Here is a 56,920-nt window from a genome sequence, read left to right on the forward strand (position 1 = left end):
TGCAGTTCTGAGCGGTTTGACGCTGCTGCTGTTTGTAACGGCCGTCGTATCGCTCGGGATCGGCGCCTATTCGATTTCACCGGGGCAAGTACTCGCCATTCTGAGCGAGGTTTTCGGTCTGCAACTGCCCTGGTCGTTCGATGACGGCCATCGCGCCGTATTGGAATCGATACGCGGTCCGCGTATCGCACTCGGCGTGTTGATTGGCGCGACGCTGGCCGTCTCGGGAGCGGCAATGCAGGGCTTGTTCCGTAACCCGCTTGCCGACCCGGCATTGATCGGCGTATCGAGCGGCGCGGCATTGGCAGCGGTCGCTGCGATCGTGCTCGAAACCAGCCTGCTGCGGAACGTGGCGCAAATACTCGGTTATTATTATCTGCCTGCAGCGGCTTTTTCAGGCGGATTCGCGGTGACTTGGTTGGTCTACCGTTTCGCCGGTTCCGGCGGCCGTCTCGATATCGCTTCGCTGCTGCTGGCCGGAATCGCCGTCAACGCATTGGCAGGTTCCTTAACGGGGTTGTTGACTTCGATCGCAGACGATCAGCAATTGCGTACCTTAACATTTTGGAGCATGGGCAGTCTCGGCGGCGCTAACTGGAGTCAAGTCGCCGCCGGCTTGCCGTTTTTTTTGCTGAACTTGTTGCTGCTCCCGTATTTTTCAAGCGCTTTGAATGCGCTATTACTCGGCGAGGCGGAAGCCGGCCATCTCGGATTTTCGGTCGAAACCGTCAAAACCGCAGTGATCGTTTTGGTTGCACTCGGTGTGGGCTGTTGCGTCGCATTGGGCGGCATCATCGGTTTCATAGGGCTGGTCGTACCGCATTTGCTGCGGCTCAGGCTCGGTCCGGACCATCGCATTATACTGCCGGGTTCGGCTTTGCTCGGCGCCAGTCTATTGTTGGCATCGGACGGTCTGGCACGTAGCTTGGCCGTACCTGCCGAAATACCGATCGGGATCGTCACCGGCGTTTTGGGCAGTCCGTTCTTTTTGTGGTTACTGTATCGGCAACGGATGCTAGGAGGCTGAATGCTGGAGGCGCGTAAGATAGTTGTCGGCATCGGCGGCAAGCGTTTGTTGAACGATATCACGCTGTGCGTTAAGCCCGGCGAAGTACTCGCGGTCGTTGGGCCGAACGGCGCAGGCAAGTCGACATTGCTGAAAACAATGTGCGGCGATTTGAAACCGCGGCACGGTTTTATTACCATGAACGGCACCGAGCTCGACGATTGGCCGATAGCCGAACTGGCCCGTGTGCGCGGCGTGCTGCCGCAAAACTCGACGCTATCGTTTCCGTTCACGGTACTCGAGGTCGTAGCGATGGGGCGCTGCCCGCATCGGCGTAACGGCGATCCGGCGCACGACAATGCTATCATTCGGCAAGCAATGGCATTGACCGATACCGAAATGTTCGTCGATAGAATTTATACTACGCTATCGGGCGGCGAGCGTCAGCGCGTACAATTGGCGAGAGTTTTGACGCAGATATGGGAACCGGTCGGTGATCTGCCTCGCTATTTATTGCTCGACGAGCCGACATCGGCGCTCGATCTTGCGCATCAGCATAGCGTGTTGGCGATCGCCAGACGATTCGCCGACCGTTTTCAGGCCGGCGTTCTGGCGATTCTGCACGATTTGAATTTGGCTGCACTCTATGCCGACCGTATTGCGGTTCTGCATTCGGGTCGCTTGATGGCATTCGACAGTCCGGACCGGGTTTTAGATGCCGATTTGATCATGGAAATTTTCGGCTATCCGGTAACGATAGCCGTTCACCCTACTAAAACGAATTGTCCGCTGGTGATTCCGCATTTGTTGCAAAATGCCGAATGAATACAGACACCTGCCTAACAGTCGAATTGCGAATACAGAACGACAAATTACAAGCGAGTCATCTTATCCCGATTCCTTTTCCGGTAAATAAAAATCCCTGTGACTACAATGCCAGCGGTTAAAATCAGCATCAAAATGGGATGTTGATAAAACAAATCAAAAAAAGCGCCTACGCCTTGCGATGAGCCGCGATAGTAAGGTCCCATAAGTTCCTCCTCGGTTGAATATGAATTTTAAGAGCATACCTTCAGAATGTGCTTTGTCTATTCCTTTTATACCGCACATTACCGAACCCGAAGACAGGTCCCCACCACCCAGGTGCGCGATGCTCACCCTGCACCTGGCGTTTTCTAGCCTATGGTCACCAACAGTTTCTAGAATATTTTGAGATTAAAAAGTGTGAACACAAAAACTATCCCCTTTGCTAGTCAAATTTCGGCGTCGGGGTGCCCGTCAAAGGACGCCGTGAATACGTCCATGTAGGCTCTATGCCAGCATCCATGCTGGCAAAGCCTTTGCCGAGCACCCCGGCGCCTCCATACGCTAATGCCGAAATTTGAAGTGCGAAAGGTATACATAAGTCAAAAATTACCCTTTTGCAATCTTAACCAATGAGACCTCGATACCCTTTATTGTCACTTAAAACCCTCGGATATCCCGCACTTAACGCTCACTGCCATTAAGTTAAGCCATCACAGAATTAAGTAATGCTTGTATCCAGGATCTACTTTGCCTCAAAAGCTTGCCATCCATGGCACTGGATTCCGCCAGTCCATGGCGGAATGACGGGCTTCCCTTAACTTAATGGCAGTGACACCTAACGCTAGGTGATCCTACAATTTATGTATAACGATGAGAGATGGAGCTTGGGTAACAGCATATTTTAGTTTTTGCGACTACGATTGCCCCCTGCTCGGACACTTGGCTTCGGCAAGCTGAAGCATCTTGCTAATCAGGACAACCCATGCTTTAGCCGAATGACCAACGCAGCTAGGCTTTCGGTAATGTCACGCCGGTTTGGCCTTGATATTTACCGCCTCGGTCCGCGTAAGACGTTTCACAGACCTCGTCGCCGCCTAAAAATAGCATTTGCGCGACACCTTCATTCGCGTAGATTTTGGCCGGCAACGGTGTGGTATTTGAAAACTCCAAGGTTACATGGCCTTCCCATTCGGGCTCGAGCGGCGTGACGTTGACGATAATGCCGCAGCGCGCATAAGTCGATTTGCCAAGACAGATCGTCAGTACATCTCGCGGAATGCGGAAGAATTCGACAGTGCGTGCCAATGCGAACGAATTCGGTGGAATAATACAGACATCGGATTTAACGTCGACGAAACTCGCTTCGCTAAAATCCTTCGGATCGACGATTGCCGAATTAATGTTCGTGAAAATTTTAAATTCGTCCGAGCAGCGAACGTCGTATCCGTAACTCGAGGTGCCGTACGAAATCACTCGGCCTTTTTCCGTCTCCCTAACCTGCGTTGCGGCGAACGGCTCGATCATGCCGTGTTGTTCCGCCATCCGGCGTATCCACTTATCCGATTTGATGCTCATTGAATTCTTGTCCTAATTAATTGAAATCCGGTTTTTTTTACCATAGAAGCAAGCCATTATAAAACAATAAGGATTTCCTGTTTCAACAGCAATTCCCAGTTTGAGGAGTTTCGCCGATTTTAGGGTCTGGGGTGTGCCTGTCGAGGAACGCCGTAAACCCATCCATGGGGGCTTGGCGGCAGCTCGAACGCCAAGGATGGCCTGTAGTAGGGCAATGCAGGGCAGAAAAATGCTCCTGCATTTTCTGCATTCATTACATCCATGTAACTCAGCAATTGCCGAGGAGCAAAAATCTGGCCTGCTGCCGACATCCTCGCCAAGCATACCCCACACCCTTTTTGATCTCCAAATTGGGAATTGCTGCTGTTTCAATATCTCGTTTGCAAAGTCCGTCCGCGCGAATTTAGGTATTCTGAATCACGATATTCGGAAATTTAGTGCTGAAATCTTTGGCTTTCAAGGCCAGTTTTGCGGCCATTTTTCGCGCAATTTCACGGTAAATTTCAGCCGAGCGACCGTCGGGATCGGAGACGACCGTCGGACGGCCCGAATCGGCATTTAGCCTGATGTCTTTATCTAACGGTAACGCACCCAATAGCGGTACCTGGTTTTTTTCAGCCATCGCCGCGCCGCCGCCGCTACCGAAAATCGCTTCTTCATGACCGCACTGGCTACAAATATGCACGCTCATATTTTCGACGATGCCCAACACCGGTACGTTGACCTTTTCGAACATCGCTAAACCGCGTTGCGCATCGAGAAGCGCGATATCTTGCGGCGTCGTGACGATAACCGCACCGCTAACCGGTATTTGTTGCGACAGCGTTAATTGAATGTCCCCTGTGCCGGGCGGTAGATCCACTATCAAATAATCGAGATCGGTCCAACGCGTTTCCTTGAGCAATTGCTGTAACGCGCCGGTTACCATAGGGCCGCGCCAAATCATCGGCTGACTAGTGTCGACCAAATAGCCGATCGAATTGGTTTGTAAACCGAACGACATCTTCGGCAGCATGGTTTTGCCGTCTTCGCTTTCCGGAAAACCGGATTGTCCGAGCATCGTCGGAATGCTCGGCCCATAGATGTCGGCATCCAGAATACCGACCTTAGCGCCTTCCGCCGCCAAGGCCAGGGCTAAATTAACCGCCGTTGTCGATTTGCCGACGCCCCCTTTGCCGGATGCGACTGCGATGATGTTTTTGATGCCCGGCAGCGGATTCAAGCCTTGCTGTACCGCATGCGACAAAATATTGATAGTAATATCGATCGTCACGGTACCGATGCCATCCAGCGTCTTTAAATGCTCCAATACAGCTAACTTATACTCATCGAGATGTTTTTTGGCTGGATAGCCTAATTCCAGTTTTATCGAGACATCTGCACCGTCAACGTTGATCGATTTAATCGATTTAGCCGAAACCAAATCGGTTTCAACATTGGGGTCGATAAACGTCTTCAATCGATTTTGGATGTCTGCTTGGGTAATTTGTGCCATGAGTGCTCCGGGGTAAGGAAGTGTTGAATTAATAACCAACTAAAATACTAAGGATTGGTATTGTACAATCTGAAACCATTATTGACCACTGAACACGCTATTTCAAAACTTAGCGGTCGTTATCCCACGCTTGCGAAAATTGCTTTAGCGAACTATTTTTTTAATATCTTGATGTCATATCGCTCATTTTCCAGGTTGTTGAAATGGTCAAACGAATTTTTATTGTTGTCTTAGCGGTGTTGACGATGACGGCTTATTCTAACGAGAATTTGAAACAAAAGGCTCATACTGCTTTAAGTGACTTTTTTCAATTAAACGGGAAGTCGCTAAGTTTTGATGGGACTTATGTCGATACGCCGGCCGAATTTGGTCGAACATGTCGCATAAGCATTGATTTTACAATTCCGGGCCGGGAATATTTAACGATTAGCGGAGAATATACCGCAGTCGGCACATTGGGGGACGGCATTTATTTCGATGCCGCACCCGAAACTTTTACCCGAGTCGAGTTGCTTAACGGCAAGCTGATCGTGGAACAAAAATTTAGCGATAGTTTCGTCACCGGTTCCGAATACCTGTTGCAGGCAACTCAGCATTTCGGTCAACTTGAAATCAAATTAAAGCAAATGAATCGGTTTTTATTTTTTACCGATACCGTGGAAAAACGCTGTATTGCAAAACTTTAAAGGAGAGCTTCCATGGCTGTAGACCCGAAAAAACCGCGTACCGTTTTGATCATTCATGGCGTTCAGACCGGCGACGATAGCGATTTGAATCAAGATCGACTCATCGAACAGTTACTAAAAAGTCGTCTGGGCAATATGCCGCTTCAATTCAAGACCGATCTTTATCGTTATGAAAATTTAAACAATCAAGCGCAAAGCAAATATGGGAAATTAATCAAACTCATTGCCGCCAATCCGATAGGCGAAGTTTTGGCCGGCAATGCCCTCGATCTCATCGGCGATGTCGTCACCGCGCGCCTCGACACCAGCACCGCAGCACAAATTAGGCAAGGCTTCAAGAATAAGATTCTCGAGATTTTTACCGGAGGCAGTCCTTGCTATGTTGTCGCTCACAGTTTAGGTTCGATCTATGCCTTTGATGTGATCAACGAGTTGATCAAGGATAACCATTACTTCGACAGAAATTCGCGCCGAACCTGGCCGGTACAGGGATTAATCACGCTCGGTTCGCCGATAGGGTTGTCGATGTTCAAGAAAAGGCGTCAGAAAGTCCAATCTCTTGGCGAGGGAACCAAGATGTTCCGCTGGCTCAATTATTGGGACCGGACCGATCCGGTCGTATCCGGAAAACTGTTCGGCCAAACGCTAAACGGCTTCGAGATCGCCGAAAAATACCGCACCGAATCGCCGGACTTAGGTTGGGTCATCCGCGACCGGCCGGTCGATACCGGAAAAGCCTGGCTCATGGCACATGTGGCATATTGGGAAAACCCGATGGTCGGCGATGGCTTGTTCGATTTAGTCACTAACTAAGGATTTCGTGATAAATAACGTCCTGGAACTATACGCTTTGTTGAGGGTACGGTAACTCGCTTGGCAGGACGCCGTGAATACGTCCTTGTAGGCTTGACGGCGGCGACTAATTGCCATGGATGGCATGAATGCAGATTTTGTATTACGCCATGGATGGCGTGTATTAGAGCAATGCAGGGCAGAAAAATGCTCCTGCATTTTCTGCATTCATTACATCCATGTAACTCAGCAATTGCCGAGGAGCAAAAATCTGCAAACGCCATGGATGGCGTGAATGCAGATTTTGCAGGAGCAAAAATCTGCCCTGCCGCCGACACCTGCCAATCGAGCAACCGAACCCTCCGTAAAATAAGGAAGTTATTTGCGACCAAACCCTAAGCGGAACAGAAAACATGAAAAAACTTTTTACTTCGATTTATTTATTAGTCCTGCTCAACGGTTGTACGCTTTCGATGTATACAGCTGAACTGGATGCGTTGAATTCCGACGGCGAGCCGCGAAAAGCCCTGCTGTATTGGTCGAAAACCGACCGGTTGATCGGCACCTCGAAAGCCGGTCCGGTCATCTTGATGACCGAATGCAGCACACGCAGGTTGAGCTTCGATGAAACCGAGGCGCGAATTATTTACCGAGGCGAGCCGGGACGAGACCGGATTGCCGGACAAAACGAAACAATCGAGGACGGGACGGTTTGCGCGAAAATAGAAACGCAGTTGAAACTCACCGAATTGCAAGCCGGCGAGTTAATGCTGACAATGCTTTGCGAAGCCGTGTATGACGAATTCAGTATACAAGAGGGGTTATATACGCCCGCTTATCTTAAGGCCCGCGAAGCGCCGTACCTTTTCGACGTTCAAGAAAATACGAGTTGGAGCTTGTTCGGGGAAACCCCGAAAGCACCGGAGCCGCCGGAGTGCAAGTGAGCAATACGTTCGGGGCGAGTTGTATAAACCAGTCCCATGAGTTAAAGACTGTGAAGTATTCAATCTTACGAAATATACCCATCGCACTTCAAATTTCGGCATTGATGCGTGGAGGTGCCGGGGTGTTCGGCAAAGGCTTTGACAGCTGGGATGCTGTCACAGAGCCTACATGGACGTATTCACGGCGTCCTTTGACGGATACTCCGGCGCCGAAATTTGACCAGCAAAGGGTATAACCATGAAACGCATGAAGTGACATGAACAATTAGTTTATTGCAGTTATAGTCTTTTTCTTCATGTCCTTCATGGTGAATAAATTTTTTAATGATGTATTTGCCAGCACTTTTAAATCCTCGTTAGCTAGTCAATTGGTCGGCCATTGCGGCAATGTCGTCAAGCGAAGCACTGAGTTCGGCGAGTTTTTGATGAACCGCATCCGAATTCAAATTCAATACTGCGAATTCCTCTTCGCTGTAAATTTGATTTTGCCCGTCGCCGATACCTAAGGTTCCCAATAAGCAATCGCTTAAATACACCAATAAATTAAGAGGGTAATTGTCGCCGCGGTAATGAGGGTTATGGTGATGATAAACGACATCGACAATCGGTTTCGGCATCGACCAGCTGCGCATGAGCCAAGCGCCTAGCAAAGTATGGTCGACGCCGAAGGCAAACCGCTCGATGTTGTAAACGCTTAGTGTGGCATTGGCATCGATGATTCTCGATAAATAAGCAAACTCTTCCGGAAACTCGTGCCCGAGCAATGGAAAGCCGATGTTGTGCAGCAACGAGGCTAAAAACAACGTTTGACGGTCCGGTCTTTCTTCGGCCGGCATCATTTCGCCGAGTGTCAATGTCAGGCGGGAACCGGCAATGGCTTGAATCCATAACATTCGAGTGCCGACCTTCCCGATTTTCGGCGCTTTAAGCGGCGATAACGCGCTAAGGCCCAGAGCCAAATTCATCACAAAATCATAGCCTAATACACGGGCTATCGACTCTTGTATCGATACGAGCTTGCCCCGGTAGCCGTAAAGGGCCGAACCGGCCCAGCGAATCACTTGCGAGCTCAGAATGGGATCCATTTCGATGATTGCCGCCAATTTTTTAACATCCGCTAACGGATCCGACGCCAATTCAATAATTTGCCGAGCGATACCCGGCAAGGGTGGTAGCGCCTTGATGCGATTGATTTCTTCACGCAAGTCTACCGGATGCGAAAAATTATCCAAGCCTGGATCGATAGTGTTGATAGTCCAACTACTCAGTGATGATTCCATTGTCAACTCTATTAATTGATATTGAGGCGATTTAATTTGCGGTATAAAGTTCTTTCGCTGATATTCATTTCAGAAGCAATCAGCTTACGGTTGCCTTGATATTTTTTGATCAAGGACCGAATGAACTCGGCTTCGATAGTATCCAAAGGGTTTATGTTTGATGCCCCAGTGTCCTCAATTACCGCTCCTTGTCCGCGTCTTTCTATCATACCGGGTTTTAATGTAGCGCCTTGACGCCGCATGATGGAAATATCCAGTTCATCGATAGTGTGGTTTTTGCAAAGGCATGTTGCCAGCTGCAGGCAATTTTTCAGTTCGCGTATATTGCCGGGCCATTTGTGCTGCATTAATTTTTGCATGGCGGCTTTGGTCGTACTATATACACAGCAGTCGCGTTGCCCGAAAGACTTAAGAAAATGTCCTACCAGTGCCGGCATATCCTCTATCCGGTCTCTCAAAGCCGGTATTTCCAACGGAAAAACCGACAATCGGTAAAACAAATCTTCCCGGAACAGTCCGTTTCTCACCATTTCTCCAAGGTTTCTGTGTGTGGCCGTCACGACTCGAACCGTCGATGTCAACGATGTGGTACCGCCTACCCGCCTAAATTGGCCGCTTTCTAATGCTCTTAATAACTTAGGTTGTAAAGAGACCGGCAATTCGCCGACCTCATCAAGAAACAAAGTGCCTCCGTCCGCTAGTTCGAACAATCCTTTTTTGGCGGATGCTGCCCCGGTAAAGGAGCCCTTTTCATGGCCGAACAGTTCGCTTTCGAACAAGTCTTCTCCGAGTACCGTGCAATCGACGATGACAAATTCTCCATAGGCATTTTGCGATTGCCGATGAATAAATTCGGCGGCGAGCTCTTTGCCGGTTCCGGTTTCGCCGTTTAACATGACCGGTACATTCGATTGAGCGGCCTTTTGCAAGTTAGATTTCAGATTTATGAAAGCAGAAGACGTGCCAACCATCTTCGGGCTTTTATCCTGAGGTTCCGACGCACCGGCGGTAAGTACCGACTCCCCCAGATAAAGCGTGCCGTCGGTATCGAGTAAAGGATAGCCCCGAACTTTCAATAAATACTCGCGCTCGTCCAAGGTATCGCTGAATAAACCCGCATAAGGCTCAAGCGTTTGAAAAAAACGTCGATGCCGGCAATCGCCCGGATTATTGCAGCACGCATTACCCAAAATACTTTCTCTGGTCTGCCCGAAATGATTTTCCCAAGCGCGATTAACGCCGACGATTTGTTGAGCTGCATTGACAATAATAAAAGGCAGGTCGTGGGTTTCGAGCAGCGAATTCAGCGTGAACGAGTTTATTTGCATAGTTCCAATCAGCAAGTTATATCCGAAAACCAAATTTCAGGTAAGTATTCAGTCCCCCTCTTTGAAAAAGAGGGGTTAGGGGAGATTTTTTAAATAAATCCCCCTCAATCCCCCTTTTTCAAAGGGGGAGGCCAACAATTACGCCTGAATTGCGGTAATTTGCCAACGGGGTCTGAATACTTACAAGTTCAGCGCCACTTGTCAGTATTTCGATTTAGTGACGTGTCAGCCCTGACAGTCAACATGACATTGTTGTCAGGCCCGGAAAGCATTCTAACTGATTAATTCATTATTAATAGAATTTCGGTTTTAATCAAAAAAAGAACCGTTGCTTGCCGTATGAGGCGGTTCGGTTCTTAGAAGGCATTGGCTTGGTTATGTTCATTGATGCAGTAAGCAGGAATAGGGACTTAAGAGAGTTGGCTTGAAAAATGCTGTTGATTAAATAGCAGTTACTTTTTTGAAACTTAATTGAATTATAGGATCAACAATGAACGCAAAATCAATATTGCTATATTCCATCTTGGCCCTCCTGTTTAAAGCGTTGACGTCAACGGCTCCCGGACCTTCTTTATTTATTCTGTTGAGTTTTGCATTGATTACATTCGGCTTCATGAGAAAAAGCCGGTCATAGCGAAGACTAGAAGCGCAACGGCACTGAATGATTAATTGCACTTTTGATCAGGCATAAACGTTCAGCCTAAATTCGGCAGTTTAATCATGAAGCTCATGAAGTTAATGAAGTATTTCAAAAGATTACCTAAGCATTGCAGCTAACCTTTCGGGCGAGCGAAAGTTGCACACAAACAAATGACAAGGTAATTAACTTCTTATTCTTCATGATCTTCATGGTGAAATTCTTTTTCTAGATTCAGACCAGCATTATCAAATTTTGTTGTTCATTATTGCCCTCTTTTTTAATTTCTTTAGGAATGCAACATGAGACTTTGTGAGCCTGTTTTACTGTGGATATGTATATTTTTACTGGGGGTGCCGTTAAATTCGACGGCAGCGATAATTGCTTGCAATGCGAATGACGCAATGGCTAACGGCTTCTATGCCAATGCTTGTGTCGGCGATGACAATATTAAACCCAAAGATGAACAAGCTTTTGTAATCGATAACTTTCAAGATGACGGAGATGCATTTTCCTTTATCGGTAAATTCAATGATGGCGAGGGTTTTGAGTCAAGCGACTCTGATATTGGCGGCTTCACATTAAGCGTATCGAAATTATCAGATCCCAATACAGGAGATTACTTTTTTTCTTATGCGCTGCTTGCACCGGAAGATTGGCTGGGAAAATTTGTCGATTGGACTTTGCTTGTTAAGCAGGCAAACAATAGTGTCATTGCTTATTTGTTCAGCGGTATCACACTTGGTATTGATGGTGGATTCAATAGCCGCTGGACAAACCCTCGCGAAAAGATCGTCAATGATTACTCTCATGTATCCGGCTTTATCCGGCTTGCCGAAGACCGCGGCATCAGTACACTAGCATCGACGGTGCCGGAGCCTAGTTTAACGCTGCTTTTCAGTATCGGATTGTTGGGTTTAGGAGCTAGATCGCAGATAAAACGGAAACACCTATTCGGCATGTGATACGCGAGAGTCGCCGGGGATATTCAGCGATAGAATGTCGGCAGTGCCATAGATTTTGTAGGGCCAAAAGCCTGCACTGCCGAAGGCGCAATTCAATTGAGCAACCGAATTTTGATATACGATGAGTATAACCAAATCCTTAGCTTTATTCCGGCCCCTCTTCTTTATCTTCCTCATGCGCCATATCGGAGATTTCCTTAAGTCTCGAAATGGCCTTGAAGTTAATACTATTTTCCGGATAGTTGCCTTCCGAATCCATGGAGCCGGCTTCTTGGCCGGTTAATAATTCTAGTGCTTCATCGACGGTCGAGACCGCATAGACGGCAAATTGTCCCGCTTCAACCGCATCGATAACATCCTTCATCAGCATGAGATTACGTTTATTCGCCGCAGGAATGATCACGCCTTGTTGACCGGTTAAGCCACGCGCTTTGCATAGTCTAAAAAAGCCTTCGATTTTTTCATTGACGCCGCCGATGGCTTGCACTTCGCCGTATTGATTGATCGATCCGGTCACGGCAAAACCTTGCTTGATCGGCGTTCGTGTCAGCGCCGATATCAAACAACATAATTCGGCCAAGGATGCGCTGTCGCCGTCGATATAACCGTAGGATTGTTCGACTGCGATGCTGGCAGAAATGGCAAACGGAAATTGTTGTGCGTAACAATGCCCGAGATAGCCGGTCAATATCATCACGCCTTTCGAATGAAGGGCTTGACCGAGTTCGGCTTCGCGTTCGATATCGACGATGCCACGGGAACCGGGGTAAACCGTCGCGGTGATACGCGCCGGCGCGCCAAAACTGCTGCCGCCGATTTCCAGAACAGTCAAGCCGTTTGCCTTACCGATTGCGGTGCCGTCGGTATCGATCAAAATCGTACCGTCGAGCATTTCGTCGAGAATTTCCTCGGATAGCCTACCGTTTCGTTGTTCGCGCGCGGAAAGGGCCTGCTCGATATGGGCTTGGTCGATGAATTCTGCGGCGTTACGCGCGCACAAGAGGTTTGCTTCGCCGATGATTTCGAGGGAATCGTTAATATGCGCCGATAAACGGTGCTGGTTTTCGGAAAGCCTGCAGCTATGCTCGATGAGGCGGGCAATAGCGGCCGAAGTCAATGTTTTGGAGCCGGTGTCGCGCGCATGTCTTATCATCAGTTGCGCAAAATTTTGCATCGAATCCGGATTCAGCAAAATGCGGTGATCGAAATCGGCCAGCACTCTGAACATTTCGTTAAATTCGTCGTCCAGTTCATGCAATAGGTAATAAATATCCCGCGAGCCGACTAAAACTACTTTGATGTTGAGTGGGATAACTTCCGGCTTTAACGTCATTGTATTGATGCCGAGCTCCGAATAAGGCGACTCGATTTCGATACGACCGGACTTCAGCGCGCGCTTTAAACCTTCCCAGACGAAAGGATAAGTGAGCAGTTTTTCGGCGTCGAGTATCAAATAACCGCCATTTGCGTGATGTAGCGAGCCCGGGCAGATTCGTCGGTAGTTGGTGACCAGGGTGCCTTGATCGCTGATATATTCGATGCGCCCGAATAAATTCGGATAAATCGGATGCGGGTCGTAAACGACCGGCGCACCGCATTCGGTTTTATAATCGACCAAGACGTTAGGAGCGTACTGCTCTTTCAGCAAAAGGCGCTTACTGATCTGATCGCGGCTATCGAGTCCAGGATTCGCAGCCAATACGTCGACGATGGTTTGACTCAGGTTTTTTTTGATTTCGTCTAAATAGGTGATGGCATCGTCGATGTTTTGATAGTCTTCGATCAACGCCTCGAAAAGCGGTTCGATGGCTTGATTAATCGTCGCATCGTCCAATTGCTTAAGTTGTTCGACAAGCGAACGCCGCCATTGCGGCAGTTCCAGCAAGACATCGCCTAGATAGTTTTCGAGCTCCTCGGTATGACGGTGAAACGCTTCGCGCTCGACTTGCGGTAATTGTATGAATTGCTCGTCTTCCAATAACTTGTCGTCCTTAACGGGCACGAAAGTGATCGTTTCACTCTCGCGATAGAGCGCGACATTCAAGGATTCCGCTTTTTCCTCGACTTGATGAATCGCCATGTTGTAGCGTTGATTAAAGCCGCGTTCGATCGCGGCTTTTTTTTGCTGATAGGTCGGACTTTCAAAAACGGCCGGAAAAGTAGCCAGCAAATTGTCGATCAATTCATCGATATCGGCGCAGAACTTCTGCCCGTATCCTGCCGGCAATTCGATCGAGACCGGTTCGCGCGGATTATCGAAATTATCGACATAAGCATAACTTGGCGGCGTCGGTTGATTTGGAGCCGATTGTTCAAGCTGTTGGGTAATCATTGACAGGCGCCCTGTGCCCGGTTCGCCCATGACATAAATGTTGTAGCCGGGATTTTGCATCGCGACGCCGAATTCCAATGCCGATCGGGCACGGGCTTGACCTAATATGGACGTTTGTTCGATGGCTGTTGCCAGGAGGATATCAAGGTTTTTCGGATTGACGGTTAATTTCAAGGCTTCCGGCGGAAGCGGCTGGTAGTCAGGCATGATAAATAATAGATGACGCTAATGTAATGGTGAGTAGCTAATCGTTCGAAAGCAGGGGGCGCTATTATACCCGTAGATCAAAATTCGGCAGTCCCTACACAGTTGCGCGCGCGCCATTTAACTTTGATTGTCATCGAACTGCTCGACCATTAGATCGAGATCTTTACTGAGTTTCGAAAGATTATGGCCGGCTTGACTGGCTATGGTTGCGTGTCCGGAAGTTTCTTTCGACAAGCGATCGATGGCTTCGATGTTTCGAGCGATTTCTTCTGAAACGATGTGTTGCTCCTCGGCGGCACTGGCGATTTGTAAAATCATATCGCTAATCGTGCTGACCGATTGCGTGGTTTCGGTCAATAATCTGGCCGAATTTTCTCCGTGTTTGACGCCATCGGCTGCTTTGATTCGTACCTTGCTCATTTCATCGACGGCATTTTTGGCGCCTAGTTGCAAGACCTCGATCATTTTATTGATTTCTTCAGTCGATTTTTGCGTGCGTCCGGCTAGGGTTCTAACTTCATCGGCAACGACTGCGAAACCGCGGCCTTGCTCGCCGGCTCGGGCTGCTTCGATTGCGGCATTCAGCGCCAACAAATTAGTTTGTTCGGCAATGCTTTGAATGACCTCCAAAACGCCGCCGATATCCTTGCTGTATTGAGCAAGATTTAAGATCGCCGATTCGGCGCTGTCGACCTCGGAAGACAAAGCGCCGATTAAAGTTACTGTATCGCCGACCCGCTGCATCGTTTGTTGAGAGATTTTATCGGCGTCTGCTGCAGCCTTTGCGGCATTACTGGCGCTTTGTGCAACTTCATTGATCGTCGCGGTCATTTGATGCATTGCCGTGGCGACTTGTTCGGTTTCCAGCAATTGCCGCGCCATGGCATGGCTGACTTGTTTGATTTCCCGCTCAGTGGCCTCGGCTTGTTGTGTAAGCGTCTCGGTCGCTTGTATTAAACGGCGTACGATTGTCCTGGATTTTGCTTTAAGAAGTTTGACGGCGAGTAACAGCTGTCCGGGTTCGGCCCCATCGTTAGTGTAAATTTGTTGCATGACCGGATTGTCGATAACCGAGCGCGCTTCGGACGCGGCATCGTTTAGCGGACGTACCAGCGCCGATATCAGGCCGAACGAAAATATCAGCGATATCGTCCAGGAAATCGCGGCAGGGGTCAGTTCGATATTTCCGAGAATATAGAGTCCTGCAAAAATTAGCGTTTGTAGCAACGAGAGCCCGATCAATAATTTGGGTCCCAGTTTCATACGGTCAAGCAAGGTGTTGATACTTTTTTCCGACGCTAGTTTCGGGTAGATTTTCTTTGCCTGCTCGATCGTTTCCGGCTCGGGCTTTACCCGAACCGATTCGAAACCGATGACTTTCCCCTTGTCGAAGCGTGGCGTTACAAAGGCGTCGACCCAGTAATAATCGCCATTTTTACAGCGATTCTTGACGATGCCCATCCACGGCTTGCCTTTCTGAATACTATTCCATAAGTCGGCAAACGCTGCTTCCGGCATTTCCGGATGGCGAACGATGTTATGAGGTTGCCCAAGCAGCTCTTGCTCATTGAAACCGCTTATTTTTAAGAAGTCCTGATTGATATATGTGATCTTTCCTTTAGGATCGGTTGCCGAAGTGATTGTGGCGGTACTGGGATAGTTGACTTCGTTTTGGGTAATGGGAAAGTTTTTTCTCATGGTTTGACCTAATTGGGGGAGCACAAGATTCGCTGAGGACAAGCGAATTTAATCGGTTTATTTGCCATGTTCAGTCATAACGAGACCGTTGAACCTAAAAAGAGCAGTTGACATGTGTTGTAGACCGTTCGTGCTGAGCCGAGTCGAAGCATGAAGGGTCTACAACACTTTCACCGGCTTGGTGTGAAGCCTCAAACTACCGTTCGCCCTTCGATAGGACTCTCCTGAGCGTAGCCGAAGGGCTTAGGACGAATGGTATTACTGCTCTTTTTAGGTTGAAAGACTTCATGCGCTTCATGGATAAACTGCCGAATTTAGGATGATTCGAATAAACTTGGCGCCCTGTCCGTCTTGATAACAAAAATCCCAGTATTATTTCATAAATACATCAAAACCCGATTATTTGTTTCAGCGTTGTCACATAAATGTAAAATTCCGCGCTTATCATGCAAGCTGAATTGAGATGAGAGCAAAAAGCATGATATTTAACGAATTGGACGAAGTCTGCATCAGTTTTTATCCGGGTTTGAGTTCGGATTATTTAAGTACCTTGGGCGATGAGAAAAACGGTTCCGAGGCGGATAAGAGCGAAAAGGCATATTGGTCATACCGCTCGGAACTGGACGAGCATGAAATCGCTTTAGTCGACTGAAGTCAAGGCCGGATAATCGGTATAACCTTTTTCATCGCCGCCGTAAAAGGTATCGGGGTCGGGCTTGTTGAGAGACGCATTTAGGCGAAAGCGTTCGGTCAAGTCAGGATTGGCGATGTAAAGCTTGCCGAAAGCAACCGTGTCGCATAAATTTCGGGCAATACTGTTTCGTGAACTATCCGCGTCATAGCCGCCGTTGGCGATATAAGGCCCGTTGAAATGCCGCCGCAACGCGGCAAAATCGAATTCGGCGGTATCTTCCTCGATCGGAACCATGCGTTCGACAATATGCAAATAGGCCAAATCGAAACGGTTCAATTGTTCGGCCGCATAATTAAAGTGACATTGCGGATCGCTGTCGCTCATGCTGTTGAAGGCATTGGTCGGGGACAAACGCAAACCGGTACGGTCGGCGCCGACCGTACCTACGACTGCTTCGGTGACTTCAAGCAATAGGCGCATTCTGTTATCGATGTTGCCGCCGTAAGCATCGGTTCGATGATTGGAACCGTCCCTCAGAAATTGATCCAGCAAATAACCGTTCGCGGCATGGATCTCAACGCCGTCGAACCCGGCAGTCAACGCATTTTCGGCTGCGATGCGGTATTGGTCGATAATGCTCGGTATTTCCAACAACTCCAACGCTCTAGGCGTAACAAAGGGTTTCAAACCTGCCTCGGTAAATGCCATGCCTTCGATACCGATAGCCGAAGGCGCGACCGGCAAAGCATGGCCCGGTTGCAGGTCGGGATGCGAAACGCGACCGACATGCCAGAGTTGCAAAAAAATTAATCCTCCCTCTTCATGTACCGCATCGGTTATTTTGCGCCAGCCGTCAATTTGCGCGGCGCTATAAATACCCGGAGTGAAGGCATAGCCCTTACCTTGCGGCGAAATATGCGTGGCTTCCGAGATAATCAATCCGGCACCGGCTCGCTGCCGGTAATAGTCGGCATTCAACTCCCAGGGAATATCTCCGGGTTGCTGCGCGCGGCTTCGGGTCAGTGGCGCCATAATGATGCGGTTTTTCAGTGTATATCTGCCTATTTTTACGGGGGTAAATAAAATATCTTCGGAAGTCATTTTTTCTGCTCTTGAGGTGTTACGGGAAATTGGGGTGAACTCAACTTTCCAGTGATCCCATTGAATCGGAAAATTGGGTTTTGCAAAAAGAATCGCTACGGCTATGATTGTACCGGACATCACATTGTTTTCGTAAAAGGATAAGACTTTGCACATACACATACTGGGCATCTGCGGAACGTTCATGGGCGGCCTGGCGCTTATCGCGCGCGAAATGGGTTATAGAGTCACCGGCTCCGATCAGAATGTCTATCCGCCGATGAGCACTCAGCTCGAACAGCAAGGTATCGAATTGATGAGCGGTTACCGGCCCGAAAATCTCGATTGCAAGCCCGATTTGGTGGTGATCGGCAATGCGCTGTCTCGCGGTAATCCGGAAGTCGAAGCAGTCTTGAATCGCGGCTTGAAATACGTTTCCGGCCCGCAATGGCTCGCCGAACATGTGCTCGCCGAGCGCTGGGTGCTCGGTGTCGCAGGCACGCACGGCAAAACCACGACGACCAGCATGCTGAGCTGGATATTGGAATATCAAGGCTTCAAACCAGGCTTTCTGATCGGCGGCATTCCGCTCAACTTCGGCATATCGGCCCGGCTAGGCGAATCGTCGTTCTTCGTGATCGAAGCCGACGAATACGACTGCGCATTTTTCGACAAGCGCTCGAAATTCGTGCATTATCGGCCGAGAACCGCGATCCTGAACAATCTCGAATACGATCATGCCGACATCTTTCCAGACCTCGATGCGATCAAAAAACAATTTCACCATTTGCTCAGAACCGTGCCTGGCGAAGGTCTCGTGATCGCACCCGAAGCCGACGAGAATATAAGCGATGTGTTAGACATGGGCTGTTGGACGCCGGTCGAAAAGACTTCGATCGAAGGCCGGTCGGCCTGGAATGCCGAATTGCTCAATTCGGACGGCACTCGATTCAAGATTAATTATCATGGAGCGGAGCAGGGCGAGGTGCTTTGGAATTTGACCGGCAATCACAATGTCGGCAATGCGCTGTCCGCGATTGCAGCGGCACGCCATATCGGCATTACGCCTAAGGATGCGATTGCGGCATTAGGCGAGTTCAAGAATGTCAAACGGCGCATGGAAGTCTTGGCCAAAATCGACGGTATAACGATTTACGATGACTTTGCGCATCATCCGACCGCGATCAAAACAACCTTAGAAGGTTTACGCAAGCAAGTCGGTTCCGAACGCATCATCGCGATCGTCGAGCCTCGCTCGAATACGATGCGCATGGGCATTCATACCAAATCGCTGGCTAAATCGCTGGTTGAAGCCGATCAAGCCATTCTATTCCAACCGGAAAACCTGGGCTGGGACTTAAGCGGTCTAAAAAATTACGCCGGCAATATCGAAATCTGTAAAACTCTCGACGACATCATCGCCAAGCTCAAATTGGAAGCCCGTTACGGCGGTCACTTCGTATTGATGAGCAACGGCAGTTTCGGCGGCATTTATACGCGCTTACAGCAAGAGTTGAGATAGGAAGCGCAACGCGCGTACCTTAAGAGACAAAACGCATGCTTTAGCAATTGTTTTCCTCGCCCTTTATCGACAGGAGTTCAGATTATGCTCAGAGTTCGGTGTTTACTATTGCCCTTATTATGGCTTGCCTTTCCCTGTTGGGCCGAGCCGCTCAAACCGGAAAATGTTCCCGAACCGCTCAAGCCCTGGATCGATTGGGTCCTGCACGACGATACGGAGCGAGGTTGTCCGTTTCTCTATAACAGTTTCGAACAGAAGCGCTGCGCCTGGCCGTCGCGATTGGACTTAGTGCTTAGCGGCACCGAAGGCCGCTTTACGATCGATTGGAATGCGTACCGGGAAAGCTGGGTCAATTTGCCCGGCCATGACAAACAATGGCCGCTCAATGTAACGGCTAACGGTAAGCCGCTATTGGTTACGGAAAAAAAGGGACGTCCAAGCGTTTTTCTCGAACCCGGCACTTACACGATTGAGGGTGCTTTTGCTTGGGATAAATTGCCCGAAAACTTAACGATCCCGCAGGACACAGGCCTCATCACTCTCCGCATAAACGGCCGAATCATCGACCGACCCAACCTGAAACAAGGCCAATTGTGGCTTACCGGAACCGACGACCGCCCCGTAAAACCCGATGAACGCAATAGCTTGGAACTTCAGGTATTCCGGCAACTGATCGACGAGATACCGATGCAAGTCCTCACGCGATTGGATTTGAATGTGTCGGGCGAACAGCGCGAAGTCAAGTTAGCTTATCCGATGCTGGAAGGCTTTCTGCCGCTACGCATCGATAGTCCTCTGCCTGCCCGATTGGAACCGGACGGTCAGTTATTGGTACAAGTCCGACCCGGACGTTGGCAGCTTGACATCCTGGCGCGTAGTACCGAGGCGCTCAACTCAATTCCTATATCCGAACCTTTATCCGATCAGCCGGACGATTGGCCGAAATCCGAAATTTGGGTTTTCGATGCCCGACCGTCTTTGCGTGTCGTCGAAATCGAGCGTCCGGCTGCAATCGATCCGAGCCAAACCAATTTGCCCGAACATTGGAAGCGCTTCCCAGCATACGCGATTAAACAAGGCGAGAGCTTAGTCCTGAAAACGATTCGTCGTGGCGACCCGGACGGAGAACCTAACAACCTGAATTTGACCCGAATTCTATGGCTCGATTTCAACGGTAAAGGATATACCGTCAACGACAAAATCACCGGGACCTTATCGCAAGGATGGCGACTCGATGCATTGCCTGGCGTCGAGCTCGGGCGCGTTAGCCTGGATGGTACAAACCAATTGATTACGCGCGCGCCTGACGGGCAAAGCCGAGGCGTCGAGATCAGAAAGGGCGTCATTCGGCTGGATGCCGATAGCCGAATCGATGGATCGCCCGGAGCATTGAACGCAGTCGGCTGGGCGCAATCTTTTCATCAAGTTCACGCCGAACTGAACCTGCCGCCCGGCTGGCGCTTACTTGCCGCCGGCGGTGTCGATAATGTGCCGGATTCCTGGTTGTCGCGTTGGACCTTGCTCGATTTGTTTTTAGTACTGGTAGCGGCACTCGCGGCGTTGCGGCTATGGGATGTTTATCGCGGCGCATTGACTTTACTGACCTTGGTATTGATCTGGCATGAACCGGGGGCGCCTCAATGGGTTTGGCTCAATATACTGGCGGCGGTGGCTTTATTGAAAGTGTTACCGGAAGGGCGGTTCCGCAACGTGGCCGGCGCTTTCCGTAATGTCGCCTTAGCTGTATTGGTGTTGATTGCGATACCGTTTATGGTCGATCAGGTGCGCATCGGACTCTATCCGCAATTGGAAAAACCGTGGCAACAGATTCAAGGCCCTCGTTACGAGCGTCCCGTTGCCGGCGCGATGCCTGAAGCGGCGGATGAATTGATGATGATGGAAGCGCCGTCGCTGGATACGGTTCGTAAAAAGGCGCGAAGCGCCGCCGGCATCGTCGCGAAAGCCGTGCCTTCTGCCGTACCGCAAAAACGGCTTTCCGAACGTACCGATCCGAATGCAAAAATCCAAACCGGCCCCGGTTTGCCGCAATGGCAATGGCAAACAATCAATTTGAGCTGGAACGGATCGGTAGCTCCCGACCAGCAAATCAGCTTATGGTATCTGTCGCCGTTCGTGACAATGCTCCTGAATTTTCTGAGAGTCGGCTTGATTGCGTTTTTGGCGATCGCGATGATCGAACGCTTGCCGAAACACTTCAAATTCAATCGTTCGGCAGCAAGTCTATTGGTCATACTGGGTCTGCCGCTATTGATGATGACGCCAAGTACACCGGTACAAGCAGCGTTTCCCGACCCTGTATTGCTCGACGAATTGAAAAACCGGCTGCAGAAAGCACCTGATTGCGTGCCGAATTGTGCCGGCATTTCGCTGATGAGATTTACGATTTCCGGCAAGGAATTGACGATCGATTTGGAAGTACACGCACGGGACAAAGTCGCGGTGCCGTTGCCGGGACACTACGAGCAATGGTTTCCGAATACGGTCAGCATAGACGGCGAACCGGCAAAAGCGCTGTACAGCTTCAATAACGGCTTATGGCTTGCTCTCGACGCAGGTTTGCATCGGGTCGTGATGAAAGGCACAGCGCCGGCAATGGCAAAATTTACCGTGCCGTTGCCATTGAAACCGAAGCGCGCCGAATTGGCAGTCAGCGATTGGCAGGTTTTCGGCGTTCATGAAAACGGCTTGACCGACGATCAACTCCAGTTTTCCCGAATAGCACAAACCGAAGCAGTAACGGAAAAAGCCGCATTCGATCCGGGCATCTTGCCGTCGTTCGTTAGAATTGAACGGACTTTACAATTAGGCTTGGATTGGCGCGTCGAGACCCGCGTCGTCAGAGTCTCGCCATCCGGTTCTTCAATCGTCTTGGCCGTACCGCTGCTTGACGGGGAATCGGTGATTACCGGCGGCGTACGTGTCGAAAAGGGCAAGGCTTTGGTCAATATGACCGCTACGCAAAGCGTCATGCACTGGGAATCGGTGCTGAAAAAAACGGAACACATTGAATTGAGTGCCGAACAAACCGACCAATGGATCGAAGTCTGGCGTGCCGATGTGAGTCCGGTTTGGCATATCGAAACGGCAGGCATCGCAATGATGCATCAAGATAAACGCGGTTATTGGCTGCCCGAATGGCGGCCTTGGCCCGGTGAGCAAATCGTGTTGACGGTAAGCCGACCCGAACCTGCACCAGGCCAAACGCTGACGATTGAGAGCAGTCGCTTGAATTTGACTCCGGGAAGCCGCAGCCGTAATGCGCAATTGGAGCTTGCTGTGGATAGCTCGCTCGCCGTGCAACATACGATTCAAATCCCCGAGCAGGCCGTATTGGAGGCGGTCACGATCAACGGCCAATCCCGCCCGATCCGGCAAAAAGACCGTGAAGTGGTATTGCCGATCGATCCGGGCAAACAGCAAGTCGTCTTGAACTGGCAGGAGTCGGTACCGATGTCGAGCCTGCTAGAGTCGTCCCGAGTCGACTTGGCCTTGCCGAGCGTCAACAGCAACATACACGTCACGTTGGGCGAGGATCGCTGGGTTCTGATGACGATGGGGCCGCGTTTCGGACCGGCGGTGTTAATCTGGGGCGTGCTGGTGGTGATCGTGATCGTCTCGTTCGGCCTGGGCAAAGTCACATTGACGCCACTGAAAACCCGGCACTGGCTGTTGCTGTTGATCGGCTTGAGTCAAATACCGGTGTTGTCGGCACTGATCGTTGTGCTCTGGCTGATCGCATTGGGGCTTCGCAAAGAACGGCCGGCGCAATCGACCAAGACCTTCAATGCCGCGCAAGTCGGTCTCGGGCTTTTGACGTTGTTGTCGTTGATGTTGCTATTCTGGGCCGTCGAACAAGGGCTCCTAGGCACGCCGGACATGCAGATTACCGGTAACCAATCGAGCGCCTACCGTCTGAATTGGTACCAGGACAGAAGCGCCGAGTTACTGCCGACCGCAACCGTCGTATCGGTTCCGCTGATGGTCTACCGCCTGCTGATGTTGGCCTGGTCGCTCTGGCTTGCAGTTGCATTATTAAACTGGCTGAAATGGGGCTGGACTTGTTTCTCGTCGAATGGGCTGTGGAAAAAGGACATCGTTAAGCTGGAATCGCCGTTGGATTTAGGACATCGGGAGGAGAACGGTAAGCAGTAAGTAGTGAGTGGGACGGCGCTTGTAATACCGTCCCTCATGTTTTGCCGGATATTAAATTCGAACCACGCCGACTCATCGCGGCTCAAGATCATTCGATGAAATCGTAAGCCTTGTATTTTTCGACCAAGGGTTTCAAGACTTCTTTAAGGACTTGATCATGGACCGGGTGATTCAAATAATTTTCCAGCGCTTGCTGGTTCTCGAAGGTGCTGGAGATCGCGATATCGTAGGAACCGTCGAGCGAGTGACTGCCATGTTTACGTTTGACGGCGGTAGGCGTGCCGATGTTGTAGGCGAGCACTCCGGGTAGCTTGGCCAGGCGTTTGGTGCCCTCGATGTATTGACGACGCGCGTTTTCATCGCCGTGTTGTTTCAGCCAGATAATCACCACATGATGAGCCTTGCGCTGCTCACTGGGATCGGTTGCTTGTTCCTTTGCGCCTGCGGCCGAACTCAATGCGGCCAATATCATTAAGAGTGAAAGCGGTTTCGCTAATTTCATTTTGTTTCCTCCTCGGAATTAAGGCGATGGTCGATCGCAGAATGGTAAAAGCCGGTTAGGATTTCGTGAAAAATAACTTCCTGGAGCTATGAGTTTTGTAGCGGGTTCGGTAACTCGCTTGACAGGACGCCGTGAATACGTCCGTGTAGGCTTGACGGCGGCTTTCCTTGCCGCCGACACCTGCCAATCGAGTTACCGAACCTGCTTACCTTGCATTAACAATAAGGAAGTTATTTATGACCAAATCCTTAATCTATCCGTCATGAAGCGGGAACCGGCATGATGAATCACGGCGGTTTTTGTTGTTGCCGTTTTAAACCCGACAAGAAACTATAAGCCTAATAAGAGCAATTGGCATGTGTTGTAGACCGTTCGTGCTGAGCCCAGTCGAAGCATGGAGGGGCTACAACACTTTGAAGCCTCAAACTACCCTTTTTAGGTTTATAGGCAAGTTTTTGACAGGGTATGTTGTCGTACCTTACCTTTTGCCCGAATCGGCTTTTTTAGACATCGATTCATAACCGGAAATGACATCGAACAATTCCTCGTCGATACTTCGCTGGCGTGTCTGATTGAAGGTTCGGCCGAGGTCATCCAACAGTTCGTCGATATTCTTTTCGGCCCGTTGCATCGCCGCCAGGCGACTGGCGTTTTCGCCGGCGAGCGACTCGGCGCAGGCTCTGTACATCGAAACGAAGAGATACTCCCGGATCAGGGCTCTCAGCGTCCCATCGTAATCGCCGACCGTTTCCGGAAGATTATCGGTCGGCCAAGCCGCCTTGACAAACTTGAGCCGCCACGCGGAATCCAGGGGCAACAGACGCAGACAGACCGGCTCATAGACGGCGCCGATCTCCGATTTAGGCCGGTTATGGAAAAGATAAAGCGAACTTTCATGGCTTAGTTGCCGGGTTTCGGTTTCGAGCAACAGTTGGCCGATCAACGGTGTAATGGCAGCCACCGAATTGGGCGTCGCAAATACTCTGCTTACCTCCAATCCCGAGTCGAGCAGATGCCCGTGAATGCGTTCGCCAACGGTCCAGATGATTTGCTCGCCCGCTAATTCTTGAAGTCGCTTGATCGCGAATTCGACCAACACATCATTGAACTGTCCGACCAAGCCTTGATCGGTGCCTAAAACGATCACGCCGATCCGATCCTCGGCTTTGCGCCGCGTGGTTTCGCCATAGGCGCCTACGCCCATCGGCTTGAGACTCGCCGTCAACGCCAGTTCGACGGTGCGGGCGTAATCCTCCAATGAACGTACGGCTTCTTCGTATTGAACGATGCTGGAAGCGGCCAGCGCCTTCATCGTCCGCACGACACTTTTCAGATCGCCCGCGCCTTCAATTTTACGGCGCAATTCGTTCGGCGTATCGGTCATTTTTGCATCGGCGCCAGTGCCTTGCCGGCGAGTTCAACGATAGCGCCGCGGTTCGAGTCGCTCAAAGGTTCGTCCGACAATAGACTTTGCCGTAGCGCTTCGGGCAGCTCCCGTGATGCATCGCGAACCGCGAGCTCAGCCTCGGGCATTCGGTCCAGCGGTACGGTATCGAACAAGCCTTCTGTCAATGCCAGTAAAACCGCTATTTGTTCGGCTACCGAAAACGTTTCGAATTCCGGTTGTTTAAGGCAGGTGCGGATACGACGTCCGTGTTCGATCGTCTTGCGGGTATGTTCATCGAGACGGGTGCCGAAACGGGCAAAGGTTTCCAATTCTTCGAATTGCGCGTAAGCCAGCTTCAGGTCGCCCGCAACGGAACGGTAGGCGGGGCGCTGTGCCTTGCCGCCCACCCGCGATACCGACTTGCCCACATCGATGGCCGGCAATACGCCTAATTCGAACAAGGCCGGCGACAAATAAATCTGGCCGTCGGTAATCGAAATCAGATTGGTCGGAATATAGGCGGACAGATTCTGCGCTTCGGTTTCGATGATCGGCAGCGCGGTCAATGAGCCGCCGCCGAGATCGTCATGCAAATGTGTCGCGCGCTCCAATAATCGGGAATGAATATAAAAAATATCCCCGGGAAAAGCTTCGCGTCCCGGCGGTCGCCGCAACAATAATGAAAGCTCGCGGTAAGCGCGGGCATGATTGGTTAAGTCGTCATAAACGATCAGTACGTCACGGCCTTGTTCCATGAAATATTCGGCTATGCTGGTCGCCGCATAAGGCGCGATATAGGCTAGACCGGATGGGCGGTGGCCGCCTGTGACCACGACCACCGTATAATCCATCGCGCCTTTTTCCTGCAAGGTGGCGATCACTTGGGACACGGCCGAAGCCCGTTGGCCGATCGCGCAATAAACACATAGGACATTTTGATCGCGCTGATTAAGTATCGTGTTGATCGCAATGGAGGTTTTGCCGATTTGCCGATCGCCCAGGATCAGTTCGCGCTGACCTCGACCGATCGGGATCAATGCGTCGATGACTTTAATGCCGGTTTGCAGCGGTACGGTCACCGGAGACCGGTCCATGATCGCAGGCGCTTCGCGCTCGATGGGACGGCGCTCGCTAAAATCGAGCGGTCCTTTTCCGTCCATGGCATGACCTAGCGGGTCGATCACGCGTCCAATGAGCCCTGTGCCCACCGGCACATCCATCACCCGGCCGGTGCGTTCGACTTCATCGCCGGCCTGTAAATGCCAATAATCGCCGAGTAGAACGACGCCGGTTTCATCCTCTTCGACATTGAAGGCAATGCCGTATAAATCGTTCGGAAACCTGACCAACTCTTCAAAACCCACGCCCGGCAATCCGGACACTTTGGCGATGCCGGTAGACACGGTTGTGATCGTGCCCACCTCTTGCAAGGTCATTTGCGGGCTATAGGTTTCACGAGCCTGTTTGATGTTCTCGAAGGCGCGCTCCAGAACGCTTGCTAACTGATCAGACGGCATGAGCATCGGGTCCGGAATGGCTCTGAGATACGCTTTTGGCCGTTAGTGTCCGATCTATACTGCTCTCAAAGTCTTGCAGGTATTCTGCGATATTCCAAGATAGTTTCCGGCCATTCGAACTCAGTTCGATGCCGCTGATTTGATCGGCATCGATATCGAATTCAATCGGGGCATTGACCGTAAATACGTCGTTGACGGCTTGTTTGATGGCGCTTTGCTGTTCCGGCATTAGAGCGAAAACGCTACGGACCTGGATTGGACTCGATGACTCTTGGATCGCATCGCTAAGCCGATTTTTTTCGGAGTCGTCGAGCGTGTGCAGACGTTGGAGAAAGGCTTCGCAAATACGCTGCTCCAGGCTCACCGAAGCCAAATCGGCTAACGTTTTACGGCTGATGGCAAAAACTTCCTCCCGGGTATTTCGCATGAGTTCCCGGTGTAAGCGATTTTGCTCGTTTTTTAGCGCTTGCTGCCAGGCGGAACGAAGCTCATCGGCTTCAATTCTTGCCGCCTTAATCAGTTTTTCGCGTTCGTGAGCCGCATCATCATGTACTTGTTTCAAAAGGCTCTCGCGCTGCTGCTCGAAACGTTCAATTTTGTCGACATATTCGATGCGTTCTCGTTCGGCAGAGGCCTTTATTTTTCGGGCTTCTTCCAGCTGTCCGGCAATTTTGTTTTCGCGATCGGTCAGCGCCTGCATGATGGGCTTATAAAGAAAGCGCTTCAACAAAGCCATCAAAATCAAGAAGTTGACAAGTTGAGCGAAAACGGTGAACCAGTCGATTAGCATGGCTTTACTGCCCCGCTGTCTGGGCTATCACATAATTCCAAAAAGGATTGGCGAAGACCAGAATCATCGACACGACAAAACAATAAATGGCGGTCGATTCGACCATGGCCAGACCAACAAACAGCGTTCGGGTAATTGTTGCCGCAGCATCAGGTTGTTGCGCCAATGCCGTTAATGCGGCTGCAACCGCTTTTCCTTCACCCAAAGCTGGCCCAATACTCCCAATACAGATGGTAAAGCCAGCGGTCATGATCGATGCGACGGCAATGTAAGCGATAATATCCATAATGACTCCTCTAATTTTTGATGTTAGTTTTGTAAGGTATGCTGCGCAGCCTTTGCAAAGGTATCCCGGCGATACCTTTCGCACTTCAAATTTAGGCAGTGCCTAAGGAGGCACCGGGGTGCCTGACAAAGGCTTTGCCAGCATGGATGCTGGCATAGAGCCTACATGGACGTATTTACGGCGTCCTTTGGCGGGCCCCCGGTGCCGAATTTTGATCTACGATGGGTATAATTTGTCCCGTAATGGGTACGCGATGCATACTTTACCTGCGCATGTCGTCAATCATGACGGCGGGTGGCCGCAGCAATATACACTGTCGCCAGTATCGTAAAGATATAGGCTTGCACGATGCCGGTTAGTAGACCTAATGCATTCATGATAATCGGAAAAAACAAGGGTGTCACAACTAACAATATCGCGACAATCATCGTACCGCTCATCATATTGCCGAACAGACGCACGGCCAATGCCAAGGTGCGGGATAATTCACCGATGATATTGAACGGCAACATAATCAGCGTCGGCTTTAAGTAGGACTTTAAATAACCGCCAAAGCCTTGCTCGGCAATACCGTAAAACGGCACGGCTATGAAAACGGCGATGGCCAATGCTGCCGTGGTCGATAACGAACCGGTCGGCGGTTCATAGCCGGGTAAAATCGCAAACAGATTGGCGGTGACGATAAACAGAAATAAGGTACCCAGAAACCCGAGGTATTTTTCCGGTCGCTTCAGGCCGACCTCCTCGATTTGTTGATTCAGGGTAATGACGATGACTTCCAGAACACTCTGCCAGCGTTTATTTTCTAGGCTTCTGGTTAGGTTTCGAGTGATCAGAATCGCACCGACAACCAACACTAGCATAATAGCCCAAGTCGTCACGATCGTGCCGTTAAGCTTAAGAAAACCGTATTGCCAAAAAATGATTTGATCTGAACTCAAACGCATGTGCTTATTCCTCGACAGTTTCGGGCAATTTTATCGATTCGAAACGGGTCAACCGAACGACGATGAAACGAGCAACGACAAAGCCTAATAGACAAGCCAAAAGCCTTGGCCAATGATCGGCAGCCAACCAATAAAAACCGGCCAGCGTGATGCCGGTTCGAAGCAGCATACTGCTAAAAAACCAGAGTCCGGGACGTTTTGACTGAAGGCCTTTTTGCACGGTCCACCAAAGTCCTCCGAAAAAAAACATCCCCAGCAAGCTGCCGGCCCCGAAAGCCAGTGCCAACATCAGATTTTCAGTCATCATTTTTATCCTGTTTTTTATGGATTCGGGTTTCTTCTTCGGACACCCAACGCCAGGCGTTCCAGCACCCAAGCATCAATCCCCCGATCAATAACATCAAGGTCCAGGAATGGGAGCCGGGATATCGACTGTCTAGCCATAAACCGACGATGGTTCCCAGTAACATTGGAATGGCGACAGACCAGCCGATCAAGCCGAACCAACCCAAGCCGAACCAGATTGTCTTATTCACTTGCCGTTGGGCTTCGAGCTTGCGTTCGGCCTTTGCACCGACTTGACGGCTCAACGGCGAGTCGGTAGACCGCTTTTTTTTATCGTTTGGTTCAGCCACGATGATACTCCATAAAGCGCCGGACAAAACCGCTTTCCAGTTTAGCCATGACCGAGCGAACGTTTTTTTCGTGTTCGTCCAATTCAAGAAATTCGTGCTCCACAGCCTCGCGCAATCGATCCAATTCGATACCGCCGATGGCGTTGCGCACCGATACCAGGACCTCGCTTCCAATCTTGACCAGCACGCCTTGATCAATGGCCAAATAAACCTCGTCAGCCGACGCCGTTTCATAGGTTAGAATGCCCGGAGCCAAAGCCGCAGCACAATCCAGGCGGTTCGGCAATATGCCGAACGAGCCTTGGGAAGTCTCGGCAATGATCCGACTGACGTCCTCGTGCTCGGCGAATACCCGGAAAGGCAACAAGATTTTAAGATGCATCGATGACGGCTTCATAGTGGACTCACTTTTTGGCTTCGTCAATCGAACCTATCATATAAAGTCCGCTTTCGGGATAATCCTTGAACTCATCGTTGAGAATGCGCTCGCAACCGTTCAGCGCATCGTTGCGGCTAACGAGCTTGCCGCTCAGGCCGGTGAATTGCTCGGTTGTGAAAAACGGCTGCGTCAAAAAACGTTCCAAACGGCGGGCGCGATACACGATATTACGATCTTCCCGCGAGAGCTGTTCGAGTCCCAGCATCGCGATGATGTCTTTCAAATCTTCGTATTGAGCCAACGTGCTTCTGACTTCCTGTGCGATTCGATAATGCCGTTCGCCCACGATACGCGGTGTCGCCATCTTGGAGTTGGATTGCAGTGGATCGATCGCAGGAAACAGCCCCTCGCTTGCTCGCTTTCGAGACAACACGATAGAGGCCGACAAATGAGAAAAGGTATGAACCGCGGCAGGGTCGGTAAAGTCGTCGGCCGGCACATAAACGGCTTGTATCGATGTGATCGCGCCGGTATCGGTATTGGCAATGCGTTCCTGCAATTGCGATAGTTCGGTGCTCATCGTCGATTGATAACCCAGGCGCGAAGGCATTTGCCCCATGAGCCCGGAAACTTCGGAGCCGGCCTGAATGAAACGGAAAATATTGTCGATCAGCAGTAGGACATCCCGGCGTTCGTCATCGCGGAAATATTCAGCCATCGTCAACGCGACATGACCGACCCGAAACCGGCTTCCCGGCAATTCGTTCATTTGTCCGAATACCATGACCATGTTCGGCAATACCCCGGCATCTGTCATTTCCCGGTACAACTCTTCACCTTCACGGCAGCGTTCGCCGATACCGCAAAACAGACTCACGCCCTCGTGTTGCCCGACCATATTATGAATCATCTCGGTAAGCAGAACCGTCTTGCCGACTCCGGCGCCGCCGAATAATCCCGCCTTGCCGCCTCGTTCCAAAGGCGCCAATACATCGATGATCTTGATACCGGTTTCGAACAGTTCCGACTTAGTCGAAAGACGCGCCAGCGGCGGAGGCGTTTGATGAACCGAGCGCCATTCGATATCGGACGGCATCGGCAATCGATCGATGGGACGTCCGAATACATTGAACATGCGAGATAGAACGTTCTTGCCTACCGGCGCTTTTAAAGGGCCGCCCGAGTTTTCGACCGACATGCCTCGGGCCAGTCCTTGCGTCGGTGTCATTGCGATGCCGCGAACCCGCGAATCGTCGAGCTGCGTCAATACCTCGATGATGACTCGGCGATCGTCGCCGGCATACAGAATCGTATGAATGGGCGGCAAACAGCAATCGAACCGGATATCGACCACGCTTCCGGTGATCGAAACGACTGATCCGACTTGCTTAAGGCTTGTTTCATCATTCATATTTGCCGCCTGAGTCGAACTATTAAATGCAGTGTTGTCTCTGTCGTGCCTTTGGGACCGATAGTCTTATTTAATAGAGGCTATGTTCGCGTTAATAGTTGAAGTTGTAGCACACCAGTCTCTTCTGCGGGACGGGTTATTTAACCCGTCCCCAACGTTTCGGTTTACCCTAAACATTTCGGCTTACTTCGGGCAAAGTCAAAACGTTTCGGACGGGGTTGCAAACCCCGTCCTGCTTGGGCATTTTCTATATTCCGAGCCGTCAAAATAAAAATGGCGCCTGACTAGGACAAATTTGCATGCTTTTCTTCAACCATCTCGCTGATCAAGGCCATCACTTCGGCGCTGGCATCTTCCGATTGTTGCATGTCGTTTATTATGTTGTCGATGATCGCTTTGTTACTTTGCCAGTTGTTTCGTGAATATTCATAGGCGCGTCGCGTGAATTTATGCACATCTTCGTGAGGTTTATTCAGCCTGGCATAGGCTTGCGTGGATCTAAATTGCTCATGCCCAAGCCCATCGAAATACCATTTGCCAAGCCTGCAATGCTGATGATCGACATCGATCGCATCGGCTTGCGGACAACGCTTTAGGTTTTCGATCGCGATATAGCCGTTCTGTTTATAAACAATATGATCGACTTTGGTTAATAGTGCAAAGGTTTTATCCTTGGCATAACTGATATAGCCGACCGACGCTTTTGCCGAAATTGAAAGATCGGCAAACTGACTCCGAAATTCGTCGACTTTTTCCATGATTTCTTGGGAAAGCTCGGCGGATGCCTCGGCTTCGGAATGCATTTGATTGACGCGCTTATTGAATGAATTGAGTGTTTTAGTAACCTCCAGCGCCGCATTCTTAGTGTGATCGGACAAGTTTTTGACTTCTTCCGCGACGACCGCGAAACCACGTCCGTATTCGCCTGCGCGTGCGGCTTCGATCGAAGCATTGAGCGCCAACAGATTGGTTTGGTCGGCGATACCGGTGATCATCGATAAGGATTCGGTTACTTTTTTACTATCGTCGATCAGTGCGGTAATGACATCGGTAACCGAATGAATATTGTCATTGATATTGGTTAACGAATGGCTAATTGTATTGACCGACGACAAGCTATTTTCGGCGTTATTGCCGGTATTAATCGCGATGCTTTCAACCTTATGCATTTGTTCGGTAATGCTCAGTAGGTCTTCCTGATTGGATTTGAGATTATCGAGTAAATTCGAGGTATTCAGCAGGTGCAGTCCGGCAGAAAGGCGATTTTTCGTGATCATCGTTTCATTATCGCTCATGACTCGCAGTGCTTTATTGACCGATTTCGCTGACGATTTAAGTAAGCCGGGAAAGCCGTCCGCAAGAGCGTAACGGTTATGATTGCCTTTGGCCGCTTGATCGAAACAAGTCGTGATTTCCTTGAAATAAGACTCCATGATGTCGAGCATTTCGTTCAATTCCCAAGCGATTTTGCCGAGCTCGCCCATTCCCTTGGTTCCTGTGATTCGGTGGTAAAGTTCGCCGTCATTGGTTTTAATTAATACATCTTGGATGATGGCAATAATACGCAAATATTTTTTTGTTTCTGTGAGCGCGTAAAATGCAATGACGGTGAGTCCAAGGTTAAAGAGTAGAACTAGCCATGAAAAGCCGCTGGTAAAAGTCGTGTAAATAAAATTGATCGCAGCGAGGAAACTAATACCGGCCACGGCATAATTAACCTTAGCTTTGAGAAAAGGAATGTCGGCACTGGTGTGGCGGCTCATCATTAAACTCCATTCGGTTTATAAAGCCCCAGAACGAGACTGTCATAATTTTTGGCGCCGGTCTGCGCGACGACATCGAATAAATAGGCCAGCGATTTGTCCGGAGCTTCTTTCGCGGAACAGCCTTTTTCTATCGCCAGCATTTCCCGATAAACCGGCACCAAAACATCCAACGCCGACGTCGGCGGTTTGCGCCTAACCGAATAATAACCCTGCAATTTGCCGTCTTTGTCGTAGTCCGGCGTAATATTCGCGAAGACCCAATAAAACCCACCATCTGAACACAGGTTTTTGGCAAAACCGAAAAATTCGTTTCCGGACTTTAAGGTATCCCACATAAACCGAAATACGCCGCGCGGCATTTCGGGATGCCGAATAATATTGTGTTGCACGCCAAGCAATTCGGACTCGGAGTATCCGGCAATTTCCATGAAAATACGGTTAGCGTAAGTGATTTTGCCGCTAATATCGGTTTTCGAAACGATAAAGTCGTTATCGCCCAGTTTCTTTTCGTCATTATTCGGGATAATATTTTTTTTCATCGTTGTGATGCGCCTTATAAGGTTCGATACATTTTTAGCAGAGTCGATTCCATAAAGTCTAGCTGTTGTAAAAAATATCGCCACCAGCTAAATAATTTTCCTCATTCGCACTGCTCCAGCGTGGGAGTGCGTACCTATCTTGCCTGGCAGCGAAGTTATGAGGTCCCACAGAGGGCGCTCATCGTTATACATAAATTGTAGGGTACCTCCAGGCTGTTAAGCTCCGAATCCCTGCCCAGATCAAACCATAAGGGCTTGTGGTAGCATTGGTGGGGTTGCCATGGTACGCACAGCGTACCCTACACCTCACTGCCATTAAGGTAAGCCGTCACAGAATAAGTAATTCTGGCATTCAGGATCGAATGTACTTCAAAAGCCTGCCATCTATGGCACTGGATTCCGTCAGTCCCTCACCTAGCGTTCACTGCCATTAAGTTAAGGATTTTTCCGTTCGCCCTGAGCCTGTCGAAGGGTGAATGGAAAAATCCTGGGTCGATAAGTTAAGCCGTCCATGGTTCGACAGGCTCACCACGAACGGCTTAACTTAATGGCAGTGTCACCTAGCGTTAGGTGAGGGATCGACATCCCGGCGCCTACTCGGGCACTGCCGAAATTTGAAGTGCGAAAGGTATAAAAAGCAGGAACACAGCAATTAGCAAAAAATGGCTTTTATCGACAGCCTACCTTAGATACCCTTGCTATTGTCCGGTTTTGTAGGAAAGTATGATGGAAAAACGGAAATCGTTCGAGTTTTTTCGACGATAGATAAACGGGAGTTGAAGAGAGGATGAGGCGAGTTGTTTCATCAAATGACCTTAGAGGCGATAAATATATCGCCTCTAAGGATTTAGGTAGCAATAAGCCGATTAATTAACGACTTTATTTAATTGACGACTCTATGTCCGCGGTTACGTAAACAAGTGCGGTAAGATCGTTTGAAGGCTTCCTCGGCCTCGAAGCCTTGTTTAGCGCCGCCGCCGAAACCGCCCGCTGCCGCGCCGATCGCAGCCCCTTTGCCGGGATTGCCGGTAAAGGCACCGACAGCTGCACCGCCGGCCGCGCCAATCAAGCCGCCGACACCCGCGCCGATAGCGGTTTCCTTAGCGGTACCGCCTGCTGCCTCACGAGCCAATTGTTCGCATTCGTAAAGGTCTTGATTCAAGCGATAAGCATTGGGGCTATCGTAGGTATCGACCGTGGGTGTCCAACCGGTTTGAGATGCACAAGCCGAAAGTAACAGTCCGCCGATCATGGTGATTCCAAGTGTCGATTTTTTCATAAAGATACCTCTTTGTTGAGTTTATAGTGGGTGCAAAAATATAACGTTGTATATGAATAAAGAATGAATTTTAACTATTAAAGTTCCCTTAAAACGGATACCGGCGGTTTGTCGACTACTTGCCTAACGCCCCAGAAACCTGCGAGACCGATAAAAAAGCCGCTAAGCGTAGGCATGACCAACCATAGCAGAAAATTGGGCCGGTAATTCAAGTGCAGCACTTCGGTATATAACGCGAAAAGCACGATTTCGGACAGGCCGATCGCCAAAATTCCCGCACTAAAACCCAATAGCGCAAATTCGATTATATGCGTCTTCCGTAAAAATTGCCGATGCGCTCCTAGCGTTCGCATCAGCGCACCTTCATGAATGCGTTGGTCCAACCCGGCTTGAACCGCCGCGAACAGCACGGTAAATCCGGCTAGTAGTGCGAAATATAACAAATAGTTGATCGCTTGGGTTAGTTGCGCCAAGATCGTTTGGAATTGTTTGAGAATCAAATCCACTTCCAGAACGGTTACACTCGAGTAGCGTTTGACCAGTTCATTCAAGAAATGTTTTTGATTTTCCGGCAAATAAAAACTGGTCATCGAGGTGCTGGCAAATCCGTCCAAGGTTCCCGGCGAAAAAATCATATAAAAATTAGGCTTCATCGTATCCCACTTAACGCTGCGAATACTGACGACTTCCGCTTGCAATTGTTCGCTGCCGATAGTAAAAGTCAGCTTGTCGCCCAGCTCCACGCCAAGACTCGAAGCCAATTTTTGCTCGATCGACACCAAACCCGGGCTATCATTCGTCCACCACTTGCCGGATAGAATCTTGTTTTCATCGGGCACCTGCTCCGACCAGGTTAGGCTCAAGTCGCGATGCGTGGCTTGTTCGCCTTGGGAATCCTTACTGACGATTTTTTGCACCGGAATGCCGTTGATTCGGACGAGTCGTCCGCGAACGATCGGATAAAAGCGGCTGCCGGTCAGGCCTTGGTCATCCAAATCCTGCTGGAAACCGGCTTGTTGTTCGGGAAAAATATTCAACACGAAATGGTTCGGCGCCTGTTCCGGTAACTGACGTTGCCAATCGGTCAATAAATCGTTTCTGACCGTGAAGCTCAAGGTCATCGCCACCAGCGTGATGCTAAATGCCAAAATCTGACTCACCGATGCCTGCCGGTTACGAATCAAACCTTGCACACCGAAACGCCAAGTTAGAGGCAAACTGGGTAACAATTTTTGACAGGCCCAAAGGATTCCGTAAACCGCGCTGCCCAATACGAGTAACGCGATCAGGCCGACGCCGATGATGATGCCGGTCATTTTAAAATCTTCGGTATAACGCCATATCAAAACCGCGATAATAGCGATCGCCAAACCGTAAATCAGCCAAGCCGCGGACGGTAACGGCTCCAGGTCGCGGCGCAACACGCGTAGCGGCGACACCCGTTTGAGACGAAGCAGCGGCGGCAGAGCAAAACCCAGCAATACCGCCATGCCCGTCGCGAAACCGAAAAATACCGCAAACCAGCTCGGCGAGGCGATGGCATCCGGTAACAAATCATGCAAAAGATGAAACAGCCCGGCCTGCGCAAACCAGCCTAGAAGACAACCGATGGCGCTGGCCAACATTCCGAGAATAAAAAACTGACTACCGTAAAGCCATAAAATTTCTTTTTGCTTCAAGCCTAAGCATCTCAATACCGCCGTGGCATCGAAATGACGTTCGCTATACCGGCGCGTTGCAGCGGCAATCGCAACGCCGGCGATCAAAATCACGACAATGCTGGACAAGCCCAAGTAGCGCTCGGCCCGATTTAGCGCATTGCCGACTTCAGGGCGGTCCTGATGAATATCCATGATGCGCTGGGACGGATTCAGCTGCGGCTTGATCCAACGATTGAATGCCATGATGCTCTGCGCCTCGCCGGCAAACTGAAAGAAATAATGCACATGACTGCCCGGTTGTATCACTCCCGTAGCGGGTAAGTCGTCGGCATGCATCATGACCCGCGGCGATAGGCTGTAAAAATCGCCCCGCTTGTCCGGCTCGTAAGTCAAGACACGGCTGATCGTCAACGCTTTTTCGCCGACCGTCAAGGCATCGCCGATTTGCAAATGCAGTGCCGACAGCACGCGTTTTTCAACCCATACCGACCCCGGCTCAGGTCCGGACGCCACTATTTGCTCGTCGCTGAAATCGGCGCCGGTGACCTTTAAAAAACCGCGTAACGGATAACGGGGACTGACCGCCTTCACGCCGGCCAGCAACAGTTCGTCGTTTTCCATCAAGACGCTTGAAAACTCGGCGGTTTCCGAACGGGTCAAGGCCAATTCGCCGGCCTTTTCCAGCCATGTGCCGGAAATGCGTTCGGGACTCGTTATTACCAAATCGGCCGCGAGAAAATCGGCGGCTTGTAAGGTCATCGTACGATGCAGGCGATCGGCGAATAGCGTAATTGCAGTCGAACTGGTCACGGCGATGATCAACGCGGCAATCAGAATCGTGAGTTCGCCGGAACGGCTATCGCGAAACAACAAGCGTAGCGCCAGATTAAAACGCGTCATACCAGTCTCCCGGCATCGAGTTTAATGCTGCGCCGGCAGCGTTCGGCCAAATGGCTGTCATGCGTGACCAATATCAGCGTGGTGCTGTTTTCGCGGTTCAATTCGAACAATAAATCGATGATTTGTTCGCCGGTTTTACTGTCCAGATTGCCGGTCGGTTCGTCGGCGAATAAAATAGCCGGCCGCGTCACGAAAGCGCGGGCCAACGCGACGCGCTGTTGTTCGCCGCCGGAAAGCTGCCTTGACGTATGATTGAGCCGGTGGCTTAATCCCACCCTGCCGAGCAAATCGGCGGCCAAAACACGCGCATTTTTGTTGCCGCCCAACTCCAACGGCAACATCACATTTTCGACAGCGGTCAAACCCGGCAACAATTGAAACGACTGAAACACAAAGCCGATCAACTCGTTACGTACCGCCGCCCGCCCGTCTTCATCCATCGCCGTCAAATCGCGACCGTCAATCGTCACGGAACCGCTTGTCGGCGTATCGAGCCCGGCCAACAAACTCAATAAAGTCGATTTGCCGGAACCGGACTCGCCGACCACCGCGAGACTCTCTCCCGGTTTGATTTGTAAATCGACCGATGCCAAGATATGTAAGGTGCCATCCGAAGTTTGCACGGTTTTACCGAGATTTTCGGTGACGATAATATCTTTTAACGTTCTTTCAGGTTGAGTCTGTGTCATGTTTAAATTTTTGCTTGCAGTAATAATAGCGTTAAGTTCAGCGGTCGTGTCGGCTGAAACGATTGTCGTATTAGGCGATAGTATCAGCGCCGGATACGGAATAGAAGCGGGGAAAGGCTGGGTCGATTTACTTCAGAAAAAGCTGGAGGCCGAAAAGTTCCCGCATCAGGTGGTTAACGAAAGCATCAGCGGCGATACCAGCGCCGGCGGATTGGCTCGCATCGACAGCGCGTTGGCGCGGCATAGCCCGGAATGGGTGCTGCTGGAGCTTGGCGGCAACGACGGTTTAAGAGGATTGACCCCCAAGCAAATGCACGACAACTTGAACGAAATCGTCAAGCGTTCGAAACAAGCCGGCGCGCAAGTTTTGCTACTAGGCATGCGCATGCCGCCGAATCTCGGTAAACGCTATATTGAAATTTTTTACCAGGTTTATCCGGAACTGGCCAAAGAACACGACCTGCCTTTCGTGCCTTTTATACTCGAAGACGTGGCCCTGAAAGCGGAACTGATGCAGCGCGACCGAATTCATCCGAATGCCGACGCACAACCGATTATCGCCGAAAAAGTATGGGAATATTTAGGTCCGCTGTTAAAATGACAAGCCTTATTTCGGGTTTCCACCCGGCCGATTCACTCCAATAAATATAATAACGAGATCATTGATGAATGCCTTAACTCTGGAAAAAGCCAATCAAATCATTCATGTCGCATTAACCAATGCCCGCCAACTCAACCTAGAACCGCTGACCGTGGTCGTATTGGACGAAGCCGGCCATCTCAAAGCGATGCAACGCGAAGACGGCGCCACGATGATTCGAGAGCAAGTCGCGATCGCCAAAGCGTGGGGCGCGGTCAACATGGGCATGTCGTCGCGAAATCTTGCTGCCGTCGCCGAGCAACGCCCCGACTTCATGAACGCGCTGATCGGCTTGGCCGACGGAAAAGTCATGCCCGTTCCGGGCGGCGTATTGATTCGTAATGCCGACCACAAAATTCTCGGTGCGGTCGGAATCTCCGGCGACGTCTCCGACCAAGACGAGCGCTGCGCGATCGCCGGAATCCACGCGGCCGGTTTATTTTGCTAAGGAACGAGCATGAAATAACTTCATTCTAATATCGCAAGGAAGGAGGATTCGATTGACAGATGTCGGCCGCACGCCCCGAAGCCACCTTAGATAATACTGAAACAAAAACAAACCTCATCGTCATTCTTGTCGCATTGGTCGCCATGCCAATCGACTTATCTTCCCCACGCTAGTGCGCACTGCCATTAAGTTAAGCCGTTCGTGGTGAGCCTGTCGAACCATGGACGGCTTAACTTATCGACCCAGGATTTTTCCATTCACCCTTCGACAGGCTCAGGGCGAACGGAAAAATCCTTAACTTAATGGCAGTGCACGCTAGTGCGTGAATGTAGGCGAGTTTGCCCTGAATTGCGGGTGTGATGAGCTCGTGCGTCAAGTCGAGCAACCCCATGTCCCTATTGATCTCATTCACCACCAAACCGATCGCGCCGAATGAGCAAAGTATCGCATCCAGGTCATCGGCGTAACCGCCACCGCCGAGCCCAAAATTCTGTGCGGTATCTTGCACGCTCGCCACGTCGAGGTATTCCCTTTCTATTGAAAAAACGTCTAAAAATGAAAAGATATGGGGATATCTAGCAGGGTAAACGCATTAAAACTACATATAAAATCAAATGGTTATAATGCGTAGTATTTTCAGTAATTTCATAGCGGCAGCCTTTATTGCCACAAAATAAAAAACTAACAAATAAAATATTCTGCAAGCTTAGGTTGAATAGTCATAACATATTGATATGGCATTTATTTTAATGCGTTTGCCCTGGGATATCTAGCGATGTGTTGTGAAGTTAAGCAATTTCCCTATAATGCAATGATTTACTTCAAATGAGACGAAAACGATGGCTACCTTATTCTGGCTACAGACAGGCGCCTGTGGCGGCGATTCGCTGGCGCTATTGAGTGCTGAATCACCGAGCCTCGAACAAATTTTTTCGGCTCACGGCGTTGAATTGCTATGGCACCCCTCGTTGTCCAACGCGTCGATGCGCGAGCACGACGCGCTGCTCGAACGCATCGTCAACGGCGAACAAGCGTTGGACATACTTTGCGTCGAAGGCAGCATCGTCACGGCCCCGCGCGGTACCGGTCTGTACGACAGCTACCGCGGCCGGGCGCGCATGGACATCGCGCGTGAATTGGCAGAGCGGGCCGGTACGGTCGTCGCGATGGGCACCTGTGCTGCCTACGGTGGCGTTCATGCCGCGGCGCCGAATCCGGGCGATTGTATCGGCCTGCAATACAACCGTTCGACTCCGGGCGGTCTGTTGCCGCCGGAGTGGCGTTCGCGCGAGGGCCTTCCTGTCGTCAACGTCTCCGGTTGCCCGGCACATCCCCACGCCATGACCCAGACGCTGGCCTGGCTCGCCGCCGGACTGCCGTTGCCGCTGGACGAACTGAATCGTCCTAAGGCGTTCTTCAATACCGTCGTTCATCAGGGGTGTACGCGTAACGAGTATCACGAATACGACATCGAAGAAAACGAACCGGGCGGGCGCGCCTGTCTGTTTTTCAATCTCGGCTGCCAAGGGCCGATGACGCAGGCGGTATGCAACAGCGATCTGTGGAACGGCACCAGCAGCAAGACTCGCGCCGGTGTGCCTTGTTTCGGTTGCACGTCGCCGAGCTTCCCTCGCGACACCGATTTGTTCCTGACTGAGAAAATCGGCGACATTCCGTTGCGCTTGCCGCTGGGCGTCGAACGTCCCCGGTACATGGCATACAAGAATCTTGCCCGCGCCGCTGCGCCGGAACGCGTCAAAGACAAGAAAATGGACGTTTGAGATGGCTACGATTGAAGTCAACATCAATTTGAACCGCGTCGAGGGAGACCTCGAAATCGCTTTGGTGCTCGACGACGGCGTCGTCACGGAAGCTCGGACCATCGGCACACTGTATCGCGGTTTCGAGCAGATCATGATGGGCAGGGCGCCCCGCGATGCGTTGGTGATCACGCCGCGGGTCTGCGGCATTTGCGGTACGGCTCATCTTTACTCGGCAGTGCTCGCGCTCGAACATGCCTGGCGGACGCCGGTGCCGCCGAATGCGACGCGCATCCGCAATCTTTGCCTGATTGCCGAAGGTATACAGAACGATTTACGTCAAACCTTTCTGTTTTTCGCGCCCGATTTTTGCCATCGGCGTTATAGTCAGCACAGCTGGTTCGACGATGCGGTCGACGCTTTCGAACCGTTTCGCGGTTCGATTTATCTCGAAACGTTGGCTCAAACGCGGAAAGCGGTCGAAATCGTCGCGCATTTCGGCGGGCAATGGCCGCATTCATCCTATATGATACCCGGCGGCGTGACGACGCCGGCCGATCTGCGCCGGCTGTTGGCCTGCCGCTCGGTATTGGATGAGATTCAGCGCTGGTACGAACGGCGCGTCATCGGCGCTTCGCTCGACGATTGGCTGGCCTTGGAAGATGCCGAGCGCTATTTCGCTTGGCTCGATACGCCGGCGCATGCCGGCAGCGCGCTGGGTTTGATGAGCCGCGCGGCCCGCTCGCTCGGCCTACACCTGTGCGCCTCGGGTACGCCGCACATGCTCAGCTATGGCGCCTGGTGCGATCCCGACCGTTGGTCCGCGCCGCACGACGCGCGTGTGCTGCCGGGCGGTTTCTACGACGGCGGAAGCGGCACGGTCGGGCCATACGATCAACAACTGATCAATGAGCACGTTCGTCATTCCTGGTTCCGGCCTTATGACGGCGGGCGGCATCCGTGGAACGGCGAAACCGTCCCCGATTTTCAGCCGAACAGCGACCGCTACACTTGGGCGAAGGCGCCGCGCTACGGCGATAAGGTGGTGCAGACCGGACCGTTGGCCGAGCTGCTAATCGGCGGCGATGCACTGATTGCGTCGCTGCACCAAGCCGAAGGCGGCAGCGCTTGGCTTCGGCAATTCGCGCGGGTCAGGCGAATCGCCGTCGAATTGAAGCAAGCGCGACTGATACTCGACGAGTTAACAGCGAATCTACACGAGCCGCATATTTTGAATCCGGCCAAAACACAGGAAACCGACGGAGAAGGATACGGTCTGATCATGGCCGCGCGCGGGGCGCTCGGGCACTGGCTCAAAATCAAAGACGGTGTCATCGAAAAATATCAAATCATCACGCCAACCGCGTGGAACGCCTCTCCTAGAGACAGCGGAGGATTGCCGGGGCATTGGGAGCAAAGCCTAGTCGGACTGAGCGTTCAGGATCCGGACGATCCCGTAGAAATCGGGCATGTCATTCGCTCCCACGATCCGTGCCTAGTGTGCACGGTACATGTGCTGAACACCGGCACGAGGCTACGTTTCGGGCCATGAGTAATCGGCAATTATGTCATATCGTTTGCTTCGGTAATCCGCTCCACGGTGATGACGGTTTCGGTCCGGCGGTTTACCAACGGCTAGCGGCGCTGCCGCTGCCGGATAACGTGCGCGTGTTCGACGCCGGAACGCCCGGTCTGGCGGCATTAGCGCTATTTCAAGGATGCCATGAGGTGATGATCGTCGACGCCGTCGCATCGGGCGGCATACCAGGGAAATTAAGCCGATTATCGCCGAATGTTGTTACGGCCGAAATCACGTTACCGGGCCACGGCATCGGCGTAGGCTATTTGTTAAAGGCCGTTGCCGCGTTGCCGGACTGCCCACGCATCGAGATCATCGCAGCGGAAATCCTTGGAGCGGCACCGTTCCGTCCGGGCTTGTCAAAACCGGTGCGCCAAGCTGTCGACGATGCCTTCGTTCTACTGGAAAAATATGCCGAGCAAGTTTCCCGTCAATGAATCGCACCTAAATGAGGAACTGACGCGTTTGCGGGTCGAAGTCGAAGCGCTTCGAATCGCCAACGCGGCGCTCGAGCAACAATTGTCGATCGACGCCAAGCAGGCCGATTCGATGCTGCGGGTGCTCGAAATACGTAGTAACGAGCTAAAGGAAGCCAACCTACATCAGCTGAATCAAAGTAATTTCATCCGTCGCGTCATGGATTCGACCGGCGCGATGATGATCGTGCTGGGACCTGATGGGCATATACGCCAAGTCAATCGGCGTTGCGCGCAGGAGTTGTCCGGAACCGATTCGATTCCGGACAATCGCGTGCTGGACGACTGGTTGCATCCCGACGAACGACAAGCGCTTGTCGCACAAGCGATCGGTTTGCCGTGGCCCGTTTTTTCTCCGCTGTTCGAAGTCGTGCGGCGTTCGGGTTCCTATGCCGCTGAGCACCGTCTGGGAAGCCGCGACGGAAGCTATCGCCATTATTGGTTTGAGGCGAGTCTGCAACACAACCCTCAAGGCAAAGAAGAAGGCGCCGTCATTTGCGCGAGCGATATCACGCGGCTCAAACAACAACAAGAGCGATTGAGCCGAAGCGAAAAACGCCTGAAAGAGGCGCAAAAAATCGCCCGCCTGGGGCATTGGGAAATGGATTTGACGTGCGACAAACTCACTTGGTCGGAGGAAGTGTGTATTATTTTCGAGCTCGATTCGGCTTCGATACCCCGTAACTATGCGGACTTTCTCGAACTCGTCTATCCAGCCGACCGGGCCGCAGTCGACCGGGCTTTCACATCCGCCCTAAGCACGCATGGTTCTTACGACATCGAACATCGTCTGTTAGCGGCCGGCGGACAAATTAAGTGGATACACGAACGGTGCGTCATCTACTATGACGATGCCGGGCGGGCTTTACGGTTGGTCGGAACGATTCAGGATATCACCGAGCAACGCTTGGCCGAAGAGCAGTTGCGTCTTGCGGCGAGCGTCTTCGACAATAGCCTGAATGGCATTCTAATCACCGATGCGAATACGCGCATCGTCAAGGTCAACCGCATGTTCAGCGAAGTCATGGGCTATTCGTCCGACGAGGTGTTGGGACAAAAACCGAGCTTGCTGAAATCCGAGCACCACGATAAGCAATTTTATCGCAGTCTGTGGGCCGCACTCGAACGGGACGGCAAATGGCAGGGTGAGATTTGGGACCGGCGTAAGAACGGCGAACTGATACCACTGTGGCAAAATATATCGTCGGTGCGCGACGCCATCGGACGCGTGACGCACTATATCAGCGTCTTTTACGATTTAACCCAACAAAAGCAAAGCGCGAAACATATCTACCATCTGGCCTATTACGATGCCTTGACCGAACTACCGAACCGGCAGTTATTCAACGAGCGCTGCGAGCATGCACTGGAGAGGGCGAATCGCGACTACCATCCGCTGGCAGTTTTGTTTCTTGATCTGGACCGGTTCAAGCACGTCAACGACAGTCTCGGGCATCCGGCCGGAGACGAGCTTTTGCGCATGGTCGCACACGCAATCAAGAGTTCTTTGCGCCAAGACGATACGGTCGCGCGCTTGGGTGGCGACGAATTCATCATTTTGCTCGAAAATACCGGGAGCCGCTCCGATGTCGAACAGGTCGCCCTCAAAATCATTGCGCACCTCTCTAGACCTTTCATCGTTCAAGGCCATAAGCTGGAGATCGGCACGTCGATAGGCATCAGTTGTTATCCTGAGGATGGCAAAGACACCATGTCCTTAATCAAACACGCCGATCTTGCGATGTATCGAGCCAAGGAAAAAGGACGCGGTAATTTTCAGTTTTACGAAACGTATCTAACTACGCGCGCGAAAGAACGTCTTTTTCTCGAAAGTGAGCTGCGCGACGCACTGGAACGCCAGGAATTCCATCTTCATTACCAACCGCAATTCGCCTTATCCGGCGGCGAATTGATCGGAGCCGAGGCTTTATTGCGCTGGAATCATCACGAGCACGGCCTGATCGCGCCCGACAAGTTCATTCCGATCGCCGAGGAATCGGGGCTGATCGTCGCGATCGGCGAATGGGTGCTATCGGCCGCATGCAGTCAGGCCAAGGCATGGCTCGACGCCGGTTACGCATTCAAACAGGTCGCGGTCAATCTGTCCGGCGCGCAGATCGAACGCAGCGATATTTTGGCAACGGTCGGCAACGTCCTTGCAACAACGGGACTGCCTCCCCGGCACCTAGAGCTCGAAATCACCGAAACCTATATCATGCGTCAAGCGAAACAGAACGTTCGTATCATGGAAGAGCTTCGCGCATTGGGCGTGAGCCTGGCGATCGATGATTTCGGAACCGGGCAGTCGTCGCTCAGTTATTTGAAACGCCTGCCGGTCGACAAGTTGAAAATCGACCGTTCATTCGTGATGGATATTCCGCAAGATAGCAATGATATGGCCATTACCCGAGCGATTCTCGCACTCGGACACAGTTTGAAACTAACCGTTTTGGCCGAGGGTGTCGAAACCGCAGAACAAGCGGCTTTTCTTAACGAATTAAAATGCGACGAAGTGCAGGGCTATTATTACAGCCGCCCGCTGGACGCCGAAAGCTTCCGGAAGCTATTGGCCAAGCAAAAGTTCGATGCAGATCTTTTTGATTGAAGCCGGGTACGCTAGGTGAGGGGCCAGCATGGAGCTGGCATAGAGCCTACATGGACGTATTCACGGCGTCCTTTGACGGGGACCCCGGTGCCGAATTTTGAACTCCGATGGGTATAGTCATCGCGATATGGATACATACTTTGGGAGATAGGTGTCTATTTGCTTCTAGATGAAAGAAAAATGAAAGGAAAAATGGATAAATTTATATTCGAAGACGCCAATTAATGAAGTCTTTGGAAAATCATGCAGGGTATTTTTATGGAGTAATTTTTCGTAAATCAAGATTAGGCGGGCTGAAATAAGTAGCGGAATGCCGAAATATGAAATGCGGAAATTATGTCCGGATTAACCCGAATGGCAATGAAAAATATGGAAGTTTAGCCTTGCCATTTTTTGCAAAATAATGTTCTTTCATCCTCTAGGAGGTCATTATGATTCATGCGAACAAGTTGCATAAAATATTTCATCAACGTGCAGTTTTGAAAGCCGGATCTGAAGATCAGTCGCACTTGAAACAATCAACAGAACCGAAAGCCGATACAATGTCGATTTTCGAAAAGATTGTCAGAAAAGAGTGCAGAACCTTGATTCGATATATTTTCCATAACGCTGGTGGCCGATAACGGTCCCAAAGGGAGCAGGTTAAATTATTAATTAAACCTGCTCCCTTCATGTGTAAATGCTTGACTGCAAGCCCCGCTTTGTTGATATCAAATGTAAATCCTGACCTTTAGCTCAATGGAAGTGAGCATGAGTTTTCCGAAAATACGCTATCCTTAAAAAACCTGACACTAAACCAGGAGATGCGGCGATGGACCGCTTTGAACGAATCTACCAATTACACACCATCCTATCCGGTCGCCGAACGCCGGTTTCCAATGCCCAATTACAGGAAAAACTCGAATGCAGCGAAGCGACCGTAAAGCGGTTGCTAACACTCATGCGCGACCACTTCGACGCGCCGATCGCCTACGACCGTAAACGCAACGGTTATTATTACGACACCGAAGCCGGCGAACACCCTTACGAACTGCCCGGCTTATGGTTCAATGCCGAGGAATTATGGGGCTTGCTGACCTGCCATACCATGCTGCGCAAAATATCGCCGGGCCTGTTCGGCGAGCAAATCGCCCAACTGCAAAACCGGATCGAAAAACTTCTCGCGTTAGATCGAAGCAGCGCCGAACGCAAACTGGAATGCATTAAAATCGTCCCGATCGCCTCGCGACAAAAAGTTCGAAATCCATGGTTCGCCAAAATCGCCGGCTCGCTATTCGATAATAAACGCCTCGATTTGGTCTACGACGCGCGTAGCGACGGACAAATAACCACACGCAGCGTATCCCCGCAAAATCTAGTTTACTACCGGGACAACTGGTACCTTGACGCGTGGTGTCACTTTAGAAGAGAACTGCGCACCTTCGCACTGGAACGCATTAAAACCGCCGCCCGCCAAGAAATACCCTCCCAAAACGTCGATCGACAGCAACTCGAAGATTATTTCAGTTCCTCCTACGGCATCTTCTCCGGCAAAGCCGAACACACCGCAAAACTGAAATTCACGCCCGAACGCGCCCGCTGGGTCGCCGACGAACAATGGCATCCGAAACAAACCGGCCGCTGGCACGAAGACGGCAGTTACGAATTGAGCATACCCTTCGGCGATCACCGCGAGCTGTTGATGGACATCCTCCGCAATGGCGCCGAAGTCGAAATTTTGGAACCTGCCTTTTTACGCGAAGCCGTGATCGAGCAAATTCAAAAAATGGCGAAAATTTATCAAAAAGAATAAGTACCGTATCACGCTTTGATACGGTGGCTATGCATAATGACCAACTAGATCGGTAGACGAGGACGAAATGAACCATAAATTCGATGCTGGATTAAAACCAAAATGTTCATTCCAAATGAAAGTGCTATGAAATTTTTCAATACAACTCAAGCCAAACATCTATTGAAGCAGACTCTCGATATTGCCCAGCAAGAGCCGGTTATTATCCAAAAGCACCGAAAATATTTTGCGGTTTTATTGTCGTCTGCCCGTTACTCGGAATTGCTTGCATACGAAGACAAGTACCTGCACAACTTGGCTGTTTTGGTCGAGAAAGAAGGCTTCATCGGTACCGAGGCCAGCCGAAATCTGTTGGATAGTATTTGATGCGTCGAATCGATTTCATCCGGCCGGCAGGAGAAATTTTGCGACAATTGGCTAAGTCGGAGCAGCGTATTGCCAAGCAGTTCGAAAACGAATTGCCGCCTTTTTCGAATGGCTTGATGCAGGCCGAATATATATGAAAACAATCGGAATCCAATCATGATTTTACATATAACCGACGTCGTGTATCTCGATGATTATCGTATAAAACTGGTATTTAACGACGGATTGTCCGGTGTTGCCGATTTACGCAATGCGCTTTGGGGAGAAATGTTTGAACCATTATTGGACCCGAATAATTTCAGCCAAATCAGATTAAATCCGGAATTAGGTACCGTTAGCTGGCCCAATGGCGCCGACCTGGCTCCGGAGTTTTTATACACATTGATACAACCGAAAAACGAACCCAATGAAAACTGAGGTAGCCATGACCGAAACAGCCGGATATTACAGATACTGGGGCAAAGCCAAACCCGAAGGCGAGTCGGGCCCTGCCTATCATTTGCTGCCTTATCATTGTTTGGATGTGGCTTACTTATGATTCAATTCAATCCAAAGGAAAGCGGTTGGGCCAAAACTAACCAAGACGGCTCGCCTGGCTTGCCGATTTTTGAGCATTGTTGCCATGTAGGCTGGGTTGCGTTGGAGTTGGTAAAGCAAAGCCGAAAAATTCCCGATGCCGACTTAACACCAATTGCGATAGCGATCATTGCCGCCATTCATGATATTGGAAAATGGTCGCCAGGGTTTCTCGTTAAATGTCCTCTGTGGTTAATTCGAGAAAATTTAGTTTTATTTGCTGCTGACCATGCTTGGGAAGCGCAACAAGAGAAGCGGCATGAGGCACACAGTCAGGATTCAATTCAGCTGTTGCTTCAAAAGCGTGGAGTGAAGCAATCGGTAGCACAAGCGTGGGCAATGATTGCTGGCGCGCATCACGGAAAAATGCATGTTCCTGAAAAATACGGCAATTGTGATGTTACTCCTTTCATAGATGAGTGGCATTTCCAACGACAACAAATTATTTTCGAATTAGAAGCTGAGCTTGGTAGCGAGATACCCACTTATGAAGTAAATAAGCGTGATGCGATTGTTCCGTGGTTAATGGGATTAACCACTATTGCCGATTGGATTGGATCAGATGAAACATATTTTCCGGTAAATAAAGGCCTGGATACTGGCAACGGCAAAATAGCGGCAAAGCTTGCTGTCGAAAGTATAGGTTTAGCCAATCCACGCATACGAAAGGGGCTGAAGTTTAAAGATATTTTTGGCTTCATTCCAAACGAATTACAAGAAAAAGCGTTACTTGCCATTAAGGAACCCGGTATTTACGTCATAGAAGCGCCGATGGGTTTGGGGAAAACTGAAGCGGCATTGGCTTGCACTTACGAGCTTTTAAAAACCGGAAAAGCGTCGGGATTGTATTTTGCATTGCCTACGCAATTAACATCCAACCGGATTCATTTGCGGGTAAATGATTTCATTAACGCAATTTCTGAAACACCCGAAAATGCAAGACTGGCTCATGCTAATGCTTGGCTGGAGACGGATTATTACCAGCCAAGGGCAGTACAAACCATATTTAAAAAATTCGATGGTGATGCAACTGTCAGCCGTGACTGGTTTGCCTCCGCTAAAAGGGCATTATTGGCTAATTTTGGCGTGGGTACAATCGATCAGGCGTTAATGTCAATTGTTGCAGTGAAACATTTTTTCGTCAGGCGTTTTGCATTGTCCGGCAAAGTCATCATCATTGACGAAGTCCACAGTTACGATTATTTCACAGGAACTTTGGTTAAGTGCTTATGCGATGAGTTATTAAAACTCGGCTGTACGATCATAATTTTGTCCGCAACGTTACTGCCAAAAGTTAGAAATAAATTAATCGGTATTGACGGTAATTTAGTAAATGTAGATACCTATCCTTTAATTACCGGAAAAACGATAAATGGCGACGTTATAAAGCCGCAGTTTGCAGTAGCACCCGAAAGGCCAGCGGTTCGTAAAATCTTTAAAAACTCGAATCACTTAATCGAAGATGCCGTCAAGGCGGCTCAAATGGGGGCCAGAGTCTTGTGGGTTTGTAATACGGTTAATCTCGCACAGCAAATTTTTGGGCAATTACCAAGCGATAGTGGTTTTGAATCCGGGCTATTGCATTCGCGCTACCCGCATTTTATCCGGCAAGAGAGGGAAGCGTATTGGATGAAAAGGTTGGGTAAGACTGGTGCGCAACAAGGCGGTTGTATTTTGGTTTCTACACAAATTGTCGAACAAAGCGTCGATATTGACGCCGATATTCTTATCTCGGAATTGGCGCCAATGGATATGCTGTTGCAAAGGATTGGACGCTTATGGAGGCATATGGATGTTAGATCTGCACGAATTAGGCCTGTTTCTGAGCCACAAGTATGGATTGTCGAGGAAGAAAAAACACTCGCTGAATTGGAACGAGAAGGTAGCGAACGCATTAAGAAAGCTTTCGGTATTAAAGCAAAAGTCTATCAGGTATATCCGTTACTCAAGACCTATCAGACATTACATGATTATGAATTTATAGAATTATCGAATAAAACCGGGAATTCACAGATAAGACAATTACTGGAAAATACCTACGAAAACACAGATCAAGACCCTGATTCGTGGCAAGCCTTGTACTCGGAAGTCAAAGGTACAGAGTTTGCTGAAACAAGATTGGCCGAAGGAAATACACGGTTATTTTCCAAAATGGCTTTAGCTGATGAAGAAGGTAAACAAACACGGTTAATTGATATTGAAACAATTCCGCTTTTGATTGTTTTAGAAAGTAGTGTAAATCAAATAACTTTGTTGGATGACTATAAGATTTCCTTGCCTATTACTGAATTCAAAATACAGGATGCAAGGGCAATTCATCAAAACATTGTCAGAGTTCATGCTTGGCCATTCGAGCAAATTAAAAAAGAGTCGGAACTGTCTTTTTATCTGAAGGGTAAACATTGTTTGGCGCACCTGGATAACGACGGTCGGCTTAATATGGATGGATTGAAGCCTGAAATAAAACTTTCATGGTGCGAAATAAAAGGTGTTATACAAATTTACAACAAAGGAGGGCTTGATGAATCTTGTGACTGATCCCTGGTTGCCGGTGACTAATAGCAAAAATCAATTGTGCTATATCAGCTTGAATCAATTATTCGAACAATCGGATGAATGGCTTGACTTAGCATTAAGGCCGCATGAACGGATAAGTGTTATGCGATTTTTGATCTGTTTAGCTCAAGCTGGATTAGGCTTGCTTGAAGAAGATGAGTGGGACGATGCGTTAGATATAATTCCTGGTAAGTGTTTATATTACTTACAAAATTGGCAGGGTAGCTTTAATTTATTTGATTCCAAAAAACCTTTTTTACAAATTGCTGAGTTAGAACCATTCAATAAAGAACCAACGTACACAACAAAACTTAATTTTTCATTGGCAACGGGTAGTAATTCAACATTATTCGATCATGGGTGTATTAATCCTTTTAAAGAAACATCTCCTAGACAGATGGAAGCTTCCGCATTAGTCGTATCCCTTATAACGTTTAACAATTTTTCTTTAGGGGGGTTATATCCTCAAGCAAAATGGAAAAATAAAGTAACATCGAAATCAGGTGTCAAAGATGCGCCGTGTGCCTCACAGTCAATGCTTCATTGTTTTGTTAGAAAGCATACGATAGTTAAAACGTTACATGCCAATACGTTGACAATTCAACAGATTAAGGACCGATATGGCGACGATATTGGTGTTCCGGTATGGGAGTTTTTTCCTGTTTCCCCTGATGATAAAGATGCTGTTTTAAATGCGACACATACCTATTTGGGAAGACTAGTTCCCATTAGCAGATGGTTGAAATTACTTCCGGATAAAAAAACAATGCTAATGGGAGAAGGTTTTATTTATCCGGTGCATCCTGAATTTGTTGAAACTACTGCAGTATTAGTCGTCAATAAGCAGAAAGATGCGAATGACATATTGGGTTGTAAAACTGCTACGCCTTGGCGAGAACTTTGTGCATTAACCGCGAAACGTAAAGGAAAAACATTTGGAGGGCCCGCAGCTATAGAAAACCAGTCGAAATCCGAAGGTTATGATTTACAAATTCTAGCTTTAAAAAGAGAGCAAGCTTCGGTTCTTGATGGATTCGAATCCGTCCTTCATGTACCGAGTTACTTTACTAATTCGGATGAAAACAGAGCAGCATACAATGATGGTGTCAAGAAAGCGGAAATTATGGCATTTAGATTAGATGAAGCGATCCAGATATATCTTTCGATGTTAATGCCTCAAATGATTGAAATTGTCTCTAAAAAAATTAATAAACAACCCCTTTCTAAACATGAAAGTGAAAAATATCGTGCCATAAAAAGCCGTGTCAAAGAAAAATACCTTGCACATTATTGGACGCTGATTGAAAAACAGCGTCATCTACTAATGCAATACATTTCCCTATTAGGGATGGGTACGGATCAGGCGCGTGAAGATTCTAAGAAAGCTTGGTTGAAAGCTATTAACCAAGCTGCTACAGAAACATACGAAACCTTATGTAATCACGATAGCCCTCGCCAACTACGTGCTTATGTGGCGGGTTGGCATTTATTGCACCCGATTAAATCAGAAAGTCAGGAGGCGGCATGAGTCAAATATTTGAGGAACGTTTTATTCAGTATTTGCAAAATTTACAAACTGATCGAGGGAAAATGGCAACGCTGCGTAAAGGATTAATAGATAGTCAGGCGCAGGCGACATGGCCATTACTCAGTCGGTTTGTTGATTTTGATAAACCATATCAAATAAAGACTATTCAAACCGTTGCAGGGTTATTTGCTCATCATCCGAAAGCAGTAGATTACGGGAACATTGGCAGTTTATGTTTTCAATTATTGGATAGTGACGAAAAGCAAAAACTAGCATCTGGGGAATCCGGCACGATTTCTAGAAATTTCCAATACGCGTTAGCGGCAAATAACGATGAGATTTTACCCAGAGTAAGAAGGCTAATTTTTCGAGCAAAAGCAAATGAGAAAGTAATTTGTGTCAACTACGTTCAACTGACAACAGACTTGTTAGCGTGGAACAACAGCTTCAAAAAAGAAAAAATAAAGTTAGCTTGGGGAAAAGAATTCTGGAAGGTTCACGCCGATAAAGATTCGGATGAGGCTGAGGAGGTTGTCAGTAATGACTAATTTGATCAAGTTGTCTTTGACATACGAACAAATAGCGAAAGAAAAAATTACCGATAACTACGCGTGGCATAAAAAGGCATGGGAGCTATTTCAACATCATCCTGAGTTAAAACTACGTAGGAACAGGCCGGAAAGCGAAAAAGGCCCCACACCATTTCTAAGCCGATACACGGCCAAGAGTCAGCATGTCGAATTATTGGTGGTCTCCGATTTTGAGCCACAAATGCCAAATTGGTGTACGGAACAAACTTGGCGAGTTGTAACTATCAGTAACGAGTTTTTATCACAGCCAACTTATCAATTTGATTTATATGCGAATCCGACAAAAGCCATCAAAAAACCGAATGGTCAAGGAGGATTTACCAAAAACCGGCAGAGATTAACTTGGCTGGATGAGTTTTCTCAAACTAAGTGGTTAATACGCAAATCGGCTAGTCATGGCTTTATTGTGAGAGACGATTTTCCATTAAAGCTTGATAAACCGGTTGATCACCGATTTAACAAAAACGGCGAAAAGGGTTTGCATATCGGTGTGCGTTTCCAAGGAATATTGGAAGTTACCGATCATGAAAAATTTAAGCGAGCTTTTCGCGAAGGCATAGGTTCGGCTAAAGGATTCGGTTTTGGCTTACTGTTGATTAAACCGTTGCGAATTTAAAATTTAAAAATACAAGGAAATTCCATGAAACATTTAGAACTACATATTTTACAGTCTGTCCCAGTGACTTGTTTGAACCGTGATGACTTAGGATCACCCAAGACCGCTTTTTTTGGTGGCGTCCAGCGAGCCAGGGTGTCCAGTCAGAGTTGGAAGCGCGCTATTCGGGAATATGCACATGAAATCAGTCCTTATTTTGAAGGAAAAAGGACTCGCTTGATTATCGAGCCATTAGTGAAGCATTTGGAACAATTGGGTAAATCAGAAAGTGAGGCATTAGAGGGCGCTAAATCTATAGCTGCCGAGATAGGTAAATTAGACGCCGATGCCGAAAAAAAGTCTGGCGTTCATCGAGTAAAAACGCTCCATTATACCAGTGATGCCGAACTGAAAGCATTGGCGAAACAATATGTAGAACTGGGCGACGCCTCAAAAGCCGTTAAAAAAGTAGGCATCGGTGTTTTAAAAGATGCTGCTGATATTTCGCTATTTGGCCGTATGGTTGCCAACGATCATTCATTAACCATTGAGGGCGCGGCGATGTTTAATCATCCCATATCTACGCATAAGGTCGATAATGAATTAGACTTTTTTGCTGCGGTGGACGATTGGCAAAAAAAAGGTGAATCAGGTGCTGGGATGACAGGCACATTGGAGTTCAATTCTTCGGTTTACTATCGTTTTGCTGCGGTAAATCTGGGTATGTTAGCCGATAAAGAACATCTTGCTGCTATGACCGTTGACGAAAGGAAAAATGTCGTAACGGCATTCATTCAAGCAACATTGGAAGCGGTGCCAGGGATGACGGAATCAAATTCCGGTCGCAAAAATTCGATGAATGGGTATACCCGGCCGGCCTATGTGTTAGGCCTTGTCCGAGATAAAGGCCATCCGGTGCAATTGGTCAATGCCTTTGAGCAACCGGTTTGGAATGCTTCGGGAAAGGGTATTATGCCAGCGTCTGTATCTAAGCTAAAAGAGGAAGAAGAACATTTGAACAAAACGTGGAAGCTGGATCGACACCAAGTCGCTAGAGCGGTGATACCGGAATCGAACATTGATGAATTCATTGCCGAACTGGTGCAGCATGTCGAGTAAAAAAGTCATCGCATTACGCCTTAGCGGCCCCATGCAAGCATGGGGCTATAACAGCGAATATACTTATCGAAACTCGGGGTTGTTTCCCACTAAAAGCGCTGTCTTAGGAATCTGTTGTGCCGCCATGGGATTTTCGAGAGGTTCTGAGCAGGAAAAACAATTTTTGGGCAACTTATCCGGCTGCTTGATGACGGCGATTGCATTGCCTCGCAAACGTTTTTCCGGTGAAAAATCGTGGATGATCAATGTTCGTCGGATTGAGGATTTTCATACCGTAGAGCACACGAAAACAGCGTCCGGAACTATTAGCAAAAACGCCGTTATGACTTATCGACAATATCTGTGTGATGCTGACTTTGTTGTGTTGCTATCAGAAATTGAAAGCTCCATCGCGGATCAATTGGAAGACAAACTTCTTGATCCCGAATGGGGGATGTGGCTAGGACGCAAGTCCTGTATTCCCAGTGCCCCGATTTTTGCCGGGAAGTATGAAATGATCGAAGCGGCAAATGACAAATTACTCGGCGGCAAAGAACTTAAATCTTTCACCTATCAGAAAGAAGTTTTGTCTTTTTCTGATGGTACAGACTCTTTAATGGATGCTCCGCTCGATTTCGCAATCGATAGGCGTGTTAAAAGTCAACGTCGAGTGGTAATTCACGAAGCAGAAATTTAGCGCTAACGTCAACATGTAGTTCAAACCAATCATTCAAGTTTAGAGTTTGATGATATAGCCAGCACGGCATGCCGAATGTAGGAGGCGAATATGAAAATCAATGCCGAATTAGACGGGCAAAGTGAACAAGACTTACTTTTTATCCAGGAGCAAACCGGCGAAACCATACCCCGGATTATCAAGGAACTGCTGGCGGAAAAAGCCGAGTCGTTAAGGCAAAAAACTCACTCCGGCGCCAAGATGAAGGCTTTGTTGGAAAGCAATTTTGTCAGGTGCGCCGAAGGGCCGGAAGACTTGTCGGAAGTCTATAAAGACTATCTTTATAACGGTTTGAAGGAAAAGCATGGTATTGATTGATACCGGTTATTGGCGTGCATTAGGCAACCCTAAAGACAAATTCCATACCGGCTGTTGCCCGATTTCTGATGCTTCGCCCGCACATATCCATCGGTTGCGGCTTGTTTTCTGTTGCCGGGCTTAGTGTTATAGTCGTTCGGCAATGAGTCGGACAGGAGATTTGAAATGCGTATTACCGCTCGAATTGACGAAGATTACGAACAGAAACTTAAAACCATAAAACGGAAAACGAATCTGAATACGACGGAAATCATCAAAATTGCGTTGGATTTACTTTATGAAAAAACGGAATTATCGGCCAAAGAAAAAAACCGGATGCTAATCGATAAGTTGGCAGGCATAGGCCATGGGCCAAGCGATGGTTCGGTCAGGTATAAAGAATATGTCGCAGAGTACATCGATGAAAAACTGGGTCATCGCTGATACCGGTTTTTGGTATGCGTTGCTCAACAAGGATGATGTATATCATCATAAAGCCGTTGATATGCTTAGCTGGATTGATGCAGGATTGATTTCGACATGGCCTGTCATAACGGAAACTTGCTATTTTTTGCAATCGAGATTGGGGTAAAATCAAGCTTGTGCATTTCTCTCGACATACGATGAAGGCTTGTTCGACATTTACGATCTGCATCCCTCACACTTAAAACGGATAACAGAGTTAATGCAAAAATACGCCGACTTGCCGATGGATTTAGCCGACGCCTCGTTGGTGATTTTGGCTGAGGAGTTGGGTCACGGACGCATTCTTTCCACCGATATGCGAGACTTTCAAGCCTACCGTTGGAAAACTCACAAACCTTTTCAAAACCTACTGTTGCCCGATTCCTGATGTTTTCGCAAGCCCGCGTGAAATTGATGTAACACATTGTTGCCCGTATTCACGACAATGATTGGGCGCAAGCTGAAAAGTCGCTGTAGTGTGAGGCACGACGCTGCCTTGTATCAACCAACTGTTGCGAGAATGAAATACATTCGCAAGGCTACGCCAGCGCCGCGGATTGATATGAACTCTTCAGTCCGGCTATCCGAGCCGACCTTGTCCGATTTACTGTCGATCTTCGTAGAATTAAACAGCACCAGTAAACAGGTGCTAAAATCCGGTCTTAAAATCAGTAAGGATGAGCAGATGCAAACTAAATTTTCCGAAGATGTTATTTCGCTAAGCGATTTAAAGATAAATCCGGCTAAGGTGATTAATCAAGTAAAAGACACCCATCGGCCTATATTGTTAACCAGCCGGGGCCGTGGAGTCGCAGTGGTGCAAAATTTGGATGATTACGAAAAAGATCAAGAAGAGCGTGCCTTTATGAAAGCCGTCGCCCAGGGCTTGATGGATGTGAAAAATGGCCGAGTCATGGAGTTGGCGGAAGTCAAAACCAAGTTAGCTATTGACTAAATGAAACTA

56 protein-coding genes (2 of these 56 running past the window's edge) are annotated in these 56,920 nt (G+C 49.5%); 32 read left to right on the forward strand and 24 right to left on the reverse strand.

Translation table 11 applies throughout. The annotated features are described in order from the left end of the window. Positions 1-1,027, forward strand: the 3' portion of a protein-coding gene (locus METBU_RS0116975; protein ID WP_017841762.1) for a FecCD family ABC transporter permease. It extends 41 nt beyond the left edge of the window; 1,027 of the gene's 1,068 nt are visible here — the last part of the coding sequence; its start codon lies off the left edge, out of view; its stop codon occupies positions 1,025-1,027. Further along, positions 1,028-1,831, forward strand: a complete 804-nt coding sequence (locus tag METBU_RS0116980) for a heme ABC transporter ATP-binding protein (RefSeq protein ID WP_017841763.1) — start codon at positions 1,028-1,030, stop codon at positions 1,829-1,831. It begins immediately after the preceding gene. 47 nt (positions 1,832-1,878) lie between these two features. Here METBU_RS0116980 and METBU_RS28195 read toward each other — a convergent pair whose 3' ends face one another. From METBU_RS28195 to apbC, 3 genes are all read right to left on the reverse strand, one after another. Continuing rightward, entirely contained in the window at positions 1,879-2,037 is a 159-nt protein-coding gene (locus tag METBU_RS28195) for a hypothetical protein (protein ID WP_017841764.1), read from the reverse strand. 784 nt (positions 2,038-2,821) lie between these two features. Next, positions 2,822-3,388 carry a dCTP deaminase gene (gene dcd, locus METBU_RS0116990; protein ID WP_017841765.1) on the reverse strand — a complete coding sequence of 189 codons (567 nt, stop codon included), beginning with the start codon at positions 3,386-3,388 and terminating at the stop codon, positions 2,822-2,824. 403 nt (positions 3,389-3,791) lie between these two features. Next, positions 3,792-4,883, reverse strand: coding sequence for an iron-sulfur cluster carrier protein ApbC (apbC, locus tag METBU_RS0116995; protein WP_017841766.1), 1,092 nt, complete (start codon positions 4,881-4,883; stop codon positions 3,792-3,794). 203 nt (positions 4,884-5,086) lie between these two features. Between apbC and METBU_RS0117000 the strand changes: the two genes are divergently transcribed. Genes METBU_RS0117000 through METBU_RS0117010 form a run of 4 tightly spaced genes read left to right on the forward strand, consistent with a single transcriptional unit; the run spans position 5,087 to position 7,305 of the window. Then, complete coding sequence (locus METBU_RS0117000; protein WP_017841767.1) at positions 5,087-5,569, forward strand: hypothetical protein; 483 nt, start codon at positions 5,087-5,089, stop codon at positions 5,567-5,569. 12 nt (positions 5,570-5,581) lie between these two features. Continuing rightward, positions 5,582-6,382, forward strand: coding sequence for a hypothetical protein (locus tag METBU_RS0117005; protein WP_014150168.1), 801 nt, complete (start codon positions 5,582-5,584; stop codon positions 6,380-6,382). A gap of 60 nt (positions 6,383-6,442) precedes the next feature. Further along, positions 6,443-6,760: a hypothetical protein gene (locus METBU_RS28585; RefSeq protein WP_208976564.1), complete on the forward strand. Its 318-nt coding sequence runs from the start codon at positions 6,443-6,445 to the stop codon at positions 6,758-6,760. A gap of 14 nt (positions 6,761-6,774) precedes the next feature. Beyond that, positions 6,775-7,305 (forward strand): hypothetical protein, encoded by a 531-nt coding sequence (locus tag METBU_RS0117010; RefSeq protein ID WP_017841768.1) that lies wholly within the window; start codon positions 6,775-6,777, stop codon positions 7,303-7,305. A 356-nt stretch (positions 7,306-7,661) separates the two neighbouring features. On the opposite strand, the gene METBU_RS0117015 is transcribed toward METBU_RS0117010, so the two are convergent. After that, positions 7,662-8,585, reverse strand: coding sequence for an HDOD domain-containing protein (locus METBU_RS0117015; RefSeq protein WP_017841769.1), 924 nt, complete (start codon positions 8,583-8,585; stop codon positions 7,662-7,664). Between the two features lie 11 nt (positions 8,586-8,596). After that, positions 8,597-9,913, reverse strand: a complete 1,317-nt coding sequence (locus tag METBU_RS0117020; RefSeq protein WP_017841770.1) for a sigma-54 interaction domain-containing protein — start codon at positions 9,911-9,913, stop codon at positions 8,597-8,599. Positions 9,914-10,852: 939 nt separating this feature from the next. Between METBU_RS0117020 and METBU_RS0117030 the strand changes: the two genes are divergently transcribed. After that, positions 10,853-11,515, forward strand: coding sequence for a PEP-CTERM sorting domain-containing protein (locus METBU_RS0117030; protein WP_017841772.1), 663 nt, complete (start codon positions 10,853-10,855; stop codon positions 11,513-11,515). A gap of 145 nt (positions 11,516-11,660) precedes the next feature. Here METBU_RS0117030 and METBU_RS0117040 read toward each other — a convergent pair whose 3' ends face one another. Continuing rightward, complete coding sequence (locus METBU_RS0117040; protein WP_017841774.1) at positions 11,661-14,054, reverse strand: Lon protease family protein; 2,394 nt, start codon at positions 14,052-14,054, stop codon at positions 11,661-11,663. A 117-nt stretch (positions 14,055-14,171) separates the two neighbouring features. Continuing rightward, positions 14,172-15,752, reverse strand: a complete 1,581-nt coding sequence (locus METBU_RS0117045; protein ID WP_017841775.1) for a methyl-accepting chemotaxis protein — start codon at positions 15,750-15,752, stop codon at positions 14,172-14,174. Positions 15,753-16,230: 478 nt separating this feature from the next. Between METBU_RS0117045 and METBU_RS28200 the strand changes: the two genes are divergently transcribed. Continuing rightward, positions 16,231-16,404, forward strand: a complete 174-nt coding sequence (locus tag METBU_RS28200) for a hypothetical protein (protein ID WP_017841776.1) — start codon at positions 16,231-16,233, stop codon at positions 16,402-16,404. Here METBU_RS28200 and METBU_RS0117055 read toward each other — a convergent pair. After that, positions 16,393-17,487: an alkene reductase gene (locus METBU_RS0117055; protein WP_026130287.1), complete on the reverse strand. Its 1,095-nt coding sequence runs from the start codon at positions 17,485-17,487 to the stop codon at positions 16,393-16,395. The two genes, METBU_RS28200 and METBU_RS0117055, sit on opposite strands and share 12 nt — an antisense overlap. A gap of 148 nt (positions 17,488-17,635) precedes the next feature. On the opposite strand from METBU_RS0117055, the gene mpl reads away from it, so the two are divergent. Continuing rightward, on the forward strand, positions 17,636-18,988 hold the full coding sequence (gene mpl / locus METBU_RS0117060; protein WP_040575339.1) for a UDP-N-acetylmuramate:L-alanyl-gamma-D-glutamyl-meso-diaminopimelate ligase: 1,353 nt from the start codon (positions 17,636-17,638) through the stop codon (positions 18,986-18,988). Positions 18,989-19,072: 84 nt separating this feature from the next. Further along, on the forward strand, positions 19,073-23,161 hold the full coding sequence (locus tag METBU_RS24535; protein ID WP_017841779.1) for a hypothetical protein: 4,089 nt from the start codon (positions 19,073-19,075) through the stop codon (positions 23,159-23,161). An 88-nt stretch (positions 23,162-23,249) separates the two neighbouring features. On the opposite strand, the gene METBU_RS0117070 is transcribed toward METBU_RS24535, so the two are convergent. The 15 genes from METBU_RS0117070 to METBU_RS0117140 all read right to left on the reverse strand — a co-directional run bounded on the left by METBU_RS0117070 (position 23,250) and on the right by METBU_RS0117140 (position 37,849). Beyond that, positions 23,250-23,663 carry a Dabb family protein gene (locus tag METBU_RS0117070; protein WP_014150155.1) on the reverse strand — a complete coding sequence of 138 codons (414 nt, stop codon included), beginning with the start codon at positions 23,661-23,663 and terminating at the stop codon, positions 23,250-23,252. Between the two features lie 478 nt (positions 23,664-24,141). Next, on the reverse strand, positions 24,142-25,047 hold the full coding sequence (locus METBU_RS0117075; RefSeq protein ID WP_017841780.1) for a F0F1 ATP synthase subunit gamma: 906 nt from the start codon (positions 25,045-25,047) through the stop codon (positions 24,142-24,144). Then, positions 25,044-26,567, reverse strand: a complete 1,524-nt coding sequence (locus tag METBU_RS0117080; RefSeq protein WP_017841781.1) for an alternate F1F0 ATPase, F1 subunit alpha — start codon at positions 26,565-26,567, stop codon at positions 25,044-25,046. Before METBU_RS0117080 ends, METBU_RS0117075 begins: the two co-directional genes overlap by 4 nt. Continuing rightward, a complete protein-coding gene (locus tag METBU_RS24540; RefSeq protein ID WP_017841782.1) occupies positions 26,557-27,357 on the reverse strand; it encodes a F0F1 ATP synthase subunit B family protein in 801 nt (266 codons plus the stop codon). Before METBU_RS24540 ends, METBU_RS0117080 begins: the two co-directional genes overlap by 11 nt. A gap of 4 nt (positions 27,358-27,361) precedes the next feature. Next, entirely contained in the window at positions 27,362-27,643 is a 282-nt protein-coding gene (locus METBU_RS0117090) for a F0F1 ATP synthase subunit C (protein WP_017841783.1), read from the reverse strand. Between the two features lie 278 nt (positions 27,644-27,921). Further along, the gene (locus METBU_RS0117095; protein WP_017841784.1) at positions 27,922-28,590 is read right to left on the reverse strand and encodes a F0F1 ATP synthase subunit A; all 669 of its coding nucleotides are present in this window, start codon (positions 28,588-28,590) and stop codon (positions 27,922-27,924) included. A 4-nt stretch (positions 28,591-28,594) separates the two neighbouring features. Next, the gene (locus METBU_RS0117100; protein ID WP_014150149.1) at positions 28,595-28,894 is read right to left on the reverse strand and encodes an ATP synthase subunit I; all 300 of its coding nucleotides are present in this window, start codon (positions 28,892-28,894) and stop codon (positions 28,595-28,597) included. Then, positions 28,887-29,225 (reverse strand): AtpZ/AtpI family protein, encoded by a 339-nt coding sequence (locus tag METBU_RS0117105; RefSeq protein ID WP_017841785.1) that lies wholly within the window; start codon positions 29,223-29,225, stop codon positions 28,887-28,889. Before METBU_RS0117105 ends, METBU_RS0117100 begins: the two co-directional genes overlap by 8 nt. Next, positions 29,218-29,607 (reverse strand): F0F1 ATP synthase subunit epsilon, encoded by a 390-nt coding sequence (locus METBU_RS0117110; protein ID WP_201764905.1) that lies wholly within the window; start codon positions 29,605-29,607, stop codon positions 29,218-29,220. The genes METBU_RS0117105 and METBU_RS0117110 overlap by 8 nt, the downstream gene beginning before the upstream one ends. 22 nt (positions 29,608-29,629) lie before the next feature. After that, on the reverse strand, positions 29,630-31,015 hold the full coding sequence (atpD, locus tag METBU_RS0117115; protein ID WP_017841787.1) for a F0F1 ATP synthase subunit beta: 1,386 nt from the start codon (positions 31,013-31,015) through the stop codon (positions 29,630-29,632). A gap of 284 nt (positions 31,016-31,299) precedes the next feature. Then, complete coding sequence (locus METBU_RS0117120) at positions 31,300-32,778, reverse strand: methyl-accepting chemotaxis protein (RefSeq protein WP_138767245.1); 1,479 nt, start codon at positions 32,776-32,778, stop codon at positions 31,300-31,302. 2 nt (positions 32,779-32,780) lie between these two features. Next, complete coding sequence (locus METBU_RS0117125; protein ID WP_017841789.1) at positions 32,781-33,320, reverse strand: PAS domain-containing protein; 540 nt, start codon at positions 33,318-33,320, stop codon at positions 32,781-32,783. Positions 33,321-34,203: 883 nt separating this feature from the next. Then, entirely contained in the window at positions 34,204-34,599 is a 396-nt protein-coding gene (locus METBU_RS0117130; protein WP_017841790.1) for a glycine zipper family protein, read from the reverse strand. 77 nt (positions 34,600-34,676) lie between these two features. Continuing rightward, positions 34,677-37,160, reverse strand: coding sequence for an ABC transporter permease (locus METBU_RS0117135; protein WP_017841791.1), 2,484 nt, complete (start codon positions 37,158-37,160; stop codon positions 34,677-34,679). Continuing rightward, the gene (locus METBU_RS0117140) at positions 37,157-37,849 is read right to left on the reverse strand and encodes an ABC transporter ATP-binding protein (protein ID WP_017841792.1); all 693 of its coding nucleotides are present in this window, start codon (positions 37,847-37,849) and stop codon (positions 37,157-37,159) included. Before METBU_RS0117140 ends, METBU_RS0117135 begins: the two co-directional genes overlap by 4 nt. Here METBU_RS0117140 and METBU_RS0117145 point away from each other — a divergent pair. Both METBU_RS0117145 and METBU_RS0117150 read left to right on the forward strand, forming a co-directional pair. Further along, on the forward strand, positions 37,848-38,450 hold the full coding sequence (locus METBU_RS0117145; RefSeq protein WP_017841793.1) for an arylesterase: 603 nt from the start codon (positions 37,848-37,850) through the stop codon (positions 38,448-38,450). The genes METBU_RS0117140 and METBU_RS0117145 overlap by 2 nt on opposite strands. 64 nt (positions 38,451-38,514) lie before the next feature. Further along, positions 38,515-38,937 (forward strand): GlcG/HbpS family heme-binding protein, encoded by a 423-nt coding sequence (locus tag METBU_RS0117150; protein ID WP_014150139.1) that lies wholly within the window; start codon positions 38,515-38,517, stop codon positions 38,935-38,937. Positions 38,938-39,166: 229 nt separating this feature from the next. On the opposite strand, the gene METBU_RS0117155 is transcribed toward METBU_RS0117150, so the two are convergent. Further along, positions 39,167-39,454 (reverse strand): hypothetical protein, encoded by a 288-nt coding sequence (locus METBU_RS0117155; RefSeq protein ID WP_014150138.1) that lies wholly within the window; start codon positions 39,452-39,454, stop codon positions 39,167-39,169. A 322-nt stretch (positions 39,455-39,776) separates the two neighbouring features. Here METBU_RS0117155 and METBU_RS0117160 point away from each other — a divergent pair, with 322 nt between their 5' ends. The 20 genes from METBU_RS0117160 to METBU_RS0117260 all read left to right on the forward strand — a co-directional run. Beyond that, positions 39,777-40,718, forward strand: a complete 942-nt coding sequence (locus METBU_RS0117160; protein ID WP_017841794.1) for an NADH-quinone oxidoreductase subunit B family protein — start codon at positions 39,777-39,779, stop codon at positions 40,716-40,718. A 1-nt stretch (position 40,719) separates the two neighbouring features. Further along, positions 40,720-42,249 (forward strand): nickel-dependent hydrogenase large subunit, encoded by a 1,530-nt coding sequence (locus METBU_RS0117165; protein ID WP_017841795.1) that lies wholly within the window; start codon positions 40,720-40,722, stop codon positions 42,247-42,249. Further along, positions 42,246-42,713, forward strand: a complete 468-nt coding sequence (locus METBU_RS0117170) for a hydrogenase maturation protease (protein ID WP_017841796.1) — start codon at positions 42,246-42,248, stop codon at positions 42,711-42,713. Before METBU_RS0117165 ends, METBU_RS0117170 begins: the two co-directional genes overlap by 4 nt. Continuing rightward, a complete protein-coding gene (locus METBU_RS0117175) occupies positions 42,688-45,357 on the forward strand; it encodes a sensor domain-containing protein (RefSeq protein WP_017841797.1) in 2,670 nt (889 codons plus the stop codon). The genes METBU_RS0117170 and METBU_RS0117175 overlap by 26 nt, the downstream gene beginning before the upstream one ends. An 811-nt stretch (positions 45,358-46,168) precedes the next feature. Next, positions 46,169-47,149: a helix-turn-helix transcriptional regulator gene (locus METBU_RS0117185; RefSeq protein ID WP_017841799.1), complete on the forward strand. Its 981-nt coding sequence runs from the start codon at positions 46,169-46,171 to the stop codon at positions 47,147-47,149. Between the two features lie 126 nt (positions 47,150-47,275). After that, a complete protein-coding gene (locus METBU_RS0117190) occupies positions 47,276-47,515 on the forward strand; it encodes a type II toxin-antitoxin system Phd/YefM family antitoxin (protein ID WP_175421714.1) in 240 nt (79 codons plus the stop codon). Continuing rightward, on the forward strand, positions 47,515-47,652 hold the full coding sequence (locus METBU_RS28205; protein ID WP_017841801.1) for a hypothetical protein: 138 nt from the start codon (positions 47,515-47,517) through the stop codon (positions 47,650-47,652). The genes METBU_RS0117190 and METBU_RS28205 overlap by 1 nt, the downstream gene beginning before the upstream one ends. A gap of 19 nt (positions 47,653-47,671) precedes the next feature. Next, positions 47,672-47,932 (forward strand): DUF2442 domain-containing protein, encoded by a 261-nt coding sequence (locus METBU_RS0117200; protein ID WP_017841802.1) that lies wholly within the window; start codon positions 47,672-47,674, stop codon positions 47,930-47,932. After that, positions 47,922-48,053, forward strand: coding sequence for an HD domain-containing protein (locus METBU_RS28210; RefSeq protein ID WP_017841803.1), 132 nt, complete (start codon positions 47,922-47,924; stop codon positions 48,051-48,053). Before METBU_RS0117200 ends, METBU_RS28210 begins: the two co-directional genes overlap by 11 nt. Beyond that, complete coding sequence (locus METBU_RS25445; RefSeq protein ID WP_017841804.1) at positions 48,050-50,629, forward strand: CRISPR-associated helicase/endonuclease Cas3; 2,580 nt, start codon at positions 48,050-48,052, stop codon at positions 50,627-50,629. Before METBU_RS28210 ends, METBU_RS25445 begins: the two co-directional genes overlap by 4 nt. Then, a complete protein-coding gene (gene casA / locus METBU_RS0117215) occupies positions 50,613-52,175 on the forward strand; it encodes a type I-E CRISPR-associated protein Cse1/CasA (protein ID WP_017841805.1) in 1,563 nt (520 codons plus the stop codon). Before METBU_RS25445 ends, casA begins: the two co-directional genes overlap by 17 nt. After that, complete coding sequence (casB, locus tag METBU_RS0117220) at positions 52,172-52,723, forward strand: type I-E CRISPR-associated protein Cse2/CasB (RefSeq protein ID WP_017841806.1); 552 nt, start codon at positions 52,172-52,174, stop codon at positions 52,721-52,723. The genes casA and casB overlap by 4 nt, the downstream gene beginning before the upstream one ends. Then, on the forward strand, positions 52,716-53,381 hold the full coding sequence (gene cas6e, locus METBU_RS25450) for a type I-E CRISPR-associated protein Cas6/Cse3/CasE (protein WP_017841807.1): 666 nt from the start codon (positions 52,716-52,718) through the stop codon (positions 53,379-53,381). Before casB ends, cas6e begins: the two co-directional genes overlap by 8 nt. Positions 53,382-53,405: 24 nt before the next feature. Next, a complete protein-coding gene (gene cas7e, locus METBU_RS0117230) occupies positions 53,406-54,479 on the forward strand; it encodes a type I-E CRISPR-associated protein Cas7/Cse4/CasC (protein ID WP_026130290.1) in 1,074 nt (357 codons plus the stop codon). Next, positions 54,469-55,155 (forward strand): type I-E CRISPR-associated protein Cas5/CasD, encoded by a 687-nt coding sequence (gene cas5e / locus METBU_RS0117235; protein ID WP_017841809.1) that lies wholly within the window; start codon positions 54,469-54,471, stop codon positions 55,153-55,155. The genes cas7e and cas5e overlap by 11 nt, the downstream gene beginning before the upstream one ends. Before the next feature lie 90 nt (positions 55,156-55,245). Next, complete coding sequence (locus METBU_RS0117240) at positions 55,246-55,512, forward strand: hypothetical protein (RefSeq protein WP_017841810.1); 267 nt, start codon at positions 55,246-55,248, stop codon at positions 55,510-55,512. Between the two features lie 165 nt (positions 55,513-55,677). Further along, a complete protein-coding gene (locus tag METBU_RS0117245; RefSeq protein ID WP_017841811.1) occupies positions 55,678-55,935 on the forward strand; it encodes a ribbon-helix-helix protein, CopG family in 258 nt (85 codons plus the stop codon). A 241-nt stretch (positions 55,936-56,176) separates the two neighbouring features. Then, positions 56,177-56,344, forward strand: coding sequence for a PIN domain-containing protein (locus tag METBU_RS28790; protein ID WP_017841813.1), 168 nt, complete (start codon positions 56,177-56,179; stop codon positions 56,342-56,344). Between the two features lie 132 nt (positions 56,345-56,476). Then, the gene (locus METBU_RS28475) at positions 56,477-56,911 is read left to right on the forward strand and encodes a type II toxin-antitoxin system Phd/YefM family antitoxin (protein WP_017841814.1); all 435 of its coding nucleotides are present in this window, start codon (positions 56,477-56,479) and stop codon (positions 56,909-56,911) included. Further along, a protein-coding gene (locus tag METBU_RS0117260; protein WP_017841815.1) for a type II toxin-antitoxin system RelE/ParE family toxin crosses the window boundary here: on the forward strand, positions 56,912-56,920 show its 5' portion. The gene runs 294 nt beyond the window's last position; 9 of the gene's 303 nt are visible here — the first part of the coding sequence; it begins with the start codon at positions 56,912-56,914; its stop codon lies beyond the right edge, outside the window.

The sequence above is a fragment of the Methylotuvimicrobium buryatense 5G genome (assembly GCF_000341735.1).
Taxonomy (GTDB): domain Bacteria; phylum Pseudomonadota; class Gammaproteobacteria; order Methylococcales; family Methylomonadaceae; genus Methylotuvimicrobium; species Methylotuvimicrobium buryatense.

What these genes read in the sequence shown, in the direction of transcription:
- METBU_RS0116980 (WP_017841763.1), top strand. Translation starts at nt 1,028, where the DNA reads ATGCTGGAGGCGCGTAAGATAGTTGTCGGCATCGGCGGCAAGCGTTTG.
- METBU_RS28195 (WP_017841764.1), bottom strand. Translation starts at nt 2,037, where the DNA reads ATGGGACCTTACTATCGCGGCTCATCGCAAGGCGTAGGCGCTTTTTTT.
- dcd (WP_017841765.1), bottom strand. Translation starts at nt 3,388, where the DNA reads ATGAGCATCAAATCGGATAAGTGGATACGCCGGATGGCGGAACAACAC.
- apbC (WP_017841766.1), bottom strand. Translation starts at nt 4,883, where the DNA reads ATGGCACAAATTACCCAAGCAGACATCCAAAATCGATTGAAGACGTTT.
- METBU_RS0117000 (WP_017841767.1), top strand. Translation starts at nt 5,087, where the DNA reads ATGGTCAAACGAATTTTTATTGTTGTCTTAGCGGTGTTGACGATGACG.
- METBU_RS0117005 (WP_014150168.1), top strand. Translation starts at nt 5,582, where the DNA reads ATGGCTGTAGACCCGAAAAAACCGCGTACCGTTTTGATCATTCATGGC.
- METBU_RS0117010 (WP_017841768.1), top strand. Translation starts at nt 6,775, where the DNA reads ATGAAAAAACTTTTTACTTCGATTTATTTATTAGTCCTGCTCAACGGT.
- METBU_RS0117015 (WP_017841769.1), bottom strand. Translation starts at nt 8,585, where the DNA reads ATGGAATCATCACTGAGTAGTTGGACTATCAACACTATCGATCCAGGC.
- METBU_RS0117020 (WP_017841770.1), bottom strand. Translation starts at nt 9,913, where the DNA reads ATGCAAATAAACTCGTTCACGCTGAATTCGCTGCTCGAAACCCACGAC.
- METBU_RS0117030 (WP_017841772.1), top strand. Translation starts at nt 10,853, where the DNA reads ATGAGACTTTGTGAGCCTGTTTTACTGTGGATATGTATATTTTTACTG.
- METBU_RS0117040 (WP_017841774.1), bottom strand. Translation starts at nt 14,054, where the DNA reads ATGCCTGACTACCAGCCGCTTCCGCCGGAAGCCTTGAAATTAACCGTC.
- METBU_RS0117045 (WP_017841775.1), bottom strand. Translation starts at nt 15,752, where the DNA reads ATGAGAAAAAACTTTCCCATTACCCAAAACGAAGTCAACTATCCCAGT.
- METBU_RS28200 (WP_017841776.1), top strand. Translation starts at nt 16,231, where the DNA reads ATGATATTTAACGAATTGGACGAAGTCTGCATCAGTTTTTATCCGGGT.
- METBU_RS0117055 (WP_026130287.1), bottom strand. Translation starts at nt 17,487, where the DNA reads ATGACTTCCGAAGATATTTTATTTACCCCCGTAAAAATAGGCAGATAT.
- METBU_RS24535 (WP_017841779.1), top strand. Translation starts at nt 19,073, where the DNA reads ATGCTCAGAGTTCGGTGTTTACTATTGCCCTTATTATGGCTTGCCTTT.
- METBU_RS0117070 (WP_014150155.1), bottom strand. Translation starts at nt 23,663, where the DNA reads ATGAAATTAGCGAAACCGCTTTCACTCTTAATGATATTGGCCGCATTG.
- METBU_RS0117075 (WP_017841780.1), bottom strand. Translation starts at nt 25,047, where the DNA reads ATGACCGATACGCCGAACGAATTGCGCCGTAAAATTGAAGGCGCGGGC.
- METBU_RS0117080 (WP_017841781.1), bottom strand. Translation starts at nt 26,567, where the DNA reads ATGCCGTCTGATCAGTTAGCAAGCGTTCTGGAGCGCGCCTTCGAGAAC.
- METBU_RS24540 (WP_017841782.1), bottom strand. Translation starts at nt 27,357, where the DNA reads ATGCTAATCGACTGGTTCACCGTTTTCGCTCAACTTGTCAACTTCTTG.
- METBU_RS0117090 (WP_017841783.1), bottom strand. Translation starts at nt 27,643, where the DNA reads ATGGATATTATCGCTTACATTGCCGTCGCATCGATCATGACCGCTGGC.
- METBU_RS0117095 (WP_017841784.1), bottom strand. Translation starts at nt 28,590, where the DNA reads ATGCGTTTGAGTTCAGATCAAATCATTTTTTGGCAATACGGTTTTCTT.
- METBU_RS0117100 (WP_014150149.1), bottom strand. Translation starts at nt 28,894, where the DNA reads ATGACTGAAAATCTGATGTTGGCACTGGCTTTCGGGGCCGGCAGCTTG.
- METBU_RS0117110 (WP_201764905.1), bottom strand. Translation starts at nt 29,607, where the DNA reads ATGCATCTTAAAATCTTGTTGCCTTTCCGGGTATTCGCCGAGCACGAG.
- atpD (WP_017841787.1), bottom strand. Translation starts at nt 31,015, where the DNA reads ATGAATGATGAAACAAGCCTTAAGCAAGTCGGATCAGTCGTTTCGATC.
- METBU_RS0117120 (WP_138767245.1), bottom strand. Translation starts at nt 32,778, where the DNA reads ATGAGCCGCCACACCAGTGCCGACATTCCTTTTCTCAAAGCTAAGGTT.
- METBU_RS0117125 (WP_017841789.1), bottom strand. Translation starts at nt 33,320, where the DNA reads ATGAAAAAAAATATTATCCCGAATAATGACGAAAAGAAACTGGGCGAT.
- METBU_RS0117130 (WP_017841790.1), bottom strand. Translation starts at nt 34,599, where the DNA reads ATGAAAAAATCGACACTTGGAATCACCATGATCGGCGGACTGTTACTT.
- METBU_RS0117135 (WP_017841791.1), bottom strand. Translation starts at nt 37,160, where the DNA reads ATGACGCGTTTTAATCTGGCGCTACGCTTGTTGTTTCGCGATAGCCGT.
- METBU_RS0117145 (WP_017841793.1), top strand. Translation starts at nt 37,848, where the DNA reads ATGTTTAAATTTTTGCTTGCAGTAATAATAGCGTTAAGTTCAGCGGTC.
- METBU_RS0117140 (WP_017841792.1), bottom strand. Translation starts at nt 37,849, where the DNA reads ATGACACAGACTCAACCTGAAAGAACGTTAAAAGATATTATCGTCACC.
- METBU_RS0117150 (WP_014150139.1), top strand. Translation starts at nt 38,515, where the DNA reads ATGAATGCCTTAACTCTGGAAAAAGCCAATCAAATCATTCATGTCGCA.
- METBU_RS0117160 (WP_017841794.1), top strand. Translation starts at nt 39,777, where the DNA reads ATGGCTACCTTATTCTGGCTACAGACAGGCGCCTGTGGCGGCGATTCG.
- METBU_RS0117165 (WP_017841795.1), top strand. Translation starts at nt 40,720, where the DNA reads ATGGCTACGATTGAAGTCAACATCAATTTGAACCGCGTCGAGGGAGAC.
- METBU_RS0117170 (WP_017841796.1), top strand. Translation starts at nt 42,246, where the DNA reads ATGAGTAATCGGCAATTATGTCATATCGTTTGCTTCGGTAATCCGCTC.
- METBU_RS0117175 (WP_017841797.1), top strand. Translation starts at nt 42,688, where the DNA reads ATGCCGAGCAAGTTTCCCGTCAATGAATCGCACCTAAATGAGGAACTG.
- METBU_RS0117185 (WP_017841799.1), top strand. Translation starts at nt 46,169, where the DNA reads ATGGACCGCTTTGAACGAATCTACCAATTACACACCATCCTATCCGGT.
- METBU_RS0117190 (WP_175421714.1), top strand. Translation starts at nt 47,276, where the DNA reads ATGAAATTTTTCAATACAACTCAAGCCAAACATCTATTGAAGCAGACT.
- METBU_RS28205 (WP_017841801.1), top strand. Translation starts at nt 47,515, where the DNA reads ATGCGTCGAATCGATTTCATCCGGCCGGCAGGAGAAATTTTGCGACAA.
- METBU_RS0117200 (WP_017841802.1), top strand. Translation starts at nt 47,672, where the DNA reads ATGATTTTACATATAACCGACGTCGTGTATCTCGATGATTATCGTATA.
- METBU_RS28210 (WP_017841803.1), top strand. Translation starts at nt 47,922, where the DNA reads ATGAAAACTGAGGTAGCCATGACCGAAACAGCCGGATATTACAGATAC.
- METBU_RS25445 (WP_017841804.1), top strand. Translation starts at nt 48,050, where the DNA reads ATGATTCAATTCAATCCAAAGGAAAGCGGTTGGGCCAAAACTAACCAA.
- casA (WP_017841805.1), top strand. Translation starts at nt 50,613, where the DNA reads ATGAATCTTGTGACTGATCCCTGGTTGCCGGTGACTAATAGCAAAAAT.
- casB (WP_017841806.1), top strand. Translation starts at nt 52,172, where the DNA reads ATGAGTCAAATATTTGAGGAACGTTTTATTCAGTATTTGCAAAATTTA.
- cas6e (WP_017841807.1), top strand. Translation starts at nt 52,716, where the DNA reads ATGACTAATTTGATCAAGTTGTCTTTGACATACGAACAAATAGCGAAA.
- cas7e (WP_026130290.1), top strand. Translation starts at nt 53,406, where the DNA reads ATGAAACATTTAGAACTACATATTTTACAGTCTGTCCCAGTGACTTGT.
- cas5e (WP_017841809.1), top strand. Translation starts at nt 54,469, where the DNA reads ATGTCGAGTAAAAAAGTCATCGCATTACGCCTTAGCGGCCCCATGCAA.
- METBU_RS0117240 (WP_017841810.1), top strand. Translation starts at nt 55,246, where the DNA reads ATGAAAATCAATGCCGAATTAGACGGGCAAAGTGAACAAGACTTACTT.
- METBU_RS0117245 (WP_017841811.1), top strand. Translation starts at nt 55,678, where the DNA reads ATGCGTATTACCGCTCGAATTGACGAAGATTACGAACAGAAACTTAAA.
- METBU_RS28790 (WP_017841813.1), top strand. Translation starts at nt 56,177, where the DNA reads ATGCAAAAATACGCCGACTTGCCGATGGATTTAGCCGACGCCTCGTTG.
- METBU_RS28475 (WP_017841814.1), top strand. Translation starts at nt 56,477, where the DNA reads ATGAAATACATTCGCAAGGCTACGCCAGCGCCGCGGATTGATATGAAC.